This is a genomic window from Pseudomonas sp. MIL19, from assembly GCF_028680365.1.
In the GTDB taxonomy this organism is placed as follows: Bacteria; Pseudomonadota; Gammaproteobacteria; order Pseudomonadales; family Pseudomonadaceae; genus Aquipseudomonas; species Aquipseudomonas spirodelae.
In genome coordinates this window covers 57,672-115,342 of sequence record NZ_JAPPVG010000005.1, presented here as the reverse complement: position 1 = coordinate 115,342, position 57,671 = coordinate 57,672, and the positions used below count along the sequence as shown (strand labels likewise).

53 protein-coding genes, 1 tRNA gene and 1 pseudogene (2 of these 55 cut by a window edge) are annotated in these 57,671 nt (G+C 60.1%); 23 read left to right on the top strand and 32 right to left on the bottom strand.

Annotated features, from left to right (window positions below; translation table 11 throughout):
- From N1078_RS05855 to ureC, 12 genes are all read left to right on the top strand, one after another.
- A protein-coding gene (locus N1078_RS05855) for a hybrid sensor histidine kinase/response regulator (RefSeq protein ID WP_274087262.1) crosses the window boundary here: on the top strand, positions 1-1,809 show its 3' portion. Its footprint begins 972 nt before the window's first position; 1,809 of the gene's 2,781 nt are visible here — the last part of the coding sequence; its start codon lies beyond the left edge, outside the window; the stop codon is at positions 1,807-1,809.
- Positions 1,810-1,885: 76 nt separating this feature from the next.
- On the top strand, positions 1,886-2,482 hold the full coding sequence (locus N1078_RS05850) for a MarC family protein (RefSeq protein WP_274087261.1): 597 nt from the start codon (positions 1,886-1,888) through the stop codon (positions 2,480-2,482).
- A gap of 363 nt (positions 2,483-2,845) precedes the next feature.
- Positions 2,846-4,111 (top strand): urea ABC transporter substrate-binding protein, encoded by a 1,266-nt coding sequence (gene urtA, locus N1078_RS05845; protein WP_274087260.1) that lies wholly within the window; start codon positions 2,846-2,848, stop codon positions 4,109-4,111.
- Positions 4,112-4,274: 163 nt separating this feature from the next.
- The gene (urtB, locus tag N1078_RS05840) at positions 4,275-5,846 is read left to right on the top strand and encodes an urea ABC transporter permease subunit UrtB (RefSeq protein WP_274087259.1); all 1,572 of its coding nucleotides are present in this window, start codon (positions 4,275-4,277) and stop codon (positions 5,844-5,846) included.
- Complete coding sequence (gene urtC, locus N1078_RS05835; protein WP_443218091.1) at positions 5,846-6,937, top strand: urea ABC transporter permease subunit UrtC; 1,092 nt, start codon at positions 5,846-5,848, stop codon at positions 6,935-6,937. The genes urtB and urtC overlap by 1 nt, the downstream gene beginning before the upstream one ends.
- Positions 6,937-7,788, top strand: coding sequence for an urea ABC transporter ATP-binding protein UrtD (gene urtD, locus N1078_RS05830; protein ID WP_274087258.1), 852 nt, complete (start codon positions 6,937-6,939; stop codon positions 7,786-7,788). Before urtC ends, urtD begins: the two co-directional genes overlap by 1 nt.
- Positions 7,789-7,897: 109 nt before the next feature.
- Positions 7,898-8,596 carry an urea ABC transporter ATP-binding subunit UrtE gene (urtE, locus tag N1078_RS05825; RefSeq protein WP_274087257.1) on the top strand — a complete coding sequence of 233 codons (699 nt, stop codon included), beginning with the start codon at positions 7,898-7,900 and terminating at the stop codon, positions 8,594-8,596.
- Positions 8,597-8,693: 97 nt separating this feature from the next.
- Entirely contained in the window at positions 8,694-9,533 is an 840-nt protein-coding gene (locus tag N1078_RS05820) for an urease accessory protein UreD (RefSeq protein ID WP_274087256.1), read from the top strand.
- Between the two features lie 80 nt (positions 9,534-9,613).
- Positions 9,614-9,916, top strand: a complete 303-nt coding sequence (ureA, locus tag N1078_RS05815) for an urease subunit gamma (protein ID WP_269379893.1) — start codon at positions 9,614-9,616, stop codon at positions 9,914-9,916.
- A gap of 2 nt (positions 9,917-9,918) precedes the next feature.
- Complete coding sequence (locus N1078_RS05810; protein ID WP_443218090.1) at positions 9,919-10,413, top strand: GNAT family N-acetyltransferase; 495 nt, start codon at positions 9,919-9,921, stop codon at positions 10,411-10,413.
- 7 nt (positions 10,414-10,420) lie between these two features.
- Positions 10,421-10,726 carry an urease subunit beta gene (locus N1078_RS05805; RefSeq protein ID WP_274087255.1) on the top strand — a complete coding sequence of 102 codons (306 nt, stop codon included), beginning with the start codon at positions 10,421-10,423 and terminating at the stop codon, positions 10,724-10,726.
- Between the two features lie 108 nt (positions 10,727-10,834).
- Positions 10,835-12,535 carry an urease subunit alpha gene (gene ureC, locus N1078_RS05800; protein ID WP_274087254.1) on the top strand — a complete coding sequence of 567 codons (1,701 nt, stop codon included), beginning with the start codon at positions 10,835-10,837 and terminating at the stop codon, positions 12,533-12,535.
- A 2-nt stretch (positions 12,536-12,537) separates the two neighbouring features.
- Here ureC and N1078_RS05795 read toward each other — a convergent pair whose 3' ends face one another.
- The 4 genes from N1078_RS05795 to N1078_RS05780 all read right to left on the bottom strand — a co-directional run bounded on the left by N1078_RS05795 (position 12,538) and on the right by N1078_RS05780 (position 15,687).
- Entirely contained in the window at positions 12,538-13,299 is a 762-nt protein-coding gene (locus N1078_RS05795; protein WP_274087253.1) for a substrate-binding periplasmic protein, read from the bottom strand.
- A gap of 158 nt (positions 13,300-13,457) precedes the next feature.
- Positions 13,458-13,724 (bottom strand): DksA/TraR family C4-type zinc finger protein, encoded by a 267-nt coding sequence (locus N1078_RS05790; RefSeq protein ID WP_274087252.1) that lies wholly within the window; start codon positions 13,722-13,724, stop codon positions 13,458-13,460.
- Between the two features lie 79 nt (positions 13,725-13,803).
- The gene (locus N1078_RS05785; RefSeq protein ID WP_274087251.1) at positions 13,804-14,667 is read right to left on the bottom strand and encodes an isocitrate lyase/PEP mutase family protein; all 864 of its coding nucleotides are present in this window, start codon (positions 14,665-14,667) and stop codon (positions 13,804-13,806) included.
- A gap of 231 nt (positions 14,668-14,898) precedes the next feature.
- A complete protein-coding gene (locus N1078_RS05780) occupies positions 14,899-15,687 on the bottom strand; it encodes a substrate-binding periplasmic protein (RefSeq protein WP_274087250.1) in 789 nt (262 codons plus the stop codon).
- Between the two features lie 400 nt (positions 15,688-16,087).
- On the opposite strand from N1078_RS05780, the gene N1078_RS05775 reads away from it, so the two are divergent.
- The 3 genes from N1078_RS05775 (at position 16,088) to N1078_RS05765 (ending at position 18,806) form a co-directional block, all read left to right on the top strand.
- The gene (locus N1078_RS05775) at positions 16,088-16,816 is read left to right on the top strand and encodes a VC0807 family protein (RefSeq protein ID WP_274087318.1); all 729 of its coding nucleotides are present in this window, start codon (positions 16,088-16,090) and stop codon (positions 16,814-16,816) included.
- Positions 16,817-16,840: 24 nt separating this feature from the next.
- On the top strand, positions 16,841-17,278 hold the full coding sequence (locus N1078_RS05770) for a YqaA family protein (RefSeq protein WP_274087249.1): 438 nt from the start codon (positions 16,841-16,843) through the stop codon (positions 17,276-17,278).
- A gap of 262 nt (positions 17,279-17,540) precedes the next feature.
- The gene (locus N1078_RS05765; protein ID WP_274087248.1) at positions 17,541-18,806 is read left to right on the top strand and encodes an Hsp70 family protein; all 1,266 of its coding nucleotides are present in this window, start codon (positions 17,541-17,543) and stop codon (positions 18,804-18,806) included.
- A gap of 159 nt (positions 18,807-18,965) precedes the next feature.
- Here N1078_RS05765 and N1078_RS05760 read toward each other — a convergent pair whose 3' ends face one another.
- A complete protein-coding gene (locus N1078_RS05760; RefSeq protein WP_274087317.1) occupies positions 18,966-21,284 on the bottom strand; it encodes a YgiQ family radical SAM protein in 2,319 nt (772 codons plus the stop codon).
- A 201-nt stretch (positions 21,285-21,485) separates the two neighbouring features.
- Here N1078_RS05760 and N1078_RS05755 point away from each other — a divergent pair, with 201 nt between their 5' ends.
- Positions 21,486-23,396 (top strand): diguanylate cyclase domain-containing protein, encoded by a 1,911-nt coding sequence (locus N1078_RS05755; protein WP_411912060.1) that lies wholly within the window; start codon positions 21,486-21,488, stop codon positions 23,394-23,396.
- Between the two features lies 1 nt (position 23,397).
- Here the strand turns inward: N1078_RS05755 and alr are convergent, their stop codons facing one another.
- The 8 genes from alr to rnr form a co-directional block, all read right to left on the bottom strand.
- Positions 23,398-24,477, bottom strand: a complete 1,080-nt coding sequence (alr, locus tag N1078_RS05750) for an alanine racemase (RefSeq protein ID WP_274087247.1) — start codon at positions 24,475-24,477, stop codon at positions 23,398-23,400.
- A 101-nt stretch (positions 24,478-24,578) separates the two neighbouring features.
- Positions 24,579-25,973: a replicative DNA helicase gene (gene dnaB, locus N1078_RS05745; RefSeq protein WP_274087246.1), complete on the bottom strand. Its 1,395-nt coding sequence runs from the start codon at positions 25,971-25,973 to the stop codon at positions 24,579-24,581.
- Between the two features lie 114 nt (positions 25,974-26,087).
- Complete coding sequence (gene rplI / locus N1078_RS05740) at positions 26,088-26,537, bottom strand: 50S ribosomal protein L9 (RefSeq protein ID WP_274087245.1); 450 nt, start codon at positions 26,535-26,537, stop codon at positions 26,088-26,090.
- A 21-nt stretch (positions 26,538-26,558) separates the two neighbouring features.
- Entirely contained in the window at positions 26,559-27,452 is an 894-nt protein-coding gene (locus N1078_RS05735; protein WP_274087244.1) for a hypothetical protein, read from the bottom strand.
- Positions 27,453-27,488: 36 nt separating this feature from the next.
- Positions 27,489-27,719: a 30S ribosomal protein S18 gene (gene rpsR / locus N1078_RS05730; protein ID WP_069519637.1), complete on the bottom strand. Its 231-nt coding sequence runs from the start codon at positions 27,717-27,719 to the stop codon at positions 27,489-27,491.
- A 28-nt stretch (positions 27,720-27,747) separates the two neighbouring features.
- A complete protein-coding gene (gene rpsF / locus N1078_RS05725) occupies positions 27,748-28,170 on the bottom strand; it encodes a 30S ribosomal protein S6 (RefSeq protein ID WP_274087243.1) in 423 nt (140 codons plus the stop codon).
- Between the two features lie 250 nt (positions 28,171-28,420).
- Positions 28,421-29,176, bottom strand: coding sequence for a 23S rRNA (guanosine(2251)-2'-O)-methyltransferase RlmB (gene rlmB / locus N1078_RS05720; RefSeq protein WP_274087242.1), 756 nt, complete (start codon positions 29,174-29,176; stop codon positions 28,421-28,423).
- The gene (rnr, locus tag N1078_RS05715; protein WP_274087241.1) at positions 29,173-31,710 is read right to left on the bottom strand and encodes a ribonuclease R; all 2,538 of its coding nucleotides are present in this window, start codon (positions 31,708-31,710) and stop codon (positions 29,173-29,175) included. Before rnr ends, rlmB begins: the two co-directional genes overlap by 4 nt.
- Positions 31,711-31,925: 215 nt before the next feature.
- Between rnr and N1078_RS05710 the strand changes: the two genes are divergently transcribed.
- Positions 31,926-32,012, top strand: a tRNA-Leu gene (locus N1078_RS05710).
- A 104-nt stretch (positions 32,013-32,116) separates the two neighbouring features.
- Here the strand turns inward: N1078_RS05710 and N1078_RS19625 are convergent.
- From N1078_RS19625 to N1078_RS05645, 14 genes and pseudogenes are all read right to left on the bottom strand, one after another.
- Entirely contained in the window at positions 32,117-33,001 is an 885-nt protein-coding gene (locus N1078_RS19625) for a methyl-accepting chemotaxis protein (protein WP_411912067.1), read from the bottom strand.
- Positions 32,975-33,235: pseudogene (locus tag N1078_RS19620) on the bottom strand (HAMP domain-containing protein); the annotation flags it as partial. The pseudogene N1078_RS19620 and the gene N1078_RS19625, both read right to left, overlap by 27 nt.
- A 953-nt stretch (positions 33,236-34,188) precedes the next feature.
- Positions 34,189-35,484, bottom strand: coding sequence for an adenylosuccinate synthase (locus N1078_RS05700; protein ID WP_274087239.1), 1,296 nt, complete (start codon positions 35,482-35,484; stop codon positions 34,189-34,191).
- Positions 35,485-35,548: 64 nt separating this feature from the next.
- A complete protein-coding gene (locus tag N1078_RS05695; RefSeq protein WP_274087238.1) occupies positions 35,549-36,736 on the bottom strand; it encodes an ATP phosphoribosyltransferase regulatory subunit in 1,188 nt (395 codons plus the stop codon).
- Between the two features lie 89 nt (positions 36,737-36,825).
- Positions 36,826-36,921 carry a DUF2065 family protein gene (locus N1078_RS19615; RefSeq protein ID WP_274087315.1) on the bottom strand — a complete coding sequence of 32 codons (96 nt, stop codon included), beginning with the start codon at positions 36,919-36,921 and terminating at the stop codon, positions 36,826-36,828.
- A 139-nt stretch (positions 36,922-37,060) separates the two neighbouring features.
- A complete protein-coding gene (gene hflC, locus N1078_RS05685; protein WP_274087237.1) occupies positions 37,061-37,930 on the bottom strand; it encodes a protease modulator HflC in 870 nt (289 codons plus the stop codon).
- Positions 37,930-39,087, bottom strand: coding sequence for an FtsH protease activity modulator HflK (gene hflK / locus N1078_RS05680; protein WP_274087236.1), 1,158 nt, complete (start codon positions 39,085-39,087; stop codon positions 37,930-37,932). Before hflK ends, hflC begins: the two co-directional genes overlap by 1 nt.
- Before the next feature lie 96 nt (positions 39,088-39,183).
- Entirely contained in the window at positions 39,184-40,485 is a 1,302-nt protein-coding gene (gene hflX / locus N1078_RS05675; protein WP_274087235.1) for a ribosome rescue GTPase HflX, read from the bottom strand.
- A gap of 14 nt (positions 40,486-40,499) precedes the next feature.
- A complete protein-coding gene (gene hfq, locus N1078_RS05670; RefSeq protein ID WP_274087234.1) occupies positions 40,500-40,760 on the bottom strand; it encodes an RNA chaperone Hfq in 261 nt (86 codons plus the stop codon).
- Between the two features lie 100 nt (positions 40,761-40,860).
- The gene (gene miaA / locus N1078_RS05665) at positions 40,861-41,838 is read right to left on the bottom strand and encodes a tRNA (adenosine(37)-N6)-dimethylallyltransferase MiaA (RefSeq protein ID WP_274087233.1); all 978 of its coding nucleotides are present in this window, start codon (positions 41,836-41,838) and stop codon (positions 40,861-40,863) included.
- A gap of 36 nt (positions 41,839-41,874) precedes the next feature.
- On the bottom strand, positions 41,875-43,752 hold the full coding sequence (gene mutL, locus N1078_RS05660) for a DNA mismatch repair endonuclease MutL (protein WP_274087232.1): 1,878 nt from the start codon (positions 43,750-43,752) through the stop codon (positions 41,875-41,877).
- Entirely contained in the window at positions 43,749-45,179 is a 1,431-nt protein-coding gene (locus N1078_RS05655; protein WP_443218089.1) for an N-acetylmuramoyl-L-alanine amidase, read from the bottom strand. The genes mutL and N1078_RS05655 overlap by 4 nt, the downstream gene beginning before the upstream one ends.
- 7 nt (positions 45,180-45,186) lie before the next feature.
- On the bottom strand, positions 45,187-45,654 hold the full coding sequence (gene tsaE, locus N1078_RS05650; protein WP_274087230.1) for a tRNA (adenosine(37)-N6)-threonylcarbamoyltransferase complex ATPase subunit type 1 TsaE: 468 nt from the start codon (positions 45,652-45,654) through the stop codon (positions 45,187-45,189).
- Positions 45,642-47,141 (bottom strand): NAD(P)H-hydrate dehydratase, encoded by a 1,500-nt coding sequence (locus N1078_RS05645; protein ID WP_274087229.1) that lies wholly within the window; start codon positions 47,139-47,141, stop codon positions 45,642-45,644. The genes tsaE and N1078_RS05645 overlap by 13 nt, the downstream gene beginning before the upstream one ends.
- 60 nt (positions 47,142-47,201) lie before the next feature.
- Here N1078_RS05645 and queG point away from each other — a divergent pair, with 60 nt between their 5' ends.
- Positions 47,202-48,284 carry a tRNA epoxyqueuosine(34) reductase QueG gene (queG, locus tag N1078_RS05640; protein WP_274087228.1) on the top strand — a complete coding sequence of 361 codons (1,083 nt, stop codon included), beginning with the start codon at positions 47,202-47,204 and terminating at the stop codon, positions 48,282-48,284.
- On the opposite strand, the gene N1078_RS05635 is transcribed toward queG, so the two are convergent.
- The 3 genes from N1078_RS05635 to N1078_RS05625 all read right to left on the bottom strand — a co-directional run bounded on the left by N1078_RS05635 (position 48,275) and on the right by N1078_RS05625 (position 50,382).
- Positions 48,275-48,895 carry a trimeric intracellular cation channel family protein gene (locus tag N1078_RS05635; RefSeq protein ID WP_274087227.1) on the bottom strand — a complete coding sequence of 207 codons (621 nt, stop codon included), beginning with the start codon at positions 48,893-48,895 and terminating at the stop codon, positions 48,275-48,277. The two genes, queG and N1078_RS05635, sit on opposite strands and share 10 nt — an antisense overlap.
- Before the next feature lie 130 nt (positions 48,896-49,025).
- Complete coding sequence (gene orn / locus N1078_RS05630; protein WP_274087226.1) at positions 49,026-49,568, bottom strand: oligoribonuclease; 543 nt, start codon at positions 49,566-49,568, stop codon at positions 49,026-49,028.
- Between the two features lie 40 nt (positions 49,569-49,608).
- Positions 49,609-50,382, bottom strand: coding sequence for a class I SAM-dependent methyltransferase (locus N1078_RS05625; RefSeq protein WP_274087225.1), 774 nt, complete (start codon positions 50,380-50,382; stop codon positions 49,609-49,611).
- Positions 50,383-50,501: 119 nt separating this feature from the next.
- Here N1078_RS05625 and rsgA point away from each other — a divergent pair, with 119 nt between their 5' ends.
- Positions 50,502-51,533, top strand: coding sequence for a small ribosomal subunit biogenesis GTPase RsgA (rsgA, locus tag N1078_RS05620; RefSeq protein ID WP_274087224.1), 1,032 nt, complete (start codon positions 50,502-50,504; stop codon positions 51,531-51,533).
- Between the two features lie 121 nt (positions 51,534-51,654).
- On the opposite strand, the gene motB is transcribed toward rsgA, so the two are convergent.
- Together motB and motA are read right to left on the bottom strand one after the other, a co-directional pair.
- On the bottom strand, positions 51,655-52,665 hold the full coding sequence (gene motB, locus N1078_RS05615; protein ID WP_274087223.1) for a flagellar motor protein MotB: 1,011 nt from the start codon (positions 52,663-52,665) through the stop codon (positions 51,655-51,657).
- Between the two features lie 8 nt (positions 52,666-52,673).
- Complete coding sequence (gene motA, locus N1078_RS05610; protein WP_274087222.1) at positions 52,674-53,525, bottom strand: flagellar motor stator protein MotA; 852 nt, start codon at positions 53,523-53,525, stop codon at positions 52,674-52,676.
- A 118-nt stretch (positions 53,526-53,643) separates the two neighbouring features.
- Between motA and N1078_RS05605 the strand changes: the two genes are divergently transcribed.
- From N1078_RS05605 to N1078_RS05590, 4 genes are all read left to right on the top strand, one after another.
- Entirely contained in the window at positions 53,644-55,158 is a 1,515-nt protein-coding gene (locus tag N1078_RS05605; RefSeq protein ID WP_274087221.1) for an HDOD domain-containing protein, read from the top strand.
- A 44-nt stretch (positions 55,159-55,202) separates the two neighbouring features.
- Positions 55,203-56,018, top strand: coding sequence for a rhodanese-like domain-containing protein (locus N1078_RS05600; protein WP_274087220.1), 816 nt, complete (start codon positions 55,203-55,205; stop codon positions 56,016-56,018).
- 37 nt (positions 56,019-56,055) lie between these two features.
- Complete coding sequence (asd, locus tag N1078_RS05595; protein ID WP_274087219.1) at positions 56,056-56,916, top strand: archaetidylserine decarboxylase; 861 nt, start codon at positions 56,056-56,058, stop codon at positions 56,914-56,916.
- Positions 56,917-57,140: 224 nt separating this feature from the next.
- Positions 57,141-57,671, top strand: the 5' end (the start) of a protein-coding gene (locus N1078_RS05590) for a molecular chaperone (RefSeq protein ID WP_274087218.1). The gene runs 1,275 nt beyond the window's last position; only the first 531 of its 1,806 coding nucleotides appear in the window; it begins with the start codon at positions 57,141-57,143; its stop codon lies off the right edge, out of view.

Sequence of the window (57,671 nt, the reverse complement as noted above, 5' to 3'; positions counted from 1 at the left end):
AGCATCGCGGCGCTGGTGTTCTGCGTGGCCTTTATCTGCGCTTTACCGATTTTCTTCGGCTACTGGTCAGTGCAGAGCGAATCGATCGCCTACGCCCTGCTGGGCACTACTGTCATCAGCGGCTTTATCCTCAGCATGGCCATGAGTGAACGCCAACGACGCATCCTGCAGGAGCACTTCAGCACCAGCAGCGCCCTCGCCGCCAGCACAGCCGAACTGAAAGCCAAAGCTGAGTTTCTCGCCAAGATCAGCCACGAAATCCGCACCCCGATGAATGGCGTGCTGGGCATGACTGAGCTGCTGCTCGGCACGCCGCTGTCCGCCAAGCAGCGCGACTATGTACAAACCATCCACAGCTCGGGCAATGAGCTGCTGACCCTGATCAACGAGATTCTCGACATCTCCAAGCTGGAGTCCGGGCAGATTGAGCTGGATGATGTGCAGTTCGACCTTAACGCGCTGATTGAAGATTGCCTGGACATCTTCCGCGCCAAGGCTGAGCAGCAGAAGGTTGAGCTGATCAGTTTTATCCAGCCGCAAGTGCCACGGGTGATCAGCGGCGACCCCACGCGCCTGCGCCAGACCCTGCTAAGCCTGCTGGACAACGCCTTCAAGCAGACCGATGAAGGCGAAATTTTGCTGGTGGTGGCGCTCGACACAAACAGCGAGCAGCCACGCCTGCGCATCGCCGTACAGGACAGCGGCAAGCCGCTGGATGCTAGCGAACGCGACGCCCTCCTCAATGCCGAACTGCACAGCAAAGACTTCCTCGCGGCGACCAAGCTGGGCGGTCGCCTTGGCCTGATCATCGCCCGCCAGCTGATCCGCCTGATGGGCGGCGAGTTTGGTATCCAGGGCGGCAACAGCCGAGGCTCAACCCTATGGCTGACCCTGCCGCTGGATGCCGCGCGCCTGGAGCTGCCCACCGCCGACCTCGACGCCTCGCTGCAAGGCGCACGCCTGCTGGTGGTGGACGACAACGACACCTGCCGCAAAGTCCTGGTGCAGCAATGCAGCGCTTGGGGCATGCGCGTCAGCGCGGTGCCGTCGGGTAAAGAAGCGATGGCCCTGTTGCGCACCAAAGCGCACCTGCACGAGTACTTCGATGTCGTGCTACTGGACCAAGAAATGCCCGGCATGACCGGAATGCAGCTGGCGGCACGCATTAAAGAAGACGCCAACATCAACCACGACATCCTGCTGATCATGCTCACCGGTATCAGCCAGGCGCCGAGCAAGATCATCGCGCGCAACGCCGGGATCAAGCGCATCCTGGCTAAACCTGTGGCCGGTTACACCCTGAAAACCACCCTGGCCGACGAACTGGCGCAGCGCGGCAAGGGTGACTCGCCAATGTTCATTCCGCCCCCCATCAGCGCGCCCCTCAACGTCCCCAGTGATTTCCGCATCCTGGTCGCCGAAGACAACACCATTTCCACCAAAGTGATTCGCGGCATGCTCGGCAAGCTCAACCTGCAGCCGGATACCGCCAGCAATGGCGAAGAAGCACTCAGCGCGATGAAGGCCCAGCAATATGATCTGGTGCTGATGGATTGTGAAATGCCGGTGCTTGATGGCTTCTCCGCCACCGAACAGCTGCGTGCATGGGAGGCCACCGAACAGCGCCCGCGCACCCCAGTGGTGGCACTGACTGCGCACATCCTCAATGAACACAAAGAGCGCGCGCGCCAAGTGGGTATGGACGGGCATATGTCCAAACCAGTGGAAATGTCGCAACTGCGTGAACTGATTGAGCACTGGGTGGCCGAGCGGGAAATCCGCCTCAAGCGCGCCGCCTTGCCATCCTGATTGGGTCGCTGGGATTGCCCGGCGGCCTCTACACTCGTACCCTGCCTCCCCTTATTGATCGAGACGAGTCCTTGTCATGGCGTCCGCGCTGTTCAGCCTGTATTTGAAACTGCTGGTGCTCTATAGCCCCTTCTTCGTGCTGTCGTGCTTTATTGGCTTGAGCCGTGGTTACACGGTCAAGGAGCGCAAGCGCCTGGCCTGGAAGGTGGCGCTCGGCGTGCTGATCGCCAGCGTGCTGCTGTACCTGTTCGGCAAACACATCTTCACCCTGTTCGGCATCACCATTGATGCTTTCCGCATCGGTGCCGGCAGCGTGCTATTTATCTCGGCCTTGGGCATGGCCCAAGGCAAGTCGGCGGTGCAAAGCGACAACGTGCAGCAGGACGTGACTATCGTGCCGCTGACCATCCCATTGACCGTCGGCCCCGGCACCATCGGCGCCCTCCTGTTGATGGGCGCCAGCCAACCGGACTGGAGCGACAAGGCCGTGGCCGTGCTGGGCATTGCCCTAGCCAGCTTCACCGTGGGCGTGGTGCTGTATATGTCCAACCAGTTTGAGCGTTTGCTCGGTGATCAAGGGCTGCAGATCGTCAGCCGCCTGATGGGGCTGTTCGTGTGCGCCTTGGCCGCGCAAATCATCTTTACCGGGGTGAAGAACTACCTGGTCAGCTGACCCTCAGCCGCCACGCCCCAGCACAGCACACACCCACGCACCACACCCCGCTCACCGCACCTGCTTGGTGCAACTATCCCGATAACCCTCACACCGCGCCCCGGCTGCACAGCCGGGGCGCAACACCTGCTGCTGCCCGCTAAACACTGCGCACCCAGGCCATAACGCACCTAGCCGCGCGTGTTGCCGAGCGCGATCTGCCTGGTATTTCGCAAACAGGCACAGCAATTGCTCTAGCCCTATCAGGACAGCGCAGCGCTGTCGACGTTTTCGGGCCCAGCTTGTGCCCTGTTGTTTCACTGCCAAGACCAATAAGCCCAAATCAGCAGTTAACACAGTACTTTTGTGAATGGAGATCGCACCATGCAACGTCGCAATCTGATCAAGGCCTTCACCCTGTCCGTGTCCATCGCCGCCATGGGCATGACCTGGACCGTGCAAGCCGCGGAAACCATCAAGGTCGGCATCCTGCACTCGCTGTCCGGCACCATGGCCATCTCGGAAACGTCGCTCAAAGACATGGCGCTGATGACCATCGACGAGATCAACGCCAAGGGCGGCGTACTCGGCAAACAGCTTGAGCCCGTGGTGGTTGACCCGGCGTCCAACTGGCCGCTATTCGCCGAGCGTGGCCGCCAGCTGCTGACCCAAGACAAGGTCGACGTGACCTTCGGCTGCTGGACCTCGGTATCACGCAAATCGGTATTGCCGGTTTATGAAGAACTCAACGGCCTGCTGTTCTACCCCGTGCAGTACGAAGGCGAAGAGATGTCGCCAAACATCTTCTACACTGGCGCCGCGCCCAACCAGCAGGCCATCCCGGCGGTCGAGTACCTGATGAGCGAAGATGGCGGCGCGGCCAAGCGCTACTTCCTGCTAGGTACTGACTACGTTTACCCGCGCACCACCAACAAGATCCTGCGCGCCTTCCTGGTCAGCAAAGGCGTGGCCGAGAAAGACATCGAAGAGGTCTACACCCCGTTCGGCCATAGCGACTATCAAACCATCGTCGCCAACATCAAGAAGTTCTCCGCTGGCGGTAAAACTGCGGTGATCTCCACCGTCAACGGCGACTCCAACGTGCCGTTCTACAAAGAGCTGGCCAACCAGGGCATCGAAGCCACCGACATCCCGGTGGTGGCCTTCTCGGTGGGCGAAGAAGAACTGCGTGGCATCGACACCAAACCGCTGGTCGGCCAGCTGGCTGCCTGGAACTACTTCCAGTCCGTAGAGAACCCGGTTAACGAGAAGTTCGTCGCCGACTGGAAAGCCTACGCCAAAGCTAAGAAGCTGCCGAACGCCGACACCGTGGTGACCAATGACCCGATGGAAGCCACTTACGTGGGCATCCACATGTGGGCACAGGCCGTTGAAAAAGCCGGCACCACCGATGTTGATAAGGTCCGCGAGGCCATGGCCGGGCAGACCTTTGCCGCGCCAAGTGGCTTCACCCTGACCATGGACAAAACCAACCATCACCTGCACAAGCCCGTGATGATCGGTGAAGTACAGGAAGACGGGCAGTTCTCCGTGGTCTGGCAGACCGAAGGGCCGATCCGCGCCCAACCGTGGAGCCCGTACATCGAGGGCAACGACAAAAAGCCGGATTACGCAGTCAAGTCCAACTAAGGCAAAAGCCCTCCCCTCGAGCGTGATGGCACGCCGCGTGGCAGAGCAACCCTCTTGTCAAAGATGGGTTGGCTCAGCCGTGCAGGGAGAGGGTCGCTGGAGCCCGGAGGTGATCCGGGAAGACCGCTCTCGGATTGCATCCGGGCTACGCCAAGGAATCCCCATGCTCACTGCCCTTACCCGAATTCTGCTGAGCCTGCTGTTGCTGCTGCCCCTGGCCGCGCAGGCCGGTGACGCGCAAGATTTTGCCGCCGCCAACCCCGCTAAGCAGGCCAAACTGCTGCAAAGCTGGTCGGCCGCCCCGGATGCGGCACGCCTGCCATTGCTCGAAGCCCTGCAGCAGGGCCGCGTCGCGACTGACAAAAGCAAGCAGGCGTTTATTGAAAACGCCGGCACTTACCAAGCATTGGAAGGTGACGCGCGCCCAACCAGCGCGCCCAAGAAACTGCGCCTGAATAACCGCCTGCGCGGCCTGATCAGCAGCACCATGGCCAGCCACCAACTGCTCGCGGACGATCCAGAACTGCGCCTGGCCGCCGCCCAACACCTGCAAAAGAGCGCCAAACCGGCGCAACTGCCATTGCTAGAGGCCAGCGTCGCCCGCGAAACCGACGAGACCGTGCGTGACGCCTTGACCCTGGCGCTGGCCAATCTGCAACTGGTCGACAGCGACCCTGCCGTGCGGTTGGCAGCAGTGCGTTTGCTCGGTGAAACCGGCGACCCACTGGCCCGCACCCGCTTGGAAACCCTGCTCGACCCCGCCGTCGAAAGCGATGCCGGTGTGCGTACCGCTGCCGAAACCAGCCTGGCCCAGGTCAAGCGCAAACTGCTGATCGGTGAGCTGCTCGGCCAGGCGTTCAGCGGCCTGTCGCTGGGCTCGATTCTGCTGCTGGCTGCTCTGGGCCTGGCCATCACCTTCGGCCTGCTCGGCGTGATCAACATGGCCCACGGCGAGATGCTCATGCTCGGCGCCTACTCCACCTACATGGTGCAGGTCCTGTTTCAGCGTTTCGCCCCGGAAGCTCTGGCCCTTTATCCGCTGGTGGCGCTGCCGGTGGCGTTCTTCGTCACCGCCGCCATCGGCATGGCCTTGGAGCGCACGGTGATCCGCCACCTTTATGGCCGCCCGTTGGAAACCCTGCTGGCCACCTGGGGCATCAGCCTGATTCTGATCCAGCTGGTACGGGTAATCTTCGGCGCGCAGAACGTCGAAGTGGCCAACCCTTACTGGCTGTCCGGTGGCATCCAGGTGCTGCCCAATCTGGTGCTGCCGTACAACCGCATCGTCATCATCGGCTTCGCTCTGTTCGTGGTGCTGCTGACCTGGCTGCTGCTGAACAAAACCCGCTTGGGTCTCAACGTGCGCGCCGTGACGCAGAACCGCAATATGGCGGCCTGCTGCGGCGTGCCGACCGGCCGGGTGGACATGCTCGCCTTCGGCTTGGGCTCCGGTATCGCCGGCCTCGGCGGTGTGGCCCTCAGCCAGATCGGCAACGTCGGTCCCGATCTCGGGCAGAGCTATATCATCGACTCGTTCCTGGTGGTGGTGCTTGGCGGTGTCGGCCAGCTCGCCGGTAGCGTCATGGCGGCCTTCGGTTTGGGCATCGCCAACAAGATTCTCGAACCACAGATCGGCGCCGTACTCGGCAAGATCCTTATCCTCGCGCTGATCATTCTGTTTATTCAGAAACGCCCGCAAGGTCTCTTCGCACTGAAAGGACGGGTGATCGACTGATGACTATGCCCCTGAATCAAACGCTATTGGCACGCGCCAGCGCCAAGCTCGGTCCGCAGGTCTCGATGGCCTTCGGCTTACTGGTACTCGTAGTGCTGATTGCCATGCCGCTGCTGCACCTGCTGCCAGCAGACAACGCCCTGCATATCTCGGCCTACAGCCTGACACTGGTCGGCAAGATCCTCTGCTACTGCATCGTCGCCCTGGCGCTTGATCTGGTCTGGGGCTACGCCGGCCTGCTGTCACTCGGCCACGGCCTGTTCTTCGCCCTCGGTGGTTATGCCATGGGCATGTACCTGATGCGTGAAGCGGCCGGTGACGGCCTGCCGGCCTTTATGAGTTTCCTCGCCTGGACCGAGCTGCCCTGGTACTGGTACGGCACCAGCAACTTCCTCTGGGCGCTGTGCCTGGTGGTGCTGGCGCCGGGGCTGCTGGCGTTGGTGTTCGGTTACTTCGCCTTCAAGTCGCGGATCAAGGGCGTGTACTTCTCGATCATGACCCAGGCGCTGACCTTCGCCGGCATGTTGCTGTTCTTTCGTAACGAAACCGGCTTTGGCGGCAACAACGGTTTCACCAACTTCCGCACCATTCTCGGCTTCGACATCACCGCTGCGCACACCCGCGCAGCGCTGTTCTTCGCCACAGTGGTGCTGCTGGTGGCCAGCCTGTACCTGGGCTGGCGGCTGGCGCGCAGCAAGTTCGGCCGGGTGCTGACCGCCCTGCGTGATGCGGAAAACCGCCTGATGTTCTGCGGCTATGACCCACGCGGCTACAAGCTGTTTATCTGGGTGCTCAGCGCAGTGCTCTGCGGTTTGGCCGGGGCGCTGTATGTGCCACAGGTGGGCATCATCAACCCCAGCGAAATGTCGCCCACCAACTCCATCGAAGCCGCCGTGTGGGTGGCCCTGGGCGGGCGCGGCACGCTGATCGGCCCGCTGCTCGGCGCGGGTTTGGTCAATGGAATGAAGAGCTGGTTTACCGTGGCCTTCCCGGAATACTGGCTGTTCGCCCTGGGCTTTCTATTTATCGTCGTAACGCTGTTTCTGCCGAAAGGCGTGATCGGGTTGTTACGCAAGAAAGGAGAGCAATGATGCGCGCAGCTCCCGTACCCGAAATGATGGTTGCACCGGCCTTCGACCCCGCCGGTAGCAGCCGCGATGCGATTGGCGCCAGCACCCTGGCCAACAAAGGCTTGAACATCCGCCACGGCACCATCCTGACCTTGGAAGACATCAACGTCAGCTTCGATGGCTTCAAAGCGCTGACCAACCTGACGCTGTATATCGGCGTTGGTGAACTGCGCTGCATCATCGGCCCCAACGGTGCCGGCAAGACCACCATGATGGACGTGATCACCGGCAAGACCCGCCCCGACAACGGCGTCGCCTACTTCGGCGAAACCCTCGACCTGACCCAGATGAGCGAAGTGCAGATCGCCCAGTCCGGCATCGGTCGCAAGTTCCAGAAGCCCACGGTGTTCGAGGCGCTGAGCGTGTTCGAGAATCTTGAGCTGGCGCAGAAGACCAACAAGTCGGTGTGGGCCAGCCTGCGTGCCAAACTCAGCGACGAGCAGCGTGACCGCATTGATGAAGTACTGCAGACGATCAAGCTCGATGCATCGCGCTCACGCCCGGCCGGGTTGCTCTCGCACGGGCAGAAGCAGTTTCTGGAGATAGGCATGCTGCTGGTGCAAGACCCGCAACTGTTGCTGCTGGATGAACCTGTAGCGGGCATGACCGACGCCGAAACCGAGTTCACTGCCGAGCTGTTCAAGTCGCTCGCGCGCAAGCACTCGTTGATGGTGGTGGAGCACGACATGGGCTTTGTCGGCAGCATTGCCGACCACGTCACCGTGCTGCACCAGGGCAGCGTGCTGGCCGAAGGCTCATTGGAGCAGGTGCAGAACGATGAGCGGGTGATCGAGGTTTATCTCGGCCGTTAATGCATACCGTGGGAGGGGCTTTAGCCGCGAGCGCTTAAAGATCAAAAGCGTCGCGGCTGATCGGTTCGCCGCTCGGCCCCTCCCACAAAACGAATAAAAGGACATCGACATGCTGCAAGTTGAGCAACTGCATCAGTACTACGGCGGCAGCCATATCCTCCGAGGCCTGTCGTTCGAGGCCAAAGTCGGCGAAGTCACCTGCCTGCTCGGCCGCAACGGTGTGGGCAAAACCACCCTGCTGAAATGCCTGATGGGGCTGATCCCGGCCAAGCAAGGCGCAGTCAACTGGGAAGGCCAGCCGATCACCGCATTCAAGCCTCACCAGCGCGTGCACGCCGGCATCGCCTACGTGCCCCAGGGCCGGGAAATCTTCGGCCGTCTGACGGTAGAAGAGAACCTGCTGATGGGCCTGTCACGCTTCCCCGGCAGCGAGGCCAAAGTGGTGCCGGAATTTATCTATGAGCTGTTCCCAGTGCTGCATGAGATGAAGCAACGCCGCGGCGGCGACCTCTCCGGCGGCCAGCAGCAGCAACTGGCTATCGGCCGCGCACTGGCCAGCAAGCCGCGCCTGCTGATCCTCGACGAACCCACCGAAGGCATCCAGCCCTCGGTGATCAAGGAAATCGGCGTGGTGATCAAGAAACTCGCCGAACGTGGTGACATGGCCATCCTGCTGGTCGAGCAGTTTTATGACTTTGCCGCCGAGCTGGCCGATCAATACCTTGTCATGAGCCGCGGCGAGATTGTCCAGCAGGGACGTGGCGAAACCATGGAAGCCGACGGTGTGCGCGGACTGGTGGCGATTTGAGGGCAACCTGTAGGAGCGAGCTTGCTCGCGATTGCGATTCGCGAGCAAGCTCGCGTCTACAAAACAGCCGAAGCCCATTCCACCGAAAAAGATAACTATGAACGCACCCGTACCCGCCGCCTTATTTACCCCCAGCTGGCACGCCGAGCTGGAGCTGGGTTATGGCCGTGACGGCGACGCCACCCGCCCGACCCTGCGCCGCCATAAAGGCCCGCTGCGGGTGCAAAAGCACCTGTACGCCGAAGGGCCGCAAGTGTGCCAGCACATCATCGTGCACCCACCGGGCGGCATCGCCGGCGGTGACCGCCTGGATATTTGCGCCACAGTCGGCGCCAATGCCTGGGCCCAGCTGACCAGCCCCGGTGCAGCCAAGTGGTACCGCGCTACCGGCCCGGCTTATCAAAGCCTCAAGCTGCGTGTCGAAGCGGGTGCCACCTTGGAATGGCTGCCACAGGAAACCATCGTCTACGCCGGCGCCCAAGCCGAGCTGAGCACCGATATCGACCTGCTTGGCGATGCCAAGCTGCTGTACTGGGACATCGTCGCCCTCGGCCGCCCAGCCAGTGGCGAGCGCTTCGATGCGGGCCATTTCCAAGCCGAACTGAATATTCGCCGCGACGGCCAACTGCTCTGGCACGAACGCCAGCGAGTTACCGGCGCTGACGGCCTGCTCGACTCGCCCATCGGCCTGGACGGCAAACCAGTGTTTGCCACCCTGCTGATCACTGGCGAAATCGACAGCGAATTGCTGGAGCGCTGCCGCAATCTGACCACACCGGTACGCGGCGACCTGACTCAACTACCGGGCCTGCTGGTAGCCCGCTGCCTGGCCAGCGAAGCGCTGCATGCCCGCGCCTGGCTAATCGAACTCTGGCGCCTGCTGCGCCCTGAATTACTTGGCCGTGAGGCCATACCCCCGAGAATTTGGAACACGTAGGGTGGACAACCGCGCAGCGTTGTCCACCACCAGCCGGTGGATGTGAAAAGCGACATCCACCCTACGAACGGAGCAAAACGATGGACCTTACACCCAGAGAAAAAGACAAATTACTGATCTTCACCGCCGGCCTGGTGGCCGAACGCCGCCTCGCCCGTGGGGTAAAGCTCAACTACCCGGAAGCCATGGCCTATATCTCCGCCGCACTGCTGGAAGGCGCCCGCGACGGCCAGACCGTGGCCGAGCTGATGCACTTCGGCACCACTTTGCTCAGCCGTGATCAGGTGATGGAAGGCATCCCTGAAATGATCCCGGAGATTCAAGTCGAGGCCACCTTCCCCGACGGCACCAAACTGGTCACCGTCCATCAACCGATTGCATAAGCATGATTATTCAAGACGCCACTGCCGCCGACCTGCCCGCCATCCTGGCCATCTACAACGACGCCGTACTCAATACCACGGCGATCTGGAATGAAACCCTCGTCGACCTGGCCAACCGCCAGGCCTGGCTGAGCGAACGCAACGCCGCCGGTTTCCCCGTACTGGTAGCCCACGATGCTGCTGGAGAGGTCGTCGGCTACAGCAGCTACGGCACTTGGCGCGCCATCGAAGGCTTTCGCCACACCGTCGAACACTCGGTATACGTGCGCTGCGACCAACGCGGCCAAGGCCTCGGTCCGCTGCTGATGCAGGCGCTGATCGAGCGCGCGCAAGCAGCTGACCTGCATGTGATGGTCGCCGCCATCGAGAGCGACAACAGCGCCTCAGTACGCCTGCACGAGCGCCTCGGCTTCGTCACCACCGGCCAGATGCCGCAGGTCGGCCGCAAGTTCGGCCGCTGGCTGGACCTCACCTTTATGCAATTGACTCTGGAGTGAAACAGCGATGATCCCCGGCGAATACCAGATCCAGGACGGCGACATCGAGCTGAATGCCGGCCGTCGCACGATCAGCCTGACCGTGGCGAACAGCGGCGACCGACCAATTCAGGTCGGCTCGCATTACCATTTTTTTGAAACCAACTACGCGCTGACTTTTGATCGCAGCGCGGCGCGTGGCATGCGCCTGAACATCCCGGCCGGCACTGCGGTGCGCTTTGAGCCCGGACAGAGCCGCGAGGTGGAATTGGTCGACCTGGCCGGCCATCGCCGCGTATTCGGCTTTGCCGGACGGGTGATGGGCGACTTGTAACGTCTGGGTAGGATGGGTGGAGCGCAGCGATACCCATCGCCAAAAACTAACCAAGCATTGATGGGTTATGCCGCTTCGCCGCTAACCCATCCTACGGATAGGACAAACATGAAAATTTCCCGCCAAGCCTATGCCGATATGTTCGGCCCCACCGTCGGCGACAAGGTGCGCCTGGCCGATACCGAGCTGTGGATTGAAGTGGAAAAAGACTTCACCACCTACGGCGAGGAAGTGAAATTCGGCGGCGGCAAGGTGATCCGCGACGGCATGGGCCAGGGACAACTGTGCGCCGCCGATGTGGTCGACACGCTGATCACCAACGCGCTGATCATCGACCACTGGGGCATCGTCAAAGCCGACGTCGGCCTCAAAGACGGGCGCATCGCCGCCATCGGCAAAGCGGGTAACGCCGACATTCAGCCGGACGTGACCATTGCCATCGGCGCGGGCACCGAAGTGATCGCCGGCGAAGGCATGATCCTCACCGCTGGCGGCATCGACAGCCATATCCACTTCATCTGCCCGCAGCAGATCGAAGAAGCCTTGATGAGCGGCGTCACCACCATGATCGGTGGCGGCACCGGGCCAGCCACCGGCACCAACGCCACAACCTGCACCTCAGGGCCGTGGCACATGGCGCGCATGCTGCAGGCCGCCGATGCCTTTCCGATGAACATGGGCTTTACCGGCAAGGGCAACGCTTCGCTGCCAGAACCGCTGATCGAGCAGGTCAAGGCCGGTGCCATCGGCCTAAAACTGCATGAAGACTGGGGCACCACCCCGGCGGCCATCGACAATTGCCTCTCCGTGGCCGATCAGTACGACGTGCAGGTGGCGATTCACACCGACACGCTGAATGAATCCGGCTTTGTCGAAACCACCCTCGGCGCGTTCAAGGGCCGCACCATCCACACCTACCACACCGAAGGTGCCGGTGGCGGCCACGCGCCGGACATCATCAAGGCCTGCGGCTTCCCCAACGTGCTGCCCAGCTCGACCAACCCGACCCGGCCGTTCACCAAAAACACCATCGACGAGCACCTCGACATGCTCATGGTCTGCCACCACCTCGACCCGAGCATCGCCGAGGACGTGGCGTTTGCCGAAAGCCGCATTCGCCGCGAGACCATTGCCGCCGAAGACATCCTGCATGACCTCGGCGCGTTCAGCATGATCAGCTCCGACAGCCAGGCCATGGGCCGCGTCGGCGAGGTGATCACGCGTACCTGGCAGACCGCCGACAAGATGCACAAGCAGCGCGGCCCGCTGGAAGGCGACGGCCCCGGCAACAGCAACTTCCGGGTTAAACGCTACATCGCCAAGTACACCATCAACCCGGCCATCACCCACGGCATCAGCCACGAAGTCGGCTCGGTCGAAGTGGGCAAGTGGGCCGATCTGGTGCTCTGGCGCCCGCCGTTCTTCGGCGTTAAGCCCACCCTAATCCTCAAAGGCGGCGCAATTGCCGCCAGCCTGATGGGCGACGCCAACGCCTCGATCCCCACCCCGCAGCCGGTGCACTACCGGCCGATGTTTGCCAGCTATGGCGGCAGCCGGCATGCCACCAGCATCACCTTTATCAGCCAGGCGGCTTTCGATGCTGGGGTGCCCGAACAGCTGGGGCTGAAGAAGAAGATTGGCGTGGTCAAAGGCTGCCGCGAGGTGCAGAAAACCGACCTGATTCACAACGACTACCTGCCGACTATCGAGGTGGACGCGCAGAATTATCAGGTCAAGGCAGACGGTCAGTTGCTCTGGTGTGAACCGGCTGAGGTGCTGCCGATGGCGCAGCGCTATTTCCTGTTCTGACGCTAGCGACTGACTTCAAGTAAACGAGGCAGCAAACTCAGGTTGGGGAACCAGTGCTGGAAGAGACGCGCGAAGCTGCCATCACGCTTCATCTCATCCAGCGCCCCTTGCCAACGGCTGACCACCGCCGGGTCAGTGGCCAAAGAGAATGCCAGGTAGGACTCGTGCTGCAGGAAAACCAACTGCGGTTCGAGCTGATCCGGCGTCATACCTGCCATGTCCAATAGTGCAGGTAAGGCAATATCGCTGACGGCCAACATATCGCCACGGCCACTGCGAAACATCTGCATCATCCGCTCAGCAGAGGTCACCGTATAAATATTGCTGAAGCCTTTATCCACCAGGTATTGGTAGCTGTACCACTGCCGCGGCAGGACCAGTTGCATGGCTTGCGCCTCAGCAATACTACCCATCCGAATACCTGAGCCTTTACGGGTATAAAAGCGGTTCAGCGAAAGGGAGATGGGCCCCACCCACTGGAACGATTTTTCCCTCTCGGCAATCCGCGCCATGGTGAAAATACCAACATTCGGGGCGTCCTGTGCCTTGGCATAACCGCGCGTCCAAGGCGCCAACTTGATGTGTGCAACATCCCCGGCAAGCACGGCCAGCTGGCGAATAAGCTCAGTAGAAAAGCCGGTGACGCGACCATCGCGACTGAAATTAAAGGGCGGGCTTTCTTCTGTGTACAACTGCAACTCTGCCGCTGACGACAACGCCATCCCCGACAACCACAAACACGCACACAAGATGCAGCGGCGCATCAACATCACCGACCATGCGTAGGGTGCACGTGGGTAACTCGTGAGGATAGCGTCACGCAAAGCAGTAACCATCAAGCGGCCTCTAGCTGAAGGTGGTTATTGGCGAAAAGTATAGATGAACACTCTGCTGGCTACAGACCAGCCCCACGCCCGCTCAATCAGCGCAGCTGACTGTCTTTGCTACCGCGCCGGTTGATGCCGCCACTGGCTTTCTGCTGTTGATCATCCGCGTCCTGGCAGGCCACGCATAGCCTCACACCGGGCACAGCCTGGCGTCGCGCGTCAGGAATGCGCGCATCGCACACCTCGCAGTGCGTCAGGCTCTCGCCACTGGGCAGTTGGCTACGGGCGCGCTGGACGGCGTCCGCGATGGTGCTGTCGATCTGTTCCTGTACCGCGCCGTCATTACTCCAACCACCGGCCATGATCACCTCCACATGCGTTGCCCTGAGGAGAAGATATGAACGTCACTGAGGCTGATTACAAGCGCAGGTGATCGGCGGCCTATTCGTTCACGTTCATAAACTCTTCAGCCCAGACGATGTAGTCCTCGGGCTGGGTGTAGGTATGCGTCAACTCAGTCGCGCTGAGATCACTGGACTGCGCCCCACGCTGCTCACGCAGGCAGTCATAGGTCGCCTTGATGGCGGCGAAGTAGGCGGCATGGCCATTGACCACAATGCGCACGCCGAGCTTGGCCAGACGTTGGTTGTCACGCAGTTTCGGATTGCCGTAGGTCACCAGCATCAGCGGCACGCTCAAGGCGGCGGATATCTTCTCCAGATGGGCAAAATCCTCTACACCGACAATGCAGATGGCATCGGCACCGGCCGCCTGATAGGCCTGGGTGCGCTGTATCACCTGCTCAACGCTAAGCACGCCGGCATGGGTTCGCGCGATGATGGCCAGGTCTGGGTCGATCCGCGCCTCCAGCGCAGCTCGGATCTTGCCGACACCTTCGGCCACGCTGATCAGGTCCGTGGACTTGCGCCCAAACTGCGCCGGCAACAGGGTGTCTTCGATGGTCAACGCAGCAATCCCCGCGCGCTCCAACTCAACCACGGTACGCATCACGTTGAGTGCATTGCCATAGCCGTGGTCGGCATCGGCGATCACCGGCAAGCGGCTGACTCGGCCAATACGGGTAGCCTGCTCGACAAACTCGCTGAGGGTGATCAGGGCAAAGTCCGGCGCGGCCAGAACTTGTAGTGAAGCTACAGAACCGCCCAGGATGCCCACTTCAAAGCCGAGATCGGCAGCAATGCGCGCCGCCATGGGGTCGAACACCGAGGCCGTGTGATAGCAGCTATTTGAGGCAAGAAGCGCGCGAAACTGCGCGCGAAGGTCATGATGCGAGGCTCTTTGCATGGAAGTGCACCATTGCTCGTTTTTGGTTTTGGCGAGCAATTATGTAGTAAAACTACATAATCAGCCAGCCGGCCTTACGCCGATCCCACAGCGCAAACCGCAAAACTTTGTGGGCACCCCGCATTCGACAGGCACTTAGCGCGGCCAAATAGAAAGCCACTCGGCATATACAGGAAGGTTTTGCAGGCAAGGCGCCGGGCATAAGCAGGCTCAATCCATCGGCACTGGCCATCACTGGCCCGGCAAGTCGTTGCTAAGGGCGGGTACGGGCGCCAAGGCCTCCAAACTGAAGGGTTCGCTAAACCAGCGCTGGTGAATCTTTTGCAAACTGCCATCACGACCAGCCTGCTCAAGCGCGTGTTGCCAACGCTGCACCAGCGCCGGGTCGGAGCTCTTGGAAAAGCCGATATAGGAATTGTTAGCCATAAAGGTGAACTGCAACTCAACCTCTTCAGGGCGCATGCCTTGCTGCGCGAGCATCTCAGCCAACACCAAGTTACTCGCCACCATTAACTCGCTGCGCCCATGCTTGAACATCTTCACCATGTGCTGTGGCGTCGGCACGCCGTGGAGGTTTTTCAGCCCCAGCCCGCGCAGGTATTCGTAGGAATACCAGCGTTTTGGCAGCACCAGTGAACTAAACCGTTCGAGATCCTTTAGCTCACGTATCGCCAACCCAGCCCCACGCCGGGCATAGAAACTGGTACGCCCCTGCGCAATCGGCCCAACCCACTGGAACAGCGCTTCGCGCTCAGGCGTGCGCACCATGGCGAACAAGCCACTATTCGCCTCACGGCGTATCTGATGATAACCACGGGTCCAGGGCACCAGCTCGATCCGAGTAGCCTGCCCGGTCCGCTCAACCAGCAACTCGACCACTTCCACCGCCATACCGGTTAGCCGGCCATTGTCGCTATAGCTCAGCGGGCGGTACTCCTCGGTATACAGGCGTAACTCAGCCGCCAACGCGGATGCGCCACAGCCAAACAGAAACACACCCAGCCAGAACGTAAACCTCATGGAGCACGACCTAAAAACTTGAAAAACTGCCCCATAAACCATCGCAGGGAGCCCGCGCGGCGGGCACACGAATGGCTAGTAGGGGAAGGTACGCCAGCTGCAGCAGCGGCTATCTAGACTTATACAGACATAGTTGACGCATCAGCATTACGCCAAAGCCTAGCGGTGCCTCGCGCGCTGTCACGCACAGTAAAGCCTAACCGTCGCGCTATCGATATCACTTTAGTATCAGACACTTAACCTCGCCAAATGCTAGGCGAGGGGGCGACAGCCAGAAATCGCAGATGGCCACTGCAATCGCCGCCCCACTCATATTTTTTCACACTCAAGGCGACGGCTGGGCTGGTAGCCGCCGCTCAAGCAGGCGATGATCGCGCTTCTTTCCTGCACCTTGAACGACATGACCGATACCACGCCAAACAATCAAGCCGCACACAAACCCCGCCCGCTGATCGACTTGCTCGTCAGCATCGTGATTCCCTCGCTGATCCTGATGAAGCTCAGTGGCGAAAGCAGGCTGGGCGCCGATGGTGCGCTGATATTGGCACTGGCCTTCCCGCTGGGTTGGGGCAGCTTTGAGCTGCTCAAGTACCGCAAATTCAACTTTATTGCCCTGCTCGGCCTCGTCAGCGTGCTGCTTACCGGCGGTATCGGCCTGCTCAAGCTGGACAACCAGTGGCTGGCAATCAAAGAAGCGGCAATCCCAGGAATCATCGGTATCGCCGTGCTGGTTTCAACCCGCACCCGCTACCCGCTGATCCGCACCATGCTGTTTAACAAAGCCGTGCTCAATGTCGACAAGATCCATGAGTGCCTGGAGCAGGCGGGTAATACCCCGCAGTTCGAAGCACGCCTGCTCCGGGCCACATACTGGCTAAGCGGCACCTTCTTCTTTTCATCGGCGATGAACTACGTACTGGCCAAGTGGATTGTCATCAGCCCGGCAGGTAGCGAGGCGTTCAATGACGAGCTGGGGCGGATGAACCTGCTCAGCTACCCAATGATTGCGATCCCCTCGATGATCATGCTGATGGCCATCTTCTATTACCTGTGGCGCACCATCCACGGCCTCACCGGCCTCAAACTGGAAGACGTCATGGCCAATCCCGAACAGGAAAAGCAGCCTTAAGCGACGCGGCCCGACACTGAACCGATGCTGACCCTTTCAGCCTATCTGGGCCTGTTTATTTCGGCGCTGGGTGCCGCCACACTGCTGCCGTTGCAATCGGAAAGCGTGCTGGTGGCGCTGCTGCTGAGCGACGCCTACTGGCCCTGGATGCTCGTGGCCGTGGCTAGCGTAGGTAACGTCCTCGGCGCTCTGCTCAACTGGCTACTCGGCCGCTACCTCGAACACTTCCGCCATAAACCCTGGTTCCCGGTCAGCGAGGCGCGCCTGCAACAAGCGCAGCGCGGTTATGCGCGTTACGGCCGCTGGGCGCTGCTGTTGAGCTGGGTGCCGGTGATAGGTGATCCACTGACCCTGGTGGCCGGGGTCATGCGCGAACGGCTGTGGGTCTTCCTGCTGATCGTCAGCCTGGCGAAAACCGCTCGTTATGCCGTATTGGCGGCGTTGACCCTCGGCTGGCGCTAGCCGCGGTCGCGCCACTCACGCCCGCCCGCAACGGCTGACGCACTCAGCCTGACAACGTTGCCAAGCAAAAACGCCAAGTGGATAACCGGGGGCAGCATTGCGCGGCGCACTCGCATAGAATGCGCGGCCGTTTTTTGTGTTCAGCACATTCCTGTGCGTCACCCTCTTCGGGGCTTGTGCGCAATACCGCTCCCGGCCATGCCTTGAGCCGCCGCTCGCACTCTCACAATCTCCCGGTCATTTTTCAGGAACAGCGCGCCGCATGATTCTCTCTACTCCCGCCCGCGCCTGCGGCATCGATTTCGGCACATCCAACTCCACTGTCGGCTGGCTACGGCCGGACGCTGAGACGCTGATCCCGCTTGAGGACGGCAAAATCACCCTACCATCGGTGGTGTTTTTCAATATGGAGGAGCGCCGCCCGGTGTATGGCCGCCTGGCGCTGCAGGAATACCTGGAAGGCTATGAAGGCCGCCTGATGCGCTCGCTGAAAAGCCTGCTGGGCAGCAAACTGCTGAAAAGCGAAACCACGGTGCTCGGCAGTGCCCTGCCGTTCAAGGACCTGCTGGGTTTCTTTATCGGCGAGCTGAAAAAGCGCGCCGAGCACGCCGCCGACCGGCCGTTTGAAGAGGTGGTGCTGGGCCGCCCGGTGTTCTTCGTGGATGACGACCCGATCGCCGACCTGGAAGCCCAGAACACACTCGTGGCCGTGGCACACAAGCTCGGTTTCAAGGAAGTGTCGTTCCAGTACGAGCCAATCGCCGCCGCTTTCGACTACGAGTCAGGCATCAGTCAGGAAGAGCTGGTGCTGATCGTCGACATTGGCGGGGGTACCTCGGACTTCTCCCTGGTGCGCCTTGCACCGGAGCGGCGTAACGTCGCCGACCGCAGCAGCGACATTCTCGCCACCGGCGGCGTGCATATCGGCGGTACTGATTTCGACAAGCAGCTCTCCCTGGCTGGCGTAATGCCGCTGTTTGGCTATGGCAGCCGGATGAAAAGCGCCGCACCAATGCCCACCAGCACCCACCTCAATCTGGCGACCTGGCACACCATCAACGCGGTGTACTCCGCGCAGTCGCAGCGCCAGCTGCAAAGCATGCGCTACGACATTGTCGACCCCACGGGCATTGACCGCCTGTTCCAGCTGATTGAGCGGCGCGACGGCCATTGGCTGGCCATGCAAGTGGAAGACAGCAAGATCGCCCTCACCGAGCAGGAGGCGCGCCCCATCGACCTCAGCCGCCTGGAAGCCGGACTGGTCGCAGAACTGACTCGCGAGCTGTTTGAGGACGCCATTGAGCCGCTGCTGGAGCGGGTGCGCGCCAGTGTCACCCAGCTTCTCAGCGATGCCGGCGTGAGCGTCGAACAAGTCAATACAGTGTTCTTTACCGGTGGTTCCAGTGGCATTCCGGCGTTGCGCCAGAGCGTGGCGGCCATGCTGCCGAATGCCCACCATGTGGAAGGCAACACCTTCGGCAGCATTGGCAGCGGCCTAGCGATTGAAGCGCAGAAGCGCTACGGCTGAGGCTGTAGGATGGGTTGAGCGCAGCGATACCCATCAAAGACCTGATGGGTATCGCCGCTACGCGACGAACCCATCCTACGGCTGTGAAGTCCCTCAACACCTATAACCGACGCCATAAAAAACGCCAGCTCAGTGCTGGCGTTTTTTATGGGCGCAGGATCAGCGCGGCACAGCTGGCTTCTTCACCGGCTTCTTGCCTTTGCCTTTAGCGGCATCGGAACGTTCTTTGGCCGCCTGCTGGTTACGCGCCTGCGCGGCCGCTTTGGCCTGCTCACGCTTGTCCCAAGGGTTGCCGCCTGCCGCGCCGGTATCACGCGGCGGCAAGCCGGTGTGCTGAGTCAGCATCGGCTTGCTCTTGGCAGCGGAAGCTCCCGCCACTTTCTTACTACCGGCCGGCGTCGAGTTTTTCCGCCGCGCACTTTGGTAGCCGTCGGTAGCTGGCTGATGCAGTGGGATCAGCTGATTCTTACCCGGCCCGATCAGGTCGGCACGACCCATGCGGATCAGCGCCTCACGCAGCATCGGCCAGCCTTTCGGGTCGTGGTAACGCAGGAAGGCCTTGTGCAGGCGGCGCTGATCTTCGCTTTTTACAATGGCCACGCCGTCGCTTTTGTAGCTGACCTTGCGCAGCGGATTCTTGCCCGAGTGATACATGGCCGTGGCGGTAGCCATCGGCGACGGGTAGAACGCCTGCACCTGGTCGGCACGGAAGCCATTACCTTTTAGCCACAAGGCCAGGTTCATCATGTCTTCATCGGTGGTGCCCGGGTGCGCAGCGATAAAGTACGGGATCAGGTACTGCTCTTTGCCCGCCTCTTTCGAGTACTTCTCGAACATGCGCTTGAACTTGTCATAGCTGCCAATGCCCGGCTTCATCATCTGATTCAGCGGGCCTTCCTCGGTGTGTTCCGGGGCGATCTTCAGGTAGCCACCAACGTGATGGGTGACCAGCTCCTTCACGTACTCCGGTGACTCGACAGCCAGGTCATAGCGCAGACCGGAGGCGATCAGAATCTTCTTCACCCCCGGCAACGCGCGGGCGCTGCGGTACAGCTGAATCAAGCTGGAGTGATCGGTATTCAGGTTCGGGCAGATACCGGGGAACACGCAACTTGGCTTGCGGCAGGCGGATTCAATCTCCGGGCTCTTGCAGGCGATGCGGTACATGTTCGCCGTCGGCCCGCCGAGGTCGGAAATCACCCCGGTAAAGCCCGGCACCTTGTCGCGGATTTCTTCGATCTCGCGGATGATCGACTCTTCCGAGCGGTTCTGGATGATCCGCCCTTCGTGCTCAGTGATGGAGCAGAAGGTACAGCCGCCGAAGCAGCCACGCATGATGTTCACCGAGAAGCGGATCATGTCGTAGGCCGGGATTTTCTCCTTGCCATAGACCGGGTGCGGCACGCGCGCATAGGGCATGCCGAACACGTAGTCCATTTCCTCGGTGGTCATCGGGATGGGTGGCGGGTTGAACCACACGTCCACTTCGCCGTGCTTCTGTACCAGCGCGCGGGCGTTGCCCGGGTTGGTTTCCAGGTGCAGCACGCGGTTGGCGTGGGCATACAGAACCGGGTCGTTGCGCACTTTTTCCATCGACGGCAGACGGATTACCGTCTTGTCGCGGGTCATGCGCGGGCTGGCCAATATCTGCACAACCTGCGGCTCGTTCGGGTCTTCAGCGGGACCTTTCTCTTGCTCGATGGCGCAGGCCTGAGTGTCCTGGGTGTTGACGTACGGGTTGATGATCTTGTCGATCTTGCCCGGCCGGTCGATGCGCGTGGAGTCCACCTCATACCAGCCTTGCGGCGTATCCCGGCGAATAAACGCGGTGCCGCGCACGTCGGTGATGTCTTCGACCTTCTGCCCGTAGGACAAACGCTGGGCCACTTCAACGATGGCGCGCTCAGCGTTGCCGTACAACAGGATGTCGGCGCTGGCGTCGATCAGGATCGAGTTACGCACGCGGTCTTGCCAGTAATCGTAATGAGCGATGCGGCGCAGCGAGGCTTCGATGCCGCCAAGCACGATCGGTACGTGCTTGTAGGCTTCCTTGCAGCGCTGGCTGTACACCAGACTGGCACGATCCGGACGCTTACCGGCCAGACCGCCAGGGGTGTAAGCATCGTCCGAGCGGATCTTCTTGTCGGCGGTGTAACGGTTGATCATCGAGTCCATGTTGCCGGCCGCGACGCCGAAGAACAGGTTCGGCTCGCCGAGCTTCATGAAATCGTCTTTCGACTGCCAATTTGGCTGCGCGATGATGCCGACGCGAAAGCCCTGGGACTCCAGCAGCCGGCCGATGATCGCCATACCAAACGAAGGGTGATCGACATAGGCATCGCCGGTGACAATGATGATGTCGCAGCTGTCCCAGCCAAGCTGATCCATCTCTTCCCGACTCATCGGCAGGAAAGGCGCTGGCCCGAAACACTCGGCCCAGTACTTTGGATAATCGAATAACGGCTTGGCGGTTTGCATGGACATGGAAAGTGACCGGCGTTGACGAACAGGGATGGTAAATCGCGGCCGCGGAATATAGCACAAAATTTAACCAAACCCGACTCAAACGCTAGGTTTAATGACCAATCTGCACCGCGAGGGTGTCGCGGCAACGTAATGGCTTACGACTATACTCGGGTACATAACATCGGCCGCCAATAGCCGGGATTAGGAGCGCATGTGCCGCGACGCTTAGCTTTTTCGACCCTATTCGTGTTGAACCTGGCCCTTGCAAGCGGCCTGGCGCATGCCGCCATTGAGCTGACCACAACAAGCAGCGGCACCGCTCTCAATGACCGAATAGAACTGCTTGAAGATGTTGGCGCTCAGCTGACCATCCGCGACATGGCCGACCCCGCCGTGCAGCGCCGCTTTCAACCGGCGAATGGCCGCGCCAGTGTTGGTCAAAGCCTTAACCCCTGGTGGATAAAAGTCAGCCTGCAGCGCGCAGCCGATGCGCCCGCCCAATGGTGGCTAGAGGTCGGCTCCGTGACCCAGCTGGATCTGCGTTTGTATTGGCCAGGCCCAGACGGCAACTGGCAGGAGCGCCAATCGGGCGAACGCGTCGCCCACCGCGAAGGGCGTGACCACGACTTCAGGCACATGCTGTTCAGGCTGCCCACGCTCGACCAGAACCCCACGACCTTTTACATGCGCAGCTATGACCCGGCCGGCAACTCATTTCCCATGCGCGCCTGGCAACTGGACGATTTGAGCCAGAAAGCGGCGGAAGAAAACATTGCCCTCGGCGTGATCTACGGGATCATTGCGGCACTGTTGCTCTATAACCTGTTCATCTTCTGCAGCCTGCGCGACTCAGCCTACTTCTGGTATGTGCTGACCACCGCTGGCGCTCTGCTGATGATTCTCAGCATGAGCGGCCATGGCTTCCAATACCTATGGCCGGATAACCCCGTGCCATTCTGGCTAGACCGCATCACCCTGCCCTCGCTCTGGGGCTTCTGCGCCACGCGATTCACCCAGTGCCTGATGCAAACCCGCACACACGTGCGCTGGGCCCATCACCTGCTGAATTTTGCGTGCACGTGCTATGTCATTGCGGTCGTTCTGGATGGCCTGGGACAACGCCACATTGCAGCCTGGATCATTGCCCTGCTGTCGCTGACCAGTATCCCAGCGGCCCTGGGCTCGGCATTGATTCGCTGGCGCCAGGGTTACTTTCCGGCTTTTCTCTATCTTTGTGGCTATGGCCTGATCCTCGGCAGCATCAGCCTGGCCCTGATGCGCGCCACCGGCTTGGTGCAACCGGCAACGTGGAATGCCTATGTATTCCCGCTCTCCGTTGCCGCCGAATCAATTCTGTTCTCTTTTGCATTGGCCTACCGCATCCAAACGCTCAAGCAGGAAAGAGCCGAAGCCCTGGAACAGGCCGACCGCGAAAAGACCGCACGTATGGCGCAGATGCAGGGCAGCGCCGACGAGCTGCAAAGCGCGGTCAAACTGCGCACCGCAGAGTTGGCACTGGCCAATCAGCAGCTCAGTGAGCGTGAACGCGAACTGCAGCATGCCGCCTTCCACGACCCTTTGACCGAGCTGCCCAATCGGCGTTTTCTGGTCGAGCGTTGTGAGGCTGCACTGGCCAACGCCCGCCGACACAACGAAGCCACTGCCTTGCTGCTGATTGATCTCGACCATTTCAAACCGATCAACGACAAATATGGCCACGACGCCGGTGACCTGATGCTGCAAACCATCGCCCAGCGTCTACGCGAGCATGTGCGTTCGGGGGATGCGGTGGCGCGCCTGGGCGGCGACGAGTTTGCGGTACTGATCTGCGGGGAAGATGCCGAACAACATGCGCGCGACATTGCCCGCCGCCTGCTGGATGAACTGGCCAGGCCGGTCACCTACGGGGCTGAACGCCTAACCGTGACCATTAGCATTGGCGTGGCGCTCTACCCACGCCACGCCAATGACTTCACCACGCTGTACAAGGCCGCTGACGAAATGCTCTACAAGGTCAAAGGCCAAGGCCGCTCGGGCTCTGCCGTGTGCGGGGAAGATGGCGCGCTGAACAGTAACGAGCGACTGCGACTGGATGTGCTTAATGTGCCAAGCGGACTGGCCTGACTTAGTGACTGCAATAACGCCGCGACACCCGCGCCGTGACCTTGCTGAGCAACTCGTAGCCAATGGTGCCAGCAGCCAGCGCCACTTCATCAACCGGCAACTGCGCGCCCCACAACTCCACCGCATCGCCTATGGCCGCGTCAGGTGCGTCCGTCAGGTCAACGGTCAGCATATCCATAGAGACGCGCCCAACCAGCGCCACGCGGTGACCACCCACAATTACCGGTGTACCGGCAGGCGCATGCCGCGGATAACCATCGGCATAACCGCAACTCACCGTACCGATACGTGAAGGCCGCTCAGCGCGCCAGCTACCGCCATAACCGACAACCTCATCAACGGCCACATCACGACAGGCAATCAGTTGGGCCGTCAGGCTCATCGCTGGGCGCACACCCAACTCCTTGGCCGTCAAGTCGGCGAACGGCGTCGCGCCGTACAGCATGATGCCGGGGCGCAGCCAATCCATATGCGCCGCCGGAATGGTCAAAATCGCCGCAGAGTTGGCCAACGAGCGCTGGGCAAAATCCAGATCCAACAGATCGAGAAACTGCTCAAGCTGGTGCTCGGTGGCTTCACTGCCGCGCTCATCTGCGCAGGCAAAGTGGCTGATCAGGTTCAACTCAGCGACTTGTTCCGCACCGCTTAAACACCCGTACCAGTCACGCAGTTGTGCGGCATTGAAGCCTAGGCGATGCATGCCGCTGTCGAGTTTCAACCAGACATTCAGTGGCCGGTTCAACGTGGCCGCAAGCAACTGCTGCGCTTGCTGCTCACTGTGCACCACCACATCCAGCCCCAGTTGCGCGGCAAACTGGTATTCGTTTGCATCAAAGCAGCCTTCCAGCAGCAGAATGCGCGCCTCACCCTGCAGCGCTCGCACCTCGGCGGCCTCCTCCAGGCAGGCCACAGCAAAGCCGTCAGCCAGATCATGCAGCGCCGTCACCACCTCACGCACGCCATGCCCATAGGCATTCGCCTTGACCACCGCAAACGCCTGCCGGCCGGGCGCGCAGCGTTTTGCCACGGCATAGTTCTGAGTAATCGCAGACAAATCGATGGTGGCAACAAGCGGGCGCATGGAGGCAATGTCCTTAAAGCAAAACGGGCGGCCAGTTTACCCACTGGTCGCCCGCTTTTATTGATCTAGCGCGATAACTCGTTGCGTTGCCCGTTTCCGCCTTACTCGTCGTCGAACTGGTAGCTGCCCGGCGCCAAGTTCTCGAAGCGCGAATACTTACCAAGGAACGCCAGCCGCGCTGTACCCAAGGGACCATTACGCTGCTTACCGATGATGATTTCAGCCACGCCCTTATATTCCGTTTCAGGGTGATACACCTCGTCGCGGTAAACGAACATGATGATGTCGGCGTCCTGCTCGATCGCACCGGACTCACGCAAGTCGGAGTTGATCGGGCGCTTATTCGGGCGCTGTTCCAGGCCACGGTTTAGCTGTGACAGGGCAATCACCGGGCAGTTGAACTCCTTGGCCAGAGCCTTCAGCGAGCGAGAGATTTCGGAAATCTCATTGACTCGGCTGTCACCGCTGGAGCCCGGAATCTGCATCAGCTGCAGGTAGTCGACCATGATCAGGCCAATTTCGCCGTGTTCACGGGCCAGACGCCGCGTCCGCGCACGCATTTCCGAAGGCGAAATACCGGCAGTGTCGTCGATAAACAGCTTGCGGTCATTGAGCAGGTTGACCGCCGAGGTCAGGCGCGGCCAATCATCATCATCCAACCGCCCCGCACGCACCTTGGTCTGGTCGATACGCCCCAAGGACGCCAGCATACGCATGACGATGGAGTCGGACGGCATCTCCAGCGAGTAGACCATCACCACCTTGTCGCTGCGCATCAAGGCGTTTTCCACCAGGTTCATGGCGAAGGTGGTCTTACCCATGGAAGGTCGGCCGGCGACGATTATCAGGTCGGCCGGCTGCAAGCCACTGGTCAGGTCGTCCAGGTCATTAAACCCGGTGGACAAGCCCGTGATCGCATCACCGCTATTGAACAGGGTGTCGATACGGTCGATGGCCTTGACCAGAATATCGTTGATCCCGACCGGCCCACCGGTCTTCGGCCGTGCCTCGGCGATCTGAAAGATCAGCCGCTCGGCCTCATCGAGAATTTCTACCCCGGTGCGACCTTGCGGCATATAGGCGCTGTCGGCAATTTCGCCACTGATGCCGATCAACTGGCGCAAGGTGGCGCGCTCACGAATGATCCGCGCATAGGCCTTGATGTTGGCCACCGAGGGGATGTTTTTCGCCAATTCGCCGAGATAGGCCAACCCACCGACTTGCGACAGCTGACCTTCCTGGTCCAACTGCTCGGATACGGTGACCACGTCAAACGGGTGATTGCGCTCGGCCAGCTTGAAAATCGCACGGAAGATCAGGCGGTGATCATGCCGATAGAAGTCACCGTCGGACACCGCATCGAGCACTCGCTCCCAAGAATTATTGTCGAGCATCAAGCCCCCCAGCACGGCTTGCTCAGCCTCGATCGAGTGCGGTGGCACCTTCAGGGCTGAGGTTTGCAGGTCGTACTGTTCGGGCAGGCTGATGTCGTTCATAAGGCTCGGAAAAGAATTCTGTATTTGAAAAACAAAGGGCACGGCATCGCTTTCGCAAGGCCGTGCCCGATGTTAGCGAGCTTGCACCTAAGTGCAAGCCCGTTGAGCAGCCAGTTAAACGGCGGCTACAACAACAACCTTAACGGTTGCTTCAACGTCGCTGTGCAGGTGCACGGCTACGTCGTATTCGCCAACTTGGCGAATGGTGCCGTTCGGCAGACGCACTTCAGCTTTAGCCACTTCAACGCCGGAGGCGGTCAGGGCTTCAGCGATGTCGTGAGTACCGATGGAACCGAACAGTTTGCCTTCATCGCCCGCAGTAGCGGTGATGGTGACTTCCAGTTCAGCCAACTGAGCAGCACGGGATTCAGCGTACGCTTTCTTCTCGGTAGCCAGTTTTTCCAGCTCGGCGCGACGCGCTTCGAACGTTGCAATGTTTGCAGCGGTAGCAGCAGTCGCTTTGCCTTGCGGCAGCAGGAAGTTACGACCGTAACCGGCCTTAACATTCACTTTATCGCCCAGGTTGCCCAGGTTGGCGATTTTTTCCAGCAGGATCAGTTCCATTTGGTAATAACCTCTTAACTTTTAACCTTCACCGTCCGCGGGGCCCGAGCCTTGTTTACGCTCAAAGCGACCACGAAAATCAAACAGACTGTCGACAATGGCCAAAACCACCAGTAACGGATAAGTCAGCTGCATAAACAGCAACAGCGTGATGTACAACCCAACCAGCCAGAACTTGCCCAGCCGACCTTGCGCCACCACCCCATGCAACAGGGCGATACCCGCAAACGCCAACGGCACACTGCACAACGGCGTCAACATGGCCATTTGCGGACCCAGGTTGGGCCCCAACAGCATGCCGACCAGCAGCAACATCGCCAGCGGTGGTGGGAGGCGTAGGGCGCGAAACTCGCGGCCAAAACCACCCGGGTTATACAACTGCGCCTGCCAGAAACGCCCAAGCATCAGGCTCAACAGGCTGACTATCTGCAACAACGCCGCGATCAAACCGGTCAGCACCGGTGCAATCAGGCTATCCAGACGCGCTCGCTCATCCACCGACATCTGCTGGTGAACCCCATCGAGCATTTGCGGCATGAGCTTTTGCAGCTCAAGCGCCATTGCGTCGATGGGTTCGCGGAATACCGCACCCAAGACCAGCCCATACACCAGGCCCAATGCCACGCTGCACAGCAGCACACGATTCCAGGACAGGTTAGCGCGCAACAACAACGCCAACCCCAGCGCACCGAGCAACACCAAAAGGGTGCGCGGCTCACCAAAATACCACCAGCCAATAGCCGGCAGCAGCGCCCAGGCGAGGATGCCAACAGCATCACTCCAACCGCGCCGCAGAAGCACCAGGCTTCCAGCGGCAGCACTTAACCAGAACAACAGCGGCAATGCCGCAGAAACCACCACTACGAGAGTGGCCTGCATACGGCCGCGCATAATGAATTCAGCTAAGGCGCGCATGCGATTAATCCCTTACTTCTTGTCGAACATCCGGTCTCAGCGGCCGTGGCTGTCGGTGTAAGGCAGCAGGGCCAGGAAGCGGGCGCGCTTGATAGCGGTAGCCAGCTGACGCTGATAACGAGCCTTAGTACCGGTGATACGGCTAGGAACGATCTTGCCGGTTTCCGAGATGTAAGCTTTCAGCGTGTTGAGATCTTTGAAATCGATCTCTTTCACTTCTTCTGCGGTGAAACGGCAGAATTTACGACGACGGAAGAAACGTGCCATGAGAGTGGCTCCTCAATAGATCCGTGGATTACTCGTCAGCGTTGTCGCTGTCGTTGTTGTCGCTGTCATCGCCATCAGTAGCATCGGCGTTTTCAGGACGGTCACGACGCTCACGGCGCTCACTGCGGTTTTCTTCGGCCTTGAGCATCTCGGACTGGTCGATAACGGCCTCGTCGCGACGGATGACCAGGTTACGGATCACGGCATCGTTGTAACGGAAGTTGTCTTCCAGCTCAGCCAGGGCTTTGCCAGTGCACTCAACGTTAAGCATCACGTAGTGAGCTTTGTGGACGTTGTTGATGGCGTAAGCCAGCTGACGACGACCCCAATCTTCCAGGCGGTGAATCTTGCCGCCGTCTTCTTCGATCAGCTTGGTGTAACGCTCAACCATGCCGCCGACTTGCTCGCTCTGGTCCGGGTGAACCAGAAAGATGATTTCGTAATGACGCATAAATGCTCCTTACGGGTTGTAGCCTGCCGCGAAATGCGGTCAGGCAAGGAGTGAATTTCACTTGTTTGTCTTGCTGAAACAGAAAGGCGCAAAAACGCCTGCCGTAGCGGCAAGGGGCAACATTCTAGTGAAGCCCCCTGCCGCACGCAAGGCGAACTGGTGATTATTTGAACAATCCCGCGCCCATGAGAAACCTAAACCGCCGGTTACTCGATATAGCGAGCGCCCTAAAGCGCTCACTACACACGCTCTACTTCTTCTTGCTGCCAGCCTTGCGCTGACGCAATGCCTCAAACAGGCAAACACCGGTCGCCACCGAGACATTGAGGCTGCTGACGCTGCCTGCCATCGGCAACTTGACCAGGTAATCGCAGTGCTCGCGGGTCAAACGACGCATGCCCTTGCCTTCAGCCCCCATGATCAACACGGTCGGTCCGGTAAGGTCATGCTCATACAACTCCATCTCCGCCTCACCAGCGGTACCGACAACCCACAGGCCGCGCTGCTGGAGCTTCTCCAGGCTGCGCGCCAGATTGGTCACGGCTACCAAGGGAATTACCTCAGCCGCACCACAGGCCACCTTACGCACGGTAGCGTTGAGCGTGGCGGACTTGTCCTTCGGCACGATCACCGCCAGCGCACCCGCCGCATCAGCGGTGCGTAGGCAGGCACCGAGGTTATGCGGATCGGTCACGCCGTCGAGCACCAACAACAAAGGCGCCCCTTCGGTGCGATCAAGCAGCTCATCGAGCATCGCCTCACCCCAGACCTGGCTCGGGCTAACATCAGCCACCACCCCCTGATGCACCCCCTCGACCCACGAGTCCATCTCGCGACGCTCGCACTGACCGACCGCAACCCGCGAATCCGCAGCCAAGGCCAGGATCACCTGCACGCGAGGGTCATTACGCCCCTCAGCTAACCAGACTTGCTTGACCCGCTTGGGGTGATGACGCAACAGCGCTTCTACCGCATGCACGCCGTAGATTTTTTCCAGCTGACTCATGACTTCGCCTTACGCTTGCGCGGCCCACTCGACGATGGCGCACCACCCGCAGCGGCACCCTTACGATGGGAACTCGACTTACCCGACTTTGCCGCCGACTCGCCTTTGGACGAACCCTTAGCGGGCTTGCTCTTTGAATCACTGAGCAGCGACTTTTTCAGCGCGCGGCTTTTGTCTACATCAGAGCCCGCCGGCGCTTTACGCTCGCTGCGGCGCCCAGTCTTGCCCGCCGCCGATTCAAAACCGCCGCGACGCGTGCCTGCCGGCACTGCAACCTTCTCTTCGGCCAACTCGAAATCGATCTTGCGCTCATCAAGATCAACGCGCATGACCTTGACCTCAATGCTATCGCCCAGACGGAAGCTGCGCCCACTGCGCTCGCCCGCCAGACGGTGATGCACGGGATCGAAGTGATAGTAATCACCCGGCAAGGCGGTGACGTGCACCAACCCTTCAACGTAGATGTCCTTCAATTCGACGAACAAACCAAAACCGGTCACCGCGGTAATCACACCCGGGAAGGTTTCGCCGACGCGGTCTTTCATAAACTCGCATTTGAGCCAGTTCACAACATCGCGAGTCGCTTCATCGGCACGCCGCTCAGACATTGAGCACTGCTCGCCGAGCTGCTCAAGAATTGCATCATCGTACGGATAAATACGCGCACGCGGCATGATGGCTGCACCCGCGCGCTTTACGTGCGGAGTGTCAAGCTTGGAGCGAATCACGCTGCGAATCGCCCGATGGATCAGCAGATCCGGGTAGCGACGAATCGGCGAGGTGAAGTGTGCGTACGCCTCATAATTCAGACCGAAGTGGCCCTGATTGTCCGCGCTATACACAGCCTGACTGAGCGAGCGCAGCATTACGGTCTGGATCAGGTGGTAATCCGGACGCCCGCGAATGCTTTCCAGCAATTGCTGATAGTCTTTCGGGGTCGGACCGTCCTTGGACTTACCGCGGTGCAGCGACAGCCCCAACTCGGTGAGGAATGCCTTGAGTTTTTCCACACGCTCTGGCGGCGGACCGTCATGCACACGGTATAGCGCAGGGACCTCATGCTTCTGCATAAACGCTGCAGTCGCGACGTTGGCCGCGAGCATGCACTCTTCGATCAACTTGTGCGCATCGTTGCGCTGAGTTGGGCAAATATCCGAGATCTTGCGATCTGCACCGAAGATGATCCGCGTTTCCTGGGTCTCAAAGTCGATGGCGCCGCGCTCATGTCGCGCCGCCAGCAAGACTTGGTACAGCGAATACAGCTGCTTTAGATGCGGCAGCACATCTTTGTATTCGCCGCGCAGAGCTTTGCCTTCAGTGCTTTTCGGCTGTTCAAGCATGGCACTGACCTTGTTGTAGGTCAGGCGCGCATGGGAATGGATCACCGCTTCATAGAACTGGTAGTCGGTCATCTTGCCGGTTTTCGAGATGCTGATCTCGCAGACCATGGCCAAACGATCCACATGCGGATTCAGCGAGCAGAGACCATTGGAGAGCTCTTCTGGCAGCATTGGGATAACGCGCTCGGGGAAGTACACCGAGTTGCCACGCACCTGCGCCTCAGCATCCAGCGCCGAATCGATTTTCACATAATGAGAAACGTCAGCGATGGCGACATAGAGCTTCCAGCCGCCAGAGAACAACCGCCAGTTGCTGCCATTCTTCTCGCAGTAAACCGCGTCATCAAAGTCACGTGCATCTTCGCCATCGATGGTCACGAACGGCAGATGGCGTAGATCAATACGCTTCTCTTTGTCCTTATCTTCGACTTCAGGCTTAAGCTTGCTCGCCTCTTTCACCACCGCGTCCGGCCAGACATGGGGAATATCGTAGCTGCGCAAGGCAACATCGATTTCCATACCCGGTGCCATATAGTTACCAACCACCTCAATCACATCGCCTTGAGGCTGGAAGCGCGTGGTCGGCCAGTGGGTGATCTTCACCTCAACGAACTGCCCTTGCTTGGCGCCAGCATTACGCCCCGGGGTTACCAGCACTTCTTGCTGGATTTTCGGGTTGTCAGCAACGACAAAGCCAACGCCGCTTTCTTCGTAATAGCGACCGACGATGCTTTCGTGAGCGCGACTGATCACCTCGACTACGGCGCCCTCACGACGGCCACGACGGTCAAGGCCGGAGACCCGCGCCAGCGCACGGTCACCATCGAACACCAGGCGCATTTGCGCAGGGCTTAAGAACAGGTCATCGCTGCCGTCATCCGGCACCAGAAAGCCAAAGCCATCGCGGTGACCACTGACACGACCCAGAATCAAATCAAGCTTATCCACCGGCGCATAAGTACCACGACGGGTATAGATCAGCTGACCATCGCGCTCCATGGCGCGTAAACGGCGACGCAGCGCTTCGAGCTGCTCATCAGTTGCCATGCCGAATTCATCGGCCAGCTCTTCCCGGCTCGCCGGGGAGCCACGGTCAGACAAGTGCTGCAGGATCAGCTCGCGACTGGGGATGGGATTTTCGTATTTTTCCGCTTCACGAGCGGCCTCGGGATCGAGGGATTGCCAATCGGCCATTAGAGGTAATTCACCTTATCTACACAAATTCGGTTTGCCATGTGCCTATTGAAGCGCGAAACCACTGTCCAGGTCAGCACAGCACACAGAATAAAATATTTTAACAACAGGGGTTTACAAGTAAAAACACGATCCGTATTATGCGCGCCACAACGACGGGAAACGAAGTTAACCAAGTTGTAGTTGATAGCAAATAAGCAAGTTTTGCAATCAATGCCCAGGTGGTGAAATTGGTAGACACGCCAGCTTCAGGTGCTGGTGACCTTACGGTCGTGGAAGTTCGAGTCTTCTCCTGGGCACCAATTCAAAAAAACCGAGCCACTGGCTCGGTTTTTTATTGCCTGCGATTTAATCAATCACGACGCAACCATTCGGCGAGCGCCAGAAGCGCCCGCCTTGAATCGGTTTAAACGCGAAACTGCCCCAAGCTGGCCTTAAGCCTCTTCGCCAACCCATCCAACACACGTCCACTGCTCGCCGTCGCCGCTACAGCCTCCGCCGCCCGCTGCGCCTCGACATGAATCACCTCGACGCGACCACGCACAGCATCAGCACCGGCAGCCTGATGCGCCGCGGCCTCGGTCGCACCATTGATTGCACCATGCACCTCCTCCACCGCATCGCGCACCGATTGCTGCACCTGCGCACTTTCGCGCAACGCCGCCAACCCCTGATCAGCTTGCCTACCCGCCTGACCAATCGCCTCAACAGCCTCGCGCGCACCCAACTGCAACGCACCTATATGGGCCTGGATATCTCCGGTGGACTGCTGCGTCTTACTGGCCAACGCTCGCACCTCATCGGCCACGACAGCAAAACCGCGCCCGCTCTCGCCTGCTCGCGCAGCCTCAATTGCGGCATTCAGAGCAAGCAAATTAGTCTGCTCGGCAATTGAACGAATCACCGTCAACACCACCTCAATCTGCTCGCTTTGCTTGGCCAGCCGCTCGATCACTGCCGAGCCCGCTTCTACACGCCGCACTAACTCTTCGATTGAACCACCCACACGCTGGGCAATCGCAGCGTTCTCATCCGCCGCCTGACGAATCGCCCCGACACGCTGTAACGCCTCACGCATGGCCTGACTTTCTGCCTGCGCTTCACCCGCCATTTCCGCCAAAGCCTGCAGACTACCCGCCACTTCATCGCGCTGACGCTCCGCCGCCGACTGCGCCGCGGCACTGCGCGAAGCCAGATGGGCAATTTCCTGCCCGGTTAACGACGCCACCTCACCCGCCTCGCGCACAATCGGCTGCAGCTTGGCGACAAAGCGATTGACCGCCGCCGCCATGTCGCCAATTTCATCTCGGCTGTTGAGCTCCACCCGGCGAGTCAGATCCCCCTCGCCCGCCGCCCAGTCATTCAGCACCGCAATCAAGGTATGTAGCTTGCTGACCACTCGCTGCCCCAGCACCAGCGCCAACACCAGCAGAATCACCAGCGCCACCACCACAAGCCCCACACTGATATTCCAGCGCAACCCGGCCGCCGCCTGCCGCACCACCTCACGACTGCCCCGCTGCATAGCTTCAGCGGCATCACGAGCAACACTCAAACGTGCCGCCAAGGCCCCTGCACTGCTGCTAGCCGCACCACTCAGGCTGTCGGAAACCAACTGCCCACTACTGCCGATCAGCTCGACGAAACGCGCATCCAGCTTCGCCAACTCGTCATCCACCGATGCCGTGGAAACCCCGAGCAAAACCTTGCCGATATCCGAGCCCATCGGACTGATTGCAGCCTCGGCGATGTATACACCGGGATCATTGGCGGCAGCCTGCAGCACTTTATCCAGCGCACCACTGCCTTCGCCCTTGGCCAGCAGCGCCCGCACGCGCGAGTCCTGGCGATTGAGGTGACGCGTAAGGCGCGCGCCCTGCGCATCGAGATACACCGCAAACAGCACGGCCGGATTGCGGTGCGCGCCGCGCACCAACTCGGTCAACGCCGGCACATCAGCATCCCAAATCGCCTTGGGCGCAACCGCTGACAACAACTGCGCCAACTCATCGGCAGAACGCTTAAGGTTGCTATCCAGCACCACACGGATCTGCCCCTGCTCTTCGCCCAATCGAGCGGAGAGGCCTTTGGCTAACTGCGCCTGAGTATTCGCCGAAAGGCTATTGAGCCCACCACTGACCTCCTCACCCGCCTTCGTCAACTCTTCCGCCAAGCGCGCCGTATCGGCCTGCATGCCGCTGGCCAGATCAGCCTCAAGCGCCGCCACCGTGGTGCGCGTCAACGCCACCGCCACCACAACCTTAACCAACAAGGCCACGCCCAGCGCCAGAAACACCGGCAGCAATAAACGACTGCGCAACACAGAAATAATGGCAAACACGGCAGACACTCCTGACAACGGTATTACCTATAACGGCGGGAACACTGACTTATGAAGGCCAGCCCAGATATTTTCCCCCGCACCAGAAACGACAAAGGGCCGCCAAATGGCGACCCTTTGTGCATTGCTCACGACTATCAGGCAAACGGATGACGCAACACAATAGTCTCGTTGCGATCCGGCCCGGTGGAGACGATATCGACCGGCGCACCAACCAATTCCTCCACGCGATTGATGTAAGCACGCGCAGCAGCCGGCAGCTCTTCCAGGGTTTTCGCCCCCAGCGTCGACTCACTCCAGCCCGGCATCTCTTCATAAACCGGCTGTAAGCCCAGGTAGCTATCGGCATCCGTCGGCGCATCAACCAACACAACACCGTTCTGGTCTTTATAGCCGACACAGATACGGATGGTTTCCAGGCCGTCGAGCACATCCAGCTTGGTCAAGCACAGACCCGAGATGCTGTTGATCTCGATGGCGCGACGCAGGATCACGGCATCAAACCAACCGCAACGGCGCGCACGACCGGTAGTGGAACCAAACTCATGACCGCGCTTGGCGAGGAACGCGCCAGTTTCATCAAACAGCTCAGTCGGGAACGGACCGGAGCCAACGCGTGTGGTGTAAGCCTTGGTGATGCCGAGGATGTAATCCAAGTACATCGGACCAAAACCGGAACCGGTCGCAATCCCGCCCGCCGTGGTGTTGGAACTGGTGACGTAGGGGTAGGTGCCGTGATCGATATCCAGCAACGAACCCTGAGCGCCCTCGAACATGATGTCCTGACCCTCACGACGCATCTCGTGCAGTACCGCCGTCACGTCGGTCATCATCGGCTTGAGCAGCTCGGCGTATTCCATGCACTCGTCGAGCGTCTTCTGGAAGTCGATAGCCGGCTCTTTGTAGTAATTGACCAGCACGAAGTTGTGGTAATCCAGCAACTCGGCAAGCTTGACGGCGAAACGCTCCGGGTTAAACAAGTCGCCAATGCGCAGACCGCGACGCGCCACCTTGTCTTCATAGGCCGGGCCAATGCCACGCCCCGTGGTGCCAATTTTGTCATCGCCACGCGCCTTCTCACGCGCCTGATCAAGGGCCACGTGATATTGCAGGATCAGCGGGCAGGAAGGACTGATACGCAGACGCTCGCGCACCGGCACGCCCTTCTCTTCCAGCTTGAGGATTTCACGCATCAGCGCATCGGGCGCCACCACCACGCCATTGCCGATCAGGCATTGCACGTTTTCGCGCAGGATGCCGGAGGGGATGAGGTGCAGAACGGTCTTCTCGCCGTCGATCACCAGGGTGTGGCCAGCATTGTGACCACCCTGATAACGCACAACAGCTGCAGCCTGTTCGGTCAGCAGGTCGACGATCTTGCCCTTGCCTTCATCGCCCCACTGGGTGCCCAGGACTACGACATTCTTACCCATAACACTAACCCTCTTCGCAAACTGGATGCCGGGCACTGCCGGCGGAAACTTTTGGTACGGACGCTTAAGCTGTTAGCTCAGCCAGCTGCCAGCGACCATCACGCAACAACAGCTGACGATCACAACCTGCCACCTCGGCATCAGCCGCGGCCTGCCCAGGCAGCGCCTGAACCACACGCTGGCCGCCCTGACGCAAACGCTGAATGGCTTGCCACAAAAACACATCATGGTTATCTGGCGCCCAGATACCAGCCGGCACATCACCCAGCTGCATCTGCCCCAGGCTGACCAGGGTTTTCAGGTCAGTGGAGAAGCCTGTTGCCGGACGCGCGCGGCCAAAATCGGCACCGATGTCGTCATAGCGACCGCCCTGAGCAATGGCATAGCCAACACCCGGAACAAAGGCCGCAAACACCACACCGGTGTGATAGTGATAGCCGCGCAGCTCGCCGAGGTCGAAGTACAGCGGCAATTCCGGATAGCGCAAGCTCAGCGCATCGGCAATCGCCATCAGCTCGTCTAGCGCGGCATGCACGTCGTCGGGCGCATCGACCAAGCAGGCCTGAGCCAGATCCAACACCTCACGCCCACCGCACAGTTCGCTGAGCGCGCGCAGCATCTTGCGCAGGTCATCCGGCAGGGTTTCGGTCAGCTCGGCAACTTCATCCATCGCCTTGCGCTGCAGCGCATCGAACAACTGCTGCTCAACTTCGCCAGACAGCGCAGCGGCACGCGCCAAACCACGGTAGATACCCACATGACCAAGGTCCATATGCACATCCGGCACGGCCGCCAGCTCAAGGGTATTAACCAGCAGGCTAATCACCTCAACATCGCTGGCCGGGCTGGCATCGCCATACAACTCAGCACCCAGCTGAATCGGGCTGCGCGAAGTGGTCAGCGCACGCGGCTGAGCATGCACCACACTGCCGGCGTAGCACAGACGACTCGGCCCCTCGCGACGCAAGGTATGCGCATCAATGCGCGCCACTTGCGGCGTGATATCGGCCCGAAAGCCCATCTGCCGCCCGGACAGTGGATCGGTCACCTTGAAGGTACGCAAATCAAGATCTTGGCCGGCGCCAGTGAGCAGCGACTCAAGATATTCGATGTGCGGCGTCACCACGAACTCATAGCCCCAGCACTGGAACAGATCCAGCACCTGACGGCGCGCCACTTCAATACGCCCCGCGTACGGCGGCAGTACTTCTTCGATGCCATCTGGCAGCAGCCAGCGGTCTACCGTTGCCATTTCGCCATTCCCCTCTTGGATCGAGCAGCACAAGCGTTCAGTGAAGCCGGTAAGGACAGTTGTTCCCAGCAATCTGCTGGCCAACCCGATCAGACGCAGCTGTCGTTTACAGACAACTGCGTCAGTTGTAAAAGCGTGTCACGCCAAAGGCGCGTCCCCAGGAAGGGCAGGATGCCCTCTAGCATCAGCACAAGACACAATGCGATGACCAATTCCTGCCACATGCTTCCCACAGACGCAAAAAAGCCGGGATTTCCCCGGCTGCCGCATCATACCACGTTTTCAATAAGGATCACCCCGGCGGCTGCCCGCCGGGGTGATGACTTAGGGCTTAGATTTCTCGAGGTAACGGAAGAAGTCACTGCTCGGGTCCAGCACCAGCACATCACGCTTATCAGCGAAACTTTCGCGATAGGCTCTCAGACTGCGATAGAACGAGTAGAACTCCTGATCCATACCATAGGCCTTGGAATAGATTGCAGCAGCCTGGGCATCACCCTCACCGCGCAATTCTTCGGCCTGACGGTAGGCGTCCGCCAGCAACACGCGACGCTGACGATCCGCATCGGCACGAATACCTTCAGCCAGCTCACGACCTTTGGCACGGTGCTCACGCGCTTCACGCTCACGCTCCGAACCCATACGATCAAAGACGCTGCGGTTGACCTCTTTCGGCAGATCGATGGCCTTAACGCGCACATCCACCACCTCGATACCCAACTCCTTCTGCGCAGCCCGATTCAAGGACGCCGTCACGTCAGCCATCAAGGCATCACGCTCACCCGACACCGACTCATGCAGGGTGCGCTTACCGAACTGGTCACGCAGCGAAGCCTCAAGACGACGCGCCAGGCGCTCGTCGGCAATCTGCTTAATACCCGAGGTCGCGGTGTAGTAGCGCTCAGCATCCAGTACACGCCACTTGGCGAAGGCATCAACCATCAATGCTTTCTTTTCCAGCGTGAGGAAACGCGAGCTTGTGGAGTCCAGCGTCAGCAAGCGCGCATCAAATTTACGCACTTGGTTGACGTATGGAATCTTCACATGCAGACCTGGCTGCACATCAGGCTGAACGATACGACCGAACTGCAGCAGCACCGCCCGCTCAGTCTGCGCCACGATATAGAAGCTGTTCCAGGCGACGATCGCCAGCACCACACCAACAATCAGGGCAATCAGTGATTTATTGCTCATCAGCGACTCTCCCTTGTACGCAGCTCAACCTGGCGCGGATCAATACTTACACGCGACCCTGCATCCGACGCACTCGCCGAACCGGAGATAGAGCTAGGGGCAGACGCGCTGCGACCATCGATCATTTTGTCCAGCGGCAGGTACAGCAGGTTGTTTTGGCCTTTATCACCCGTTACCAGCACTTTGCTGGTGTTGGTCATCAGCTCTTGCATGGTGTCCAGGTACAGACGCTCACGCGTCACCTCGGGCGCCTTACGGTACTCGGTGACCAATGCAGTGAAGCGATCCGCCTCACCCTGTGCGCGCGAAACCACTTCATCACGGTAACCGCTGGCATCCTCAATCAGACGCTGCGCCTGACCACGGGCCTCTGGCACTACACCATTGGCGTAGGTTTCAGCTTGGTTCTTCTCACGCTGCTCGTCTTCACGGGCACGGATCACGTCATCAAAGGCTTCCTGCACTTCACGCGGCGCAGCTGCGCTCTGCAAGTTAACCTGAGTGACTGCGATACCGGTGCGGTAGTTGTCGAGGAACCGCTGCAAGCGCTCCTTAACCTCACTGGCCATCAACTCACGCCCTTCGGTCAGCACCTGATCCATCTCGGTGGAGCCCACCACATGGCGCACGGCACTGTCAGTGGCATGCTGCAGGCTGATTTCGGGCTGGTCGACGTTGAGTACGAAATCTTGCAAGTTGCTGATCTTGTACTGCACGGTCAACGGCACTTCGATGATGTTCTCGTCCTCGGTCAACATCTGCCCCTGCTTGCTGTAAGCACGCTCGCGGGTGACGTTTTCCTGGAATTTGCGATCAATCGGCGGAAAATAGATATTCAGGCCCGGACCGACTGTTTCGTAGTACTTGCCGAAGCGCAGCACGACTGCCTGCTCCTGCTCATCAACGACATAGATCGCGCTGTACAGCCAGACTGCAGCAAGCAAGCCAAGGCCCACGAACAGCAGGCCGAAACCACCACCACCGCCTGAGCCAGCTTCGCTGCCTCGTTTTTTGCCGCCACCGAACAGCCCATTCAGGCTCTCTTGCAGCTTGCGGAAGGCCTCATCGATATCCGGCGGCCCCTTGCGATCACCGTTCTTACGGCCACCCCATGGGTCCTGATTATTCGAGTTGCCACCCGGCTCATTCCAAGCCATAGCGCTCTCCATCTGATAAAGCAAAGACGCACCCACGGCGCGTCAGCCAATGCTACAGAATGCATGCACCCAGCGGCAAAGTCGCTGGCGCAGGCTTTATTGCAAAGTGTGTTGCTCAATAAATTCTTGCGGTTCGAGCCCAGCACGGCTGACCAGCCGGTTCAGCTCGATACGCGGCAAGCGCACCGCCAGCAGGCTACTGCCATCCTCACTGTACGACTCGCTCTGCACCACGCCCAAATCGAAAAACTGCGCACGCATGCGGGCAAGCCGTTGCGGCAACTGCAATGTACCGACAAACAGGTCATCACCCAACAGCTCCGCTATAGCCTGACGCAATAACGGCAACCCGCGCCCATCACGCGCCGACAACCAGACCCGCTGCGGCTTACCATCGGCATCACGCTGAATCTGTGGCTCCACGCCTTCCAGCAAATCAAGCTTGTTGTAGACCTCAAGCATCGGCAGATCCTGCGCACCGATCTCACCCAACACAGCAAGCACCTGCTCAATCTGCTGATCACGCTCCGGCTCATGGGAGTCAATTACGTGCAGCAGCAGATCGGAATTGCTCGATTCTTCAAGCGTCGCGCGGAACGCCTCGACCAGCTTGTGCGGCAAATGACGGATAAAGCCCACGGTATCGGCGAGCACAATCGGGCCCAGATCATCTAGATCCAGACGACGTAGAGTCGGGTCAAGGGTGGCAAACAACTGATCGGCCGCGTAAACCTCCGAGGAGGTCAACGCATTGAACAGCGTCGACTTGCCGGCGTTGGTGTAACCCACCAACGATACAGAGGGAATGTCCGCACGCTGCCGCCCACGACGGGCTTGATCACGCTGGCTACGCACTTTTTCAAGCTTCTGCTTGATCTGACGAATGCGCACCCGCAACAGACGGCGGTCAGTTTCTAGCTGGGTCTCGCCCGGGCCGCGTAGACCGATACCGCCCTTTTGCCGCTCAAGGTGAGTCCAGCCTCGCACCAGCCGCGTACTCATGTGATCAAGCTGTGCCAGCTCGACCTGCAACTTGCCTTCATGAGTACGTGCGCGCTGAGCAAAAATGTCGAGGATCAGACCGGTACGGTCCAACACTCGACATTCGAAAGCACGCTCAAGGTTGCGTTCCTGGCTCGGCGTAAGCACGTGGTTGAAAATAACCAGATCCGCCTCACAGGCCTTGACCTGGTCACGCAACTCTTCAACTTTGCCACTGCCGATCAGGTATTTGGCCGTCAGCCGATTACTCGGAATGCTGAAAAACGCAACAGTTTCAGCGCCAGCGGAAAGCGCCAGCTCCTGAAACTCCTGCGGATCTTCACGCGCCTCGGAGTTTTGGCCGTCCAGATGCACCAGGATAGCTCGATCCCCACCTTCATGACGCTCGAAGAACAATACAGCCTCCTAAATCAGGCGTTACCAAGTTCAGCTTCAGCTTGTTCAGTTTCACTTGCGCTCGGCAGACGCACCGGGCGGCTAGGCACCACGGTAGAAATGGCGTGCTTGTAAACCATCTGGCTGACAGTGTTTTTCAGCAAAATCACGAACTGGTCGAAAGATTCGATTTGGCCTTGCAGCTTGATACCGTTAACCAAATAAATAGACACCGGGACGCGCTCTTTACGCAAGGTGTTCAGGTAAGGGTCTTGTAGCGAATGCCCTTTTGACATGTGCCGCACTCCTTTAAGGATCAATTTTCAATAATTTAAGTAAACAAACCAACGGCTCAAAGCCGTCATACCCCAAGGATAGACGGCCAGCGGCAATATCTCAGGTCAATATGGAGACCGCTGCCAAGTATTTCAAGGCACGCGGCAGATTGTTGCAATCAGCGCTATCTAACCAATGCACATCTTGCTGCCAACCACGTAACCAGGTGAACTGTCGCTTGGCCAGCTGGCGCGTGGCGATAATGCCGCGCTCCTGCATTTGCTCAGCGTCAAGGTTGCCGTCCAGAAACTCCCAGACCTGCCGATAGCCCACTGACCGTATAGACGGCAAGCCAACGTGCAAGTCACTTCTTTGATGCAGAGCTTCGACCTCGGCAACCAGCCCCTGTTCCAACATCAAACGAAAACGCAGGGCAATTCGCTCATGTAACAGCTGCCGTTGCGCCGGAGCGATAGCCAATTGCGCGACAGTATAGGGGAATTGCCCGCTTATCGATGCGCCACTGACAGTATTTTCTGCAGCCTGGCGCCGGCGATGAGCGGTCATACTTTCACCGCTCACTTGATATACCTCAAGGGCACGAATCAAGCGCTGCGGATCATTGGGGTGGATGCGTGCCGCCGACTCAGGGTCAACAGCACACAACTCGGCGTGCAACGCCTGCCAGCCTTCAGTTTGGCCGCGCGCCTCGAGCGCTGCGCGCAACGGGGCATTGGCGCTGGGCATTTCAGCCAGCCCCTCAAGCAGCGCCTTGAAATACAGCATGGTGCCGCCCACCAGCAGCGGAATACGCCCGCGCGCAGTGATTTCGGCCATCGCCGCCAACGCGTCATGGCGAAACTCGGCGGCCGAATAACTTTCGGCCGGGTCTCGAATATCGATCAAACGATGGGGAAACTCGGCCAACGTCGCCTTATCCGGCTTGGCCGTACCGATGTCCATGCCACGATAGATCAAAGCGGAGTCCACGCTGATCAACTCACAGGGCAGCACCCGCGCCAGCTCAATAGCTAGATCGGTCTTGCCGGCCGCCGTCGGCCCCATCAAAAAAATCGCCGGAGGCAGACGCTCAGACATGCTCAAAAAATCTCTAAATAAAAGGACGCAACAACTTTAACGGCCGCGCAAGAACAGCTTATCGAGGTCATCCATGCCCATCTGCGTCCAAGTTGGACGCCCATGATTGCATTGACCACTGCGCTCGGTACTTTCCATGTCGCGCAGCAAGCCGTTCATCTCTGGCAGGGTTAGCCGTCGATTGGCACGCACAGCACCGTGACAGGCCATGGTGCCCAGCAGCTCATTGAGGTGCGCTTGAATACGATCGGTGGTGCCGTATTCAAGCAGGTCACCCAGCACATCCTGTACCAGGCGAGTGGCCTCGGCCTGTTTAAGCAATGCGGGTATCTGACGAATTGCCAGGGTTTCCGGGCCCAAGCGTTGCAGCTCAAAGCCAAGCCGCTGGAACCACTCGGCATGTTCTTCAGCACAATCAGCCTCACGCTGGCTCACGGCAATCGACTCTGGCACCAGCAACGGCTGGCCGCGCAGACCTTCACTGGCCATGGCCACTTTCAGCCGCTCATAGGTAATGCGCTCATGGGCCGCATGCATATCCACCACCACCAGCCCCTGAACGTTCTCGGCGAGGATATAGACACCTTTGAGCTGCGCGATGGCGTAGCCCAGCGGCGGAATATCACCTTGCTCCTCAGGGAGCGCAGCCGGTGTCGACGCAGTGGCCATCGGCGAGAAAAACTCGCGATACGCGCCCTGAGCTTCAGCTGCGGGCAAAGCGGCCTCCGGACGAGAACCCTGATAGCCAGCCCCCGGCGAACGCCAGACCGACGCACTGGGTGTCGACTGCAACAGACTGGCCGCTAAGCCGATTTCACCTTGCGGGCCAAACTCGCCAGCGGCCTGGCCGCTCGGACGCACCATCTCGCTGACCGCCGCCGGGGCAGCCAACTGATCTTCAGGGCGCACTTCGCCTAACGCACGGTGCAAGGTGCCATAAAGAAAGTCATGCACCATGCGCCCATCACGGAAGCGCACCTCATGCTTGGTCGGGTGCACATTGACATCGACCACCGCCGGATCGATTTCCAGAAACAGCACAAAGGTCGGATGGCGGCCATTAAACAGCACATCGCGGTAAGCCTGGCGCACCGCATGGGCAACCAATTTGTCGCGCACCATGCGACCGTTCACATAGAAGTACTGCAGGTCGGCCTGGCTCCGCGAAAAGGTCGGAAGCCCTACCCAGCCCCACAGGTGCAGACCATTGCGCTCGATATCGATCGGCAGCGCTTGCTCCAGAAATGCCGCGCCACAAACCGACGCCACCCGCCGCGCGCGCGTAATTTCATCCGGGGCCTCATGCAAACCGAGGACAGTCTTACCGTTGTGACGCAGATGAAAAGCCACGTCGAAGCGCGCCAGCGCCAAGCGTTTGATCACTTCCTGCAGGTGGTCGAATTCAGTCTTTTCGGTTTTGAGAAACTTGCGCCGCGCCGGGGTGTTGAAGAACAGGTCGCGCACCTCCACCGAGGTGCCGACCGGGTGCGCGGCTGGCTGCACCCGCGGCTGCATGTCGCGCCCTTCGGTTTCCACCTGCCAGGCCTGCTCAGCCCCTTCGGTGCGCGAAGTCAGAGTCAGGCGCGCCACCGAGCTGATCGAGGCCAACGCCTCCCCCCGAAAGCCCAGACTCATCACCTGCTCAAGGTCTTCCAGCTCGCGGATCTTGCTGGTGGCATGGCGCGCCAGCGCCAGCGGCAGGTCATCTGAAGAGATGCCGCTGCCGTTGTCACGCACCTTGAGCAGCTTGACACCGCCCTGCTCGACATCAACTTCGATACGTTTGGCACCGGAATCCAGGCTGTTTTCCAACAGCTCCTTGATCACCGAGGCCGGACGTTCAACCACCTCACCGGCAGCAATCTGGTTGGCCAACCGCGGACTAAGCAGTTGGATACGCGAAACGTCACTCATGGCTGTGCAGCCAGAGCGGTAGCTGGAATCTGGATACGCTGCCCCACTTTGATCACGTCACTTTTAAGCGAATTGGCACTACGCAGCACCGCCAGGCTGACCTGATAACGCTGAGCAATCAGCGCCAGACTCTCACCCGAGCTCACAACATGCTCACGCGGCCCGAGGGCGATTTTGCCGTTATCGCGTAGCCAGGCTACGTACGTACCGGGCGGCGGGTTTTCATGGAAAAACTGCCGCACGCCACTGACGATCGAGCGGCTTAGGGCCTGCTGATGGCTTGCACTGGCCAGTTTGCGCGCTTCATTAGGGTTGGAGATAAACCCGGTCTCCACCAGGATCGAGGGAATATCCGGCGATTTCAGCACCATAAAGCCTGCCTGCTCCACGCGACGCTTATGCAGCGGGGTGATGCGCCCCATATTGCCCAGCACCTTGTTGCCGACGTTGAGACTGGACGACAGCGAGGCGGTCATCGACAGGTCAAGCAATACACCGGCGAGCATGCGGTCCTTATCATCCAGGCTGACGTTACCTGCACCACCGATCAGGTCGGACTGGTTTTCCGAGTCAGCCAGCCAGCGCGCGGTTTCCGAGGTGGCGCCGCGATCTGACAAGGCATACACCGAGGCGCCGAAGGCCGCTGCCCGCGGCGCGGCATCGGCATGGATAGAGACGAACAGATCGGCGCCCTTCTTGCGCGCAATCTCGGTGCGCTTACGCAGCGGGATAAAGTAGTCACCCGTGCGCACCAGCTCGGCGCGGAAGCCTTTCTCGGCATTCACCTGGCGCTGCAGTTCTTTGGCAATTGCCAGGGTCACATGCTTTTCAAACTGACCTTTGACTGGCGACAGCGCACCCGGGTCTTCACCACCATGCCCCGCATCGATGGCAATCACGATATCGCGCTTGCCATTCGGCACCGGCGTCAGCTTGGGCGGGGCCTGCGTCGGCGTTACTGGCAACTGAGGCGCGGTAGTCACGGCGGTGGCCGGCAGGCTTGGCGCCGCGCCGCTCTCCTGATCAAACAGGTCGACAACCAGACGATGGCCGTACTGCTGATTTGGGGCCAGGGTAAAGCTTTTCGGCGTGACCGCAGCCGACAGGTCAATGACCACGCGCAACTCTTCGGGGGTTCGCTGCGCCGAGCGCACACCGGTGATAGGCGTATTGCTTAGAGCCAGCTGATTAAGGTTAGTGGCTAACTTGGCGCCATTTACATCAATAACGATGCGATTTGGCGCAGAAAGCTGAAACACGCTGTGCTGTACCGGGCCAGACAAGTCAAACACCAGACGGGTGTTATCCGGTGCACGCCAGAGCCGCACACTGCGCACATCCGAAGCGGCCATTACATTGGCGGCCAAGCCGACCAATACCACTCCAACTGCGATGAAACGCGCGCTTATGCGCATAGCCAACCCCATAATTGATTCATGCCCTGACGGCCAAAGCGGCACACCAGGTGGAGCCGCGCTCACCTTGCGCCTGCAAACGCAGCGCGCGGCCGGCCCCATGCGGACTAATGGTAATATCCAGGTCAGCCTTTGGCAAAACGCCCGCACCGCGCTGCGGCCATTCGACCAGGCATAGCGCATCGCCTTCGAAATAATCGCGGATACCCAGGTATTCCAACTCTTCGGCATCCACCAGGCGGTAAAGGTCGAAGTGAAAAGCCCGCACCGCGCCAATTTCGTAGGGCTCTACCAGGGTAAAGGTCGGACTTTTGACCGCTCCAACATGCCCAAGGCCACGAATAATGCCGCGCGACAGGGTGGTTTTACCGGCGCCCAGATCGCCATGCAGGTAGATCACCCCTTTACCGCCCGTCACCTCGGCGATCCGCGCACCCAGCACCAGCATCGCCTCTTCGTCGGCGGCAAACAGCTCTAATTCAGACACGCAGACTGCTCCTGCAATAATTCACGAATAACCGCACACAAATCACTGGCTGCCAAACCTCGGCCCTGCTGCGCCAAGCGCTCACCGGCACACGCATGCAGATAGACCGCCAACTGGGCCGCCGGCAACGCTGCCATCCCCTGCGCCAGCAGCGCACCAATAAAACCGGCCAATACATCACCTAGCCCTGCGCCAGCCATGGCCGGATGGCCACGATCACACAACCATAGGCCACCGTCCGGCGCGGCGATCAAAGTACCTGCGCCCTTCAGCACGCAAACCGCCTGATAGCGCTGCGCCAGCGCGCGAGCCGCCGCTGGGCGATCCGCCTGCACCTCGGCACTGCTGATACCCAACAAGCGCGCAGCCTCACCCGGGTGTGGCGTCAGCACCACGCCAACAGGTAACTGGACCACAGCTTGCGCCAGCAGGTTCAGCGCGTCGGCATCCCAGACCTGCACAGCATCACTGGCCGCCGCCGCCGATAACAGACTACGACCCCACGCACCTTGACCGAGACCAGGCCCCACCACCCAGACACTGGCATGAGCACCTAACGCCATTAATTGATTGGCCGACGCCACGCTGGCCGCCATGACTTCAGGCAGACGCGCCTGCGCGGCAGACACATGCTCGCCACGGGTCGCCAGACTGACAAGCCCAGCCCCTGCACGCAGCGCACTCTGCGCCGCCAGCAGGCCAGCACCGGCAAAGCCACGATCCCCGCCGACCACCAGCACATGCCCCAGCTGCCCCTTGTGCACAAGGGGCGAGCGCGCTACCAGGTGCGGCAAGCTGATTGGCGCCAGGCGCTGCGCGGCAAAAGCCTGAGCGGCCACCAGCGCGGGATCGGCCTGAAGGTCATCAAACTGCAACGCGCCCCGAAAATCCGCCGACTGGCCAGTGAACAGGCCCAATTTCAGCCCGATCAGGGTCACCGTCAGCTCTGCGCGCACCGCCTCACTCAACACCTGACCGGTATCGGCGCAGAGCCCGGATGGCACATCCACCGCCAGAACAGGCAAACCACTGGCATTTAGCAGTCGGATAACCTGCGCATACGGTTCGCGCACAGCCCCCTGTAAACCTGTACCGAGCAAGGCATCGAGCACAACGCCGCGCAGCTCGGCCTGCTGCTCCCATGACTGAATGGGCACGCCGGCAGCCCGCGCCTGATCACGCGCCAGCGCCGCATCGCCTTGCAACTGCGCGGGGTCACCGACCGCCAGCACCTGCACCTGCCAGCCCGCGCGAAGTGCCAGGGCCGCGACTAGGTAACCGTCACCTGCATTGTTGCCGCGTCCAGCCAGCACCGTCAGCACCCCGGCATCCGGCCAGCGCCGACGCAGGGCACGCCAGATGGCATGCGCGGCGCGGCTCATCAGCTCAAAACCTGAGGTGCCAGCAGCAATCAGCCGCGCATCCAGCTCACGCACTTGTGCGGCGCTGAACAGCGGCAGAGGAAGATTGTCAGGTGAATGCAGCATGCGCGGGCTCCGTTGTCTGGCAGAATTATACTCACCTCCGCTCCGGTTACCCGCCTTCATATGAACACTGACGCCCTCGACCTTGCCGCTCTCGCCCAGTCAATCAAAGACTGGGGCCGCGAGCTGGGCTTTCAGCAGGTCGGGATTGCCGACGTGCAACTGGGCGAGCACGAAGCGCACCTGCAGCGCTGGCTGGACGCCGGCTATCAGGGCGAGATGGACTACATGGCCGCCCACGGCAGCAAACGTTCACACCCAGAACAACTGATACCCGGCACCCTGCGCGTGGTATCGCTGCGCATGGACTACCTGCCCGGCGACACGCAGATGGCTCAGCAGCTTGCCCAGCCGGAAAAAGCCTACGTGTCGCGCTACGCCCTGGGGCGTGACTATCACAAGCTGATCCGCAAACGCCTGCAGCAGCTCGCCGAGCGCATCCAGCAGCAGATCGGCCCATTCGGTTACCGCGCCTTTGTCGACAGCGCACCGGTGTTGGAAAAAGCCATCGCTGAACAGGCCGGCCTCGGCTGGATCGGCAAGAACACCCTGGTACTCAACCGCAAGGCCGGCAGTTATTTCTTCCTCGGCGAACTGTTCGTCGATCTGCCGCTGCCGGTGGACCCAGCCCACACCAGCGAGCACTGCGGGCGCTGCACTGCCTGCATGGATATCTGCCCCACAGCGGCCTTTGTCGGCCCCTATGTGCTGGACGCGCGACGCTGTATTTCCTACCTGACCATCGAGCTCAAAGGTTCGATCCCTATTGAGCTGCGTGCGCCCATTGGCAACCGTGTGTTCGGCTGTGACGACTGCCAAATGGTCTGCCCGTGGAATCGCTTCGCCAAACCCACCGAGCAAAGTGACTTCCAGCCCCGCCATAGCCTAGACAATGCCGAGCTGGCCGCACTGTTCGGCTGGAGTGAGGACGAATTTCTCAGCCGCACCGAAGGCTCACCCCTGCGCCGCGCCGGCTACGAACGCTGGCTGCGCAACCTGGCGGTCGGCCTGGGCAATGCGCCCTCGACGATCCCGGTACTGGAAGCACTTAAAGCACGCCGCGAGCACCCCTCCGCCCTAGTGCGCGAGCATGTCGAGTGGGCACTCGACCAACATGCGCAGCGCGACCTAACACCTCAGCCCTGAGGATCGTCCCGATAGACGAATTTGGGCATCTCCCAGTGCAAGCGGATCGACAGCAACCTAAACAGCAGGCCACCGAACAGGCTGATCAGCAGCGACTGCTCGTTGGCCAGGCCTAGGTAGAGGCAGCCGAGAAAACACCAAGCGCAGGCGAACGACACGCTGGCATACAGTTCGCGGCGAAAAATCAGGGGCACGTCGTTGCAGAAGATATCCCGCAAAATGCCGCCGAATACGCCGGTAATAACCCCACTGACCGCTGCGATCAGTGGGCCGTGCCCCATGTCCAGGGCAATCTGGCAGCCAATCAGGGTGAAGGCCACCAGCCCCATGGCGTCCAGCACCAGAAACAGCGAGCGCAGATGCCGCATCAGGGGCGCGATAAACACCGTGACCAGCGCGGCGAAGGTGGTCAGCACCAAGTATTCGGGATGTTTGACCCAGGTCAGCGGGTAGTGCCCCAGCAGCATGTCACGCACCGAGCCGCCCCCCAGGGCGGTAATGCAGGCGATCAACGCCACGCCGAACCAGTCCATGCCGCGCCGCCCGGCCGATAGCGCACCGGTCATGGCTTCGGCGGTGATCGCTATGAGGTACAACACAGTCAGCAACATCGGTCAGCCCCTGCCAAAAGGCGCGCAGTCTACATGCCCGCGAAAGCATGCGGGCACCTAAAAACCACGACGCACGCTACGGGCAGACCGCTAGGCGCGTACAGGCGTTGCTTAATGCGCAGTCAACGCCCTAGACCTTGATGAAATGCTCGCGGTAATGACGCAGCTCAGCGATGGACTCGCGGATATCGTCCAACGCCTGATGCGTGCCTTGTTTCTGAAATGACTCTTTGACCTGTGGCGCCCACATCCCAGCAAGGATTTTCAGGGTCGACACATCCAGTGCGCGGTAATGGAAGTAGGCGTCCAAGTTCTGCATGTACTTACACAGGAAGCGCCGATCCTGGCCAATGCTGTTGCCGCAGATCGGTGACTTGCCCTTTGGCACCCATTGCTCAAGGAAGGCAATGGTCATGGCCTCGGCCTCGGCGGGACTGATTTTGCTCTCGCGTACACGCTGGGTCAGACCGCTGCCACCGTGAGTGCGGGTATTCCACTCGTCCATACCGGCGAGCAACTCATCACTCTGATGGACGGCGATGACCGGGCCTTCGGCGAGAATATTCAGGTCGCTGTCGGTAACGATCGTGGCCATCTCGATGATGACATCCGTTTCGGGCTCCAGACCGGTCATTTCCAGGTCGATCCAGATTAGATTCTGTGGGTTCTGCATGCGGGGATCCTCGGCTAAGGCCGACAGTTTAGCGAATAAATCAGCCGCGCATGCGCCACAGCAGCAGTCGCGAGTTACGCCAGTCGTGCAGCTCGATCAGCTGATCCGCTGACTGACCAGGCACCTCGAAGGTATTACTGATCAGCAGACTGCCAGCCGGCATTTGCTCGCAGGCCTGAACCCACAACGCTGACATGGGCGCAGGCGAGAGAAAGCAATACACCACATCGAATACAGACAAGTCCGTGCGCCAGAGGCTTTGATAGCGAACCTGACAATTACCCCGGCGCAAGGCGCGCAACCAAGCGATGGCAAAGGACAACGGCGCCGTTTCTACGCCAACAAAATGTGCCTGCGGGAACTGCCGGGCCAGGCTCAGTAGCATGCCGGCCGGACCACACCCCAGGTCGATAAAACGAAAATGCTCGGGCTGCTCGCGCAACACCTGCACCAGATGCTGCCGGGTGCCGGCACCGGTCAGGTATAGCGGCACCTGCTCGGTAAAACTGTTCCAGTTGAGCAGCAACACCAGGACAAACCCGCCCAGAAAAAACCAGGACGGAAGAGGAGCACCGCTCGCCAACAGTAACGCGGGCGCAAACAGCAGGTTCAACCAGCACCACCAGCGCGACAACCCCAGGTAGCGGGCCAGCGCGGCGGCGATCAACCCCTGGCTCAGCCCAACAGCCAGCCAAGTTGGCCGCCAGGGAGCCACCTGCGCGACCAGATACAGCGCCACGCCGACCAACAACGTCGCGCCCAGCTGCGCGCCTAAAGCCAACAGCGCCGGGTATCGCCGGACAACGCGCAGCATGCAGACTCCTGACCAGACCGACCAATAATGCGCCGCAGTGTAGCCGCGTCAGAAGCGCAATTGGCAGCCCGTGCTAGACTCGCGACCGTTTATTGCGCAATCCAACTCTCGGAAGACCCATGGCCAAACGCCAACTCAACCGCCGGCAAAACTGGCGTATCGAAAAAATTCAGGGCGAGCGTGCCGCCCGCGCCGCGAAGCGCGAATCGCAGGCTGTACAAATTCTCGAAGGTGGCGATTTAGGCCCGGAACAAACCGGTCTGGTAATCGCCCACTTTGGTGTGCAGGTCGAGGTTGAAGCACTGGACGGCGAACTGGCCGGCCAGGTATTCCGCTGCCACTTGCGCGCGAACCTGCCCACCATGGTGACTGGCGACCAGGTAGTGTGGCGCGCCGGCAACCAAGGCATTGGGGTCATTGTTGCGCAGCTGCCGCGCAGCACTGAACTCTGCCGCCCGGACACACGCGGCCAGTTGAAACCGGTGGCGGCCAACGTTGACCTGATCGTGATCGTCTTCGCCCCACTGCCCGAGCCACACGCCAACCTAATCGATCGCTATCTAGTGGCCGCCGAGCACGCCGGCATCCGCCCGCTGCTGCTGCTGAACAAGGCCGACCTGATCGACGAGCAAAATGGCATTGCACTAAACGCCATGCTCGACGTTTACCGCCAGCTGGGTTACCCACTGCTGGAAGTATCGGCGCATCACGGCAACGGCATGGAGCAGCTCAAGCAACAGCTCGATGGCAACGTCAGCGTTTTCGTCGGCCAGTCGGGGGTCGGCAAGTCATCGCTGGTCAACACCCTGCTACCGGATGTAGACACCCGTGTCGGGCCGCTTTCGGAGCTTTCCGGCCTCGGCACTCACACCACCACCACGGCACGCCTGTTCCACTTCCCCGGCGGCGGCGAGTTGATCGACTCCCCGGGGATTCGTGAGTTTGGTCTGGTGCACGTCAGCCGCGATGACGTTGAAGCCGGCTTTATTGAGTTCGGTGAGCTGATCGGGCAATGCCGTTTCCGCGATTGCAAACATGACCGCGAACCGGGCTGCGCCCTACTCAAGGCACTGGAAGACGGTCGCTTGCACCCACAACGCATGGCCAGCTACCGGCAAATCCTGGCGAGTCTGCCGGAAGCCGATTACTGAAAAATCGCCTGAGCGTTTTTTAACATCGCGCCGCGACGACCCGCAGGGTGGCCGCCAGGGATGGCAGGCCATCAACAAAAAAGGCCGCGAAGATTCGCGGCCTTTTGCTCACAGCGGCAACTCACTCAGCCGGCTGATCGAACTGCAGCACACCGTCTTCGAAAATATTCAGTCGTTCGCGTAGCTGCCCATCGGGTAACGGATCATCCGGTGCGCTAGGCGCGACTGCATCGGGCGCGCCAGGCGCGGCGGGTACATCGCCCGCACCGACATCACTCTGCGCGCCCTCAATGGCCCGCTGGGCCTTCTTCGTCAGCACCACAATATCGATACGCCGATTGACCGGGTTGAGCGGATTCTCGCGATCAAACAACGCCGACGAGGCATACCCCACGACACGCGCCACCTGCGTATCGTCATAACCACCGGCTACCAAAACTCGCCGCGCCGCATTCGCGCGATCCGCAGACAGCTCCCAGTTGCCATAACCACCGCGCCCAGCAAAGGGCTGAGCATCGGTATGACCACTGACGCTGATCTTGTTCGGTACCGCCGCAATGGTGTCCGTCATGGCCAGCAGAATATCCTCGAAATAAGGCTGCAGCTGCGCACTGCCAGAGGCAAACATCGGCCGGTTGGCAGCATCCATAATCTGGATGCGCAGACCGTCCTGAGTGATTTCGAAGAGAATCTGATCTTTGAAATTCTGCAGCTGAGGGTTCTCCTCAACTTTGTTTTGCAGCTCTTGCAGCAGCAACTCCAGGCGCTCACGCTCAACTTCCTCGGCTATCGACTCGGCTTGCTGCTGGTCGATTTCACCCTGCGCCTCACCGGCCGGGTCGTCGTCATCTTTTGCCTCGGGATTCAGGGTTTTATCCGGCGCCGGCGTGGGCGTGCCGCCAAGGTCGATCACATACGGGCTTGCACTCTCGGAAAAGCCGACAGGGTCTTGAAAGTAGCCGGAGATGAGTTTTTTCTGCTCTGGCGTGGCCGATGACATCAGCCACATCACCATAAAGAACGCCATCATCGCCGTGGCGAAGTCAGCAAAGGCGATTTTCCAAGCACCGCCATGGTGGCCGCCAGCAACCTTTTTGACGCGTTTGACGATGATCGGCTGATTGTTTTCCATGCAGCGCTCTAGCTCCCACGCATGGCTTGCTCAAGCTCAGAAAAGCTTGGCCGGTGCGCCGGAAACAGCACTTTGCGCGAGAACTCGACGGCCAGCGAGGGCGGCATGCCTGAAGCCGAAGCCACCAAGCCCGCCTTGATCGCCTCGTACACATTCAGTTCTTCCTTGGCATCGTGCTCCAGCGAGCCGGCCAGCGGCCCGAAGAAGCCATAGGACGCCAAGATCCCGAGGAAGGTGCCGACCAACGCGGTGCCGACCTTCTCGCCGATTTCCGCGTTATCCGCCTCGGCCAGGATCGACATGGTAATCACAATGCCCAGTACCGCCGCCACGATCCCCATGGCGGGCATTCCGTCGGCAATCTTCGCCACGGCATGCGCCGGGTGCTCGAGCTCTTCTTTGAGGCTAGCGATCTCCATGTCGAACAGCCCCTCAAGCTCGTGCGGGGCCATATTGCCGGACGACATGATGCGCAGGTAATCGCAGATAAAGGCGGTCATCCGCTGATCTTTGAGGATGCCGGGGTACTTGCTGAATATCGGGCTGGCGGCAGGGTCTTCAACATCGGCCTCGATGGCCATCATGCCTTCACGGCGACTTTTGTTGAGGATCTCGTACAGGAGCTTAAGCACATCCAGGTAGTAGTGATGAGTGAAGCGCGAGCTGAACATGCTCAGCGACTTCTTGAACACCTGCATAAACATGCTGCCGGGGTTGGCCTGCAGAAAGGCCCCCAATGCAGCGCCGCCAATGATCATCACTTCGAAGGGATGAACCAACGCCATAAATTTGCCGCCCGAAAGGATAAACCCCCCCAGTACGCTGGCGAATACAACAATGATGCCGATGATTTTTGCCATAAAGAGACACTTGCCAGAGAGGGTAGAAGGGGCTTTGCAAAACAACCCTTCTATTTATCGGAAGTTTTGCGCGAGACTATAGCCAGTTAAGGTCAAAAGCCAGCTTGTCTCAATACACATGCCTAAGCCCGTCCACCATCCGCGCAACCTGACAGACTGGCTCAAGCAGCTAGACAGCCAGCTATTGCCTGCCTCAACCGAGAGCCAGCAACAGCTGCGTCGCGCCCTGGCGGACAGTAATCGCTCGATGCGTGAACTGGCGGAGTCAATGCAAAGCTGCCCGGCTCTGGCACTCAGCGTCATGCGCGAGGCCAACCGCAAAAGCAGCGGGCTCAGCGAGCGAACCGAAAGCCTCGAAGCCGCTATCAGCCGTCTCGGCATCAAACGTACCGAAGAGCTGCTCAACCGCCTGCCCGCCTTGCCCGAACAGGCGCTACCAAAGGCACTCCGGCAGATTCTGCTGATCAGCCAACATGCCTGCCAGCAGGCGAACGGCCTGTTCGCCGGGCGCCTGGCGCGCCTGTGGCAGGAAGTGCACTGGGGCAGCCTGCTGTTTCTCTCCCCGATTTGGACCCTGCTGGCCGCCCACCCGGAACTGTTCGATAAATGGGAACAGCGGGTACTGGTCAACGGTGAAGCGGCGACCAAGGTTGAGCAGGAATTACTCGGCGTCCCTCTGCTAGAGCTATGCCTGGCACTGAGCGAGCAGTGGAACCTGCCAGAATGGATCACCCAGGGTTATCGCCTACTGGTCAACGACCGGCGCTTACTGGTCAAAGCCCTGCACATCGCCCGCGACAATCAACATCCACTGCACCAGCAGCAGTGCCTGGACTCGGATAGCAACCTGCGCCGCTGGCTAACCCTGCCAGCCAACAGCATTCTCCTGGCCAATGGCTTGGCGATTTCTGCACACTATGCTTGGAACAGTCCGCACAGCCTGCGCTGGCAGCGCCTGACCGGCCTATTCCTGCAACTGCCACTCGATAACGTGCAGCAACTGTTGCACCAGAACGCCGTCAACAGTGCCCGCCAGATGCCCAGTTCAGACCTCTGGCACCCGGCCGAAGCCTTGCTGTGGCCGTGGTCGGCGCGGCACCTGCAAGCAGCGGTCACACAACCCAGCACTGCACTCGTCAGCGCGTGGCGTCAGCATTGCGCACAACTGCTCGCTCAACCCAGCGCTTTTACCAATGTGCTGCAACTCACCGCCTGCGCCAATCAAGCCCTTCAAGCCTGCGGTATGCAACGCGTGCTGATCCTGCTGGCGGATCGCAACCACACCCGCCTAATCGCCCAACAGCAAAGTGGCCTAGACAAGGCAGCAGCCAGCCTCAGCCTCGACCCACAGCAAAGCCAGGTGCTGCGCCGCTTGCTGAGCGCCCCCGCGCAATTGAAGCTGAGCCCCGCCAACATCGCGCAGTTTTCCGCCCTACTGCCGGGCACGCTGAAAAACCTGTTCCCCAGCGAACACTTGCTGATTCGCTCAATCGCCAACAATAACCGCGTGGTCATGCTGATCTTCACCGACCAGGGTGGCCGGGCGCTGAGCGACACCAGCGTGCAGGGCTTCGGCAAAACCGTGCAATGCATTGAGCGCGCCCTCGCCAGCTTTGCCAACCGCGGGCGATAGGCTTTCCGCTACAATCCGCCCTTTCCCGTCAAAAGAGGCCCGGCATGACCGCCTTCGCTGAGTTGCCCTTGCTGATCGAACCCGCCCAACTGGCCAGCCGCCTGGAGGCGCCCGAGCTGATTTTGGTCGACCTGACCAGCCAGGCGCGCTATGCCGCTGGCCACATCCCGGGGGCACACTTTGTCGACCCCAAGCGCACCCAGCGTGGACAGCCCCCAGCACCAGGCCTATTGCCGGAGCCGGCACAACTTGAGCAGTTGTTCGCTGAACTCGGGCACCATCCTGATGCTGTCTACGTGGTGTACGACGATGAGGGTGGCGGCTGGGCCGGACGTTTCATCTGGCTGCTGGATGTAATCGGCCACCGCCACTATCACTACCTTGATGGTGGCCTGCTGGCCTGGCAGGCAGAAAACCGCGAACTGAGCACCGCTGTGCCGCCAGTCGCTACGCAAGCCATCCGCTTGAATATCGACCCCACACCCACGGCTACCCGCGAATATCTGCAAAGTCGTCTCGGCGCCACCGATTTGGCGATCTGGGATGCACGCTCGCCCGGCGAATACAGCGGCGAGAAAAGCCTGGCGCAAAAAGCCGGGCATATCCCCGGCGCGGTCAACTTTGAATGGACCGCCGGTATGGACCCGTCCCGCGCGCTGCGCATTCGCCAGGACATCCAGGCGCAACTCGACAGCCTCGGCATCACGCCTGACAAAGAAATCATCACCCACTGCCAGACCCACCACCGCTCTGGCTTTACCTACCTGGTCGCCAAGATCCTTGGTTATCCACGGGTAAAAGCCTATGCCGGCTCCTGGGGCGAGTGGGGCAACCATCCGGACACTCCGGTCGAGCGCTAAGTACCCGCAGACCGCCTGCCACTTTTAAGGAAACCCAATGAAAGATCGCCTGTTTATTCTCAGCCAGTACCTGCTGCCGCACCATCTGCTCTCACGCCTGATTGGCTGCGCCGCCGAATGCCGCGCCGGCTGGTTCAAGAACCGCCTGATCGGCTGGTTCGCCAAGCAGTACCAGGTCAACATGAGCGAAGCCCAGGTCGAAGACCTGACCGCCTTTGCCCACTTCAATGACTTCTTTACCCGTGCCCTGAAAGACGGCGCACGCCCACTCGACAGCAGCCCTGGTGCAGTGCTCAGCCCTGCCGACGGAGCGATCAGCCAGCTCGGCAAAATCGAACAAGGCCGGATTTTCCAGGCCAAGGGTCATAGCTTCAGCGTGATCGAACTGCTGGGCGGTGATACCGAGCGCGCGGCAGCCTTTATGGGTGGTGATTTCGCCACTGTTTACCTGTCCCCCAAGGACTACCACCGCGTGCACATGCCACTGGCCGGCACGTTGAAAGAAATGGTCTACGTGCCAGGCCGGCTGTTCTCGGTCAATCAAACCACGGCAGAGAATGTGCCGGAACTGTTTGCCCGCAATGAGCGAGTGGTTTGCCTGTTTGACACCGAGCGCGGGCCGATGGCGGTGGTGCTGGTTGGTGCGATGATCGTGGCGTCAATCGAGACGGTCTGGGCTGGGCTGGTCACCCCACCCAAGCGCGAATTGAAGACGTTCAAGTACGATGACGCCGCACGCGCGCCAATCAGCCTGGAAAAAGGCGCTGAACTGGGCCGCTTCAAACTGGGCTCCACGGCTATCGTGCTGTTTGGCCCGGAACAGGTGCAGTGGGCTGAAGAACTAACGGCCAACAGCGCAGTCCAGATGGGCCAGCGCCTCACTTCACCACTCACCTGACATGTGCACAGCCTGCGCTGCCAGCAGACGCTGGTAGTGCAGGCGCGACTGAGCCTCGGCTTACGAAGACCAAGCACACCAACGACTTCCGACTGGTTAGCAGCCCATGCCAGCCTGGCAATACGGCCAAGGACATGGCTGCGAGCCAGGCGAGATGCTGCTAGAGTCGAACCATAATTGATAGCCCGATCAGTTTTGCCTGTGCGCTGGAGTATTCGATTTAGATGGATAAACAGAATTCTCATTTGCTGCTGCGTGTCACCACGCCGGACAAGCAAAGCCTGTCATTCTGCGACGCCAGCCCTCGTGACTTGAAGAAATGGGTCGATGGCCTGCCCAAAGCCAATATTGGTGAAACTGCACGCCAGCTCTACCAAGCCTTAGTCGAACTCAATCAGTTGCTGACACCCTCGGAAAATCGCCTGCAACTGCTGGAGATCCTTCGCCCAGAGGTTTATTTCGTTTGTAAGCAGCTGGAAAAACACTTTCTTAAACAAGCCATTGTTCTTGATGAGCGCCCGCGCAAGGTTGCCAACCTCTGCCAGGCCCTGCAGAACCACCTGGCCATTGGCTACAAACTGATCGTCGCGCGCCTGGCGACTCAACCTGGCCGCGAGCGTCATCAGCTGCTTGCCATCGCCCTGCAACGCGCCACACACAGCCTGTGCGGACCACTGATTCGCGCCAGCCAACTGTACTGCCCGGTTCCCGAGGGGCTTTGGCTTGAGTTGCACCAGCTGTACCAGATAGCCCTT

Excerpts from the sequence above, each read along its gene's own strand:
- N1078_RS05850 (WP_274087261.1), top strand. The coding sequence starts at position 1,886 with ATGGCGTCCGCGCTGTTCAGCCTGTATTTGAAACTGCTGGTGCTCTAT.
- urtA (WP_274087260.1), top strand. The coding sequence starts at position 2,846 with ATGCAACGTCGCAATCTGATCAAGGCCTTCACCCTGTCCGTGTCCATC.
- urtB (WP_274087259.1), top strand. The coding sequence starts at position 4,275 with ATGCTCACTGCCCTTACCCGAATTCTGCTGAGCCTGCTGTTGCTGCTG.
- urtC (WP_443218091.1), top strand. The coding sequence starts at position 5,846 with ATGACTATGCCCCTGAATCAAACGCTATTGGCACGCGCCAGCGCCAAG.
- urtD (WP_274087258.1), top strand. The coding sequence starts at position 6,937 with ATGCGCGCAGCTCCCGTACCCGAAATGATGGTTGCACCGGCCTTCGAC.
- urtE (WP_274087257.1), top strand. The coding sequence starts at position 7,898 with ATGCTGCAAGTTGAGCAACTGCATCAGTACTACGGCGGCAGCCATATC.
- N1078_RS05820 (WP_274087256.1), top strand. The coding sequence starts at position 8,694 with ATGAACGCACCCGTACCCGCCGCCTTATTTACCCCCAGCTGGCACGCC.
- ureA (WP_269379893.1), top strand. The coding sequence starts at position 9,614 with ATGGACCTTACACCCAGAGAAAAAGACAAATTACTGATCTTCACCGCC.
- N1078_RS05810 (WP_443218090.1), top strand. The coding sequence starts at position 9,919 with ATGATTATTCAAGACGCCACTGCCGCCGACCTGCCCGCCATCCTGGCC.
- N1078_RS05805 (WP_274087255.1), top strand. The coding sequence starts at position 10,421 with ATGATCCCCGGCGAATACCAGATCCAGGACGGCGACATCGAGCTGAAT.
- ureC (WP_274087254.1), top strand. The coding sequence starts at position 10,835 with ATGAAAATTTCCCGCCAAGCCTATGCCGATATGTTCGGCCCCACCGTC.
- N1078_RS05795 (WP_274087253.1), bottom strand. The coding sequence starts at position 13,299 with ATGCGCCGCTGCATCTTGTGTGCGTGTTTGTGGTTGTCGGGGATGGCG.
- N1078_RS05790 (WP_274087252.1), bottom strand. The coding sequence starts at position 13,724 with ATGGCCGGTGGTTGGAGTAATGACGGCGCGGTACAGGAACAGATCGAC.
- N1078_RS05785 (WP_274087251.1), bottom strand. The coding sequence starts at position 14,667 with ATGCAAAGAGCCTCGCATCATGACCTTCGCGCGCAGTTTCGCGCGCTT.
- N1078_RS05780 (WP_274087250.1), bottom strand. The coding sequence starts at position 15,687 with ATGAGGTTTACGTTCTGGCTGGGTGTGTTTCTGTTTGGCTGTGGCGCA.
- N1078_RS05775 (WP_274087318.1), top strand. The coding sequence starts at position 16,088 with ATGACCGATACCACGCCAAACAATCAAGCCGCACACAAACCCCGCCCG.
- N1078_RS05770 (WP_274087249.1), top strand. The coding sequence starts at position 16,841 with ATGCTGACCCTTTCAGCCTATCTGGGCCTGTTTATTTCGGCGCTGGGT.
- N1078_RS05765 (WP_274087248.1), top strand. The coding sequence starts at position 17,541 with ATGATTCTCTCTACTCCCGCCCGCGCCTGCGGCATCGATTTCGGCACA.
- N1078_RS05760 (WP_274087317.1), bottom strand. The coding sequence starts at position 21,284 with ATGCAAACCGCCAAGCCGTTATTCGATTATCCAAAGTACTGGGCCGAG.
- alr (WP_274087247.1), bottom strand. The coding sequence starts at position 24,477 with ATGCGCCCGCTTGTTGCCACCATCGATTTGTCTGCGATTACTCAGAAC.
- dnaB (WP_274087246.1), bottom strand. The coding sequence starts at position 25,973 with ATGAACGACATCAGCCTGCCCGAACAGTACGACCTGCAAACCTCAGCC.
- rplI (WP_274087245.1), bottom strand. The coding sequence starts at position 26,537 with ATGGAACTGATCCTGCTGGAAAAAATCGCCAACCTGGGCAACCTGGGC.
- N1078_RS05735 (WP_274087244.1), bottom strand. The coding sequence starts at position 27,452 with ATGCGCGCCTTAGCTGAATTCATTATGCGCGGCCGTATGCAGGCCACT.
- rpsR (WP_069519637.1), bottom strand. The coding sequence starts at position 27,719 with ATGGCACGTTTCTTCCGTCGTCGTAAATTCTGCCGTTTCACCGCAGAA.
- rpsF (WP_274087243.1), bottom strand. The coding sequence starts at position 28,170 with ATGCGTCATTACGAAATCATCTTTCTGGTTCACCCGGACCAGAGCGAG.
- rlmB (WP_274087242.1), bottom strand. The coding sequence starts at position 29,176 with ATGAGTCAGCTGGAAAAAATCTACGGCGTGCATGCGGTAGAAGCGCTG.
- rnr (WP_274087241.1), bottom strand. The coding sequence starts at position 31,710 with ATGGCCGATTGGCAATCCCTCGATCCCGAGGCCGCTCGTGAAGCGGAA.
- N1078_RS19625 (WP_411912067.1), bottom strand. The coding sequence starts at position 33,001 with ATGGCGGCGGCGGTCAATCGCTTTGTCGCCAAGCTGCAGCCGATTGTG.
- N1078_RS05700 (WP_274087239.1), bottom strand. The coding sequence starts at position 35,484 with ATGGGTAAGAATGTCGTAGTCCTGGGCACCCAGTGGGGCGATGAAGGC.
- N1078_RS05695 (WP_274087238.1), bottom strand. The coding sequence starts at position 36,736 with ATGGCAACGGTAGACCGCTGGCTGCTGCCAGATGGCATCGAAGAAGTA.
- N1078_RS19615 (WP_274087315.1), bottom strand. The coding sequence starts at position 36,921 with ATGCTAGAGGGCATCCTGCCCTTCCTGGGGACGCGCCTTTGGCGTGAC.
- hflC (WP_274087237.1), bottom strand. The coding sequence starts at position 37,930 with ATGAGCAATAAATCACTGATTGCCCTGATTGTTGGTGTGGTGCTGGCG.
- hflK (WP_274087236.1), bottom strand. The coding sequence starts at position 39,087 with ATGGCTTGGAATGAGCCGGGTGGCAACTCGAATAATCAGGACCCATGG.
- hfq (WP_274087234.1), bottom strand. The coding sequence starts at position 40,760 with ATGTCAAAAGGGCATTCGCTACAAGACCCTTACCTGAACACCTTGCGT.
- miaA (WP_274087233.1), bottom strand. The coding sequence starts at position 41,838 with ATGTCTGAGCGTCTGCCTCCGGCGATTTTTTTGATGGGGCCGACGGCG.
- mutL (WP_274087232.1), bottom strand. The coding sequence starts at position 43,752 with ATGAGTGACGTTTCGCGTATCCAACTGCTTAGTCCGCGGTTGGCCAAC.
- N1078_RS05655 (WP_443218089.1), bottom strand. The coding sequence starts at position 45,179 with ATGGGGTTGGCTATGCGCATAAGCGCGCGTTTCATCGCAGTTGGAGTG.
- N1078_RS05645 (WP_274087229.1), bottom strand. The coding sequence starts at position 47,141 with ATGCTGCATTCACCTGACAATCTTCCTCTGCCGCTGTTCAGCGCCGCA.
- queG (WP_274087228.1), top strand. The coding sequence starts at position 47,202 with ATGAACACTGACGCCCTCGACCTTGCCGCTCTCGCCCAGTCAATCAAA.
- N1078_RS05635 (WP_274087227.1), bottom strand. The coding sequence starts at position 48,895 with ATGTTGCTGACTGTGTTGTACCTCATAGCGATCACCGCCGAAGCCATG.
- orn (WP_274087226.1), bottom strand. The coding sequence starts at position 49,568 with ATGCAGAACCCACAGAATCTAATCTGGATCGACCTGGAAATGACCGGT.
- N1078_RS05625 (WP_274087225.1), bottom strand. The coding sequence starts at position 50,382 with ATGCTGCGCGTTGTCCGGCGATACCCGGCGCTGTTGGCTTTAGGCGCG.
- rsgA (WP_274087224.1), top strand. The coding sequence starts at position 50,502 with ATGGCCAAACGCCAACTCAACCGCCGGCAAAACTGGCGTATCGAAAAA.
- motB (WP_274087223.1), bottom strand. The coding sequence starts at position 52,665 with ATGGAAAACAATCAGCCGATCATCGTCAAACGCGTCAAAAAGGTTGCT.
- motA (WP_274087222.1), bottom strand. The coding sequence starts at position 53,525 with ATGGCAAAAATCATCGGCATCATTGTTGTATTCGCCAGCGTACTGGGG.
- N1078_RS05605 (WP_274087221.1), top strand. The coding sequence starts at position 53,644 with ATGCCTAAGCCCGTCCACCATCCGCGCAACCTGACAGACTGGCTCAAG.
- N1078_RS05600 (WP_274087220.1), top strand. The coding sequence starts at position 55,203 with ATGACCGCCTTCGCTGAGTTGCCCTTGCTGATCGAACCCGCCCAACTG.
- asd (WP_274087219.1), top strand. The coding sequence starts at position 56,056 with ATGAAAGATCGCCTGTTTATTCTCAGCCAGTACCTGCTGCCGCACCAT.